The 51904-nt window shown below is 68.0% G+C and carries 67 protein-coding genes and 1 pseudogene (2 of these 68 running past the window's edge); 26 read left to right on the top strand and 42 right to left on the bottom strand.

Features of this window, described 5'->3' with window-relative positions:
* The 36 genes from NC595_RS15150 to NC595_RS14975 form a co-directional block, all read right to left on the bottom strand.
* Positions 1-285 carry the 5' portion of an HI1506-related protein gene (locus NC595_RS15150; protein ID WP_253567844.1) on the bottom strand. It extends 21 nt beyond the left edge of the window, so 285 of the gene's 306 nt are visible here — the first part of the coding sequence; it begins with the start codon at positions 283-285; its stop codon lies off the left edge, out of view.
* A 117-nt stretch (positions 286-402) separates the two neighbouring features.
* The gene (locus NC595_RS15145; protein ID WP_253567843.1) at positions 403-1323 is read right to left on the bottom strand and encodes a Mu-like prophage major head subunit gpT family protein; all 921 of its coding nucleotides are present in this window, start codon (positions 1321-1323) and stop codon (positions 403-405) included.
* 12 nt (positions 1324-1335) lie between these two features.
* On the bottom strand, positions 1336-1737 hold the full coding sequence (locus tag NC595_RS15140; protein ID WP_253567842.1) for a hypothetical protein: 402 nt from the start codon (positions 1735-1737) through the stop codon (positions 1336-1338).
* Positions 1737-2789 carry a phage protease gene (locus NC595_RS15135; RefSeq protein ID WP_253567841.1) on the bottom strand — a complete coding sequence of 351 codons (1053 nt, stop codon included), beginning with the start codon at positions 2787-2789 and terminating at the stop codon, positions 1737-1739. Before NC595_RS15135 ends, NC595_RS15140 begins: the two co-directional genes overlap by 1 nt.
* 365 nt (positions 2790-3154) lie before the next feature.
* Positions 3155-4525: a phage head morphogenesis protein gene (locus NC595_RS15130; RefSeq protein WP_253567832.1), complete on the bottom strand. Its 1371-nt coding sequence runs from the start codon at positions 4523-4525 to the stop codon at positions 3155-3157.
* A gap of 1 nt (position 4526) precedes the next feature.
* Positions 4527-6086: a DUF935 domain-containing protein gene (locus NC595_RS15125; RefSeq protein WP_253567830.1), complete on the bottom strand. Its 1560-nt coding sequence runs from the start codon at positions 6084-6086 to the stop codon at positions 4527-4529.
* Positions 6086-7516 (bottom strand): phage terminase large subunit family protein, encoded by a 1431-nt coding sequence (locus tag NC595_RS15120; RefSeq protein ID WP_253567828.1) that lies wholly within the window; start codon positions 7514-7516, stop codon positions 6086-6088. The genes NC595_RS15125 and NC595_RS15120 overlap by 1 nt, the downstream gene beginning before the upstream one ends.
* A complete protein-coding gene (locus tag NC595_RS15115) occupies positions 7516-8058 on the bottom strand; it encodes a phage protein Gp27 family protein (RefSeq protein ID WP_253567826.1) in 543 nt (180 codons plus the stop codon). Before NC595_RS15115 ends, NC595_RS15120 begins: the two co-directional genes overlap by 1 nt.
* Positions 8059-8061: 3 nt before the next feature.
* Positions 8062-8367 carry a VpaChn25_0724 family phage protein gene (locus NC595_RS15110; RefSeq protein WP_253567825.1) on the bottom strand — a complete coding sequence of 102 codons (306 nt, stop codon included), beginning with the start codon at positions 8365-8367 and terminating at the stop codon, positions 8062-8064.
* Positions 8364-8663, bottom strand: coding sequence for a hypothetical protein (locus NC595_RS15105; protein WP_253567824.1), 300 nt, complete (start codon positions 8661-8663; stop codon positions 8364-8366). The genes NC595_RS15110 and NC595_RS15105 overlap by 4 nt, the downstream gene beginning before the upstream one ends.
* Positions 8660-8902 carry a TraR/DksA C4-type zinc finger protein gene (locus NC595_RS15100; RefSeq protein WP_253567823.1) on the bottom strand — a complete coding sequence of 81 codons (243 nt, stop codon included), beginning with the start codon at positions 8900-8902 and terminating at the stop codon, positions 8660-8662. The genes NC595_RS15105 and NC595_RS15100 overlap by 4 nt, the downstream gene beginning before the upstream one ends.
* Positions 8899-9099 (bottom strand): hypothetical protein, encoded by a 201-nt coding sequence (locus tag NC595_RS15095; RefSeq protein WP_253567822.1) that lies wholly within the window; start codon positions 9097-9099, stop codon positions 8899-8901. Before NC595_RS15095 ends, NC595_RS15100 begins: the two co-directional genes overlap by 4 nt.
* Positions 9096-9311: a hypothetical protein gene (locus tag NC595_RS15090; protein WP_253567821.1), complete on the bottom strand. Its 216-nt coding sequence runs from the start codon at positions 9309-9311 to the stop codon at positions 9096-9098. The genes NC595_RS15095 and NC595_RS15090 overlap by 4 nt, the downstream gene beginning before the upstream one ends.
* Positions 9286-9774, bottom strand: a complete 489-nt coding sequence (locus NC595_RS15085) for a hypothetical protein (RefSeq protein WP_253567820.1) — start codon at positions 9772-9774, stop codon at positions 9286-9288. Before NC595_RS15085 ends, NC595_RS15090 begins: the two co-directional genes overlap by 26 nt.
* Positions 9771-10430, bottom strand: coding sequence for a transglycosylase SLT domain-containing protein (locus NC595_RS15080; protein WP_253567819.1), 660 nt, complete (start codon positions 10428-10430; stop codon positions 9771-9773). The genes NC595_RS15085 and NC595_RS15080 overlap by 4 nt, the downstream gene beginning before the upstream one ends.
* Before the next feature lie 265 nt (positions 10431-10695).
* Positions 10696-11022, bottom strand: a complete 327-nt coding sequence (locus NC595_RS15075) for a putative holin (protein ID WP_253567818.1) — start codon at positions 11020-11022, stop codon at positions 10696-10698.
* 128 nt (positions 11023-11150) lie between these two features.
* Positions 11151-11564 carry a hypothetical protein gene (locus NC595_RS15070; RefSeq protein WP_253567816.1) on the bottom strand — a complete coding sequence of 138 codons (414 nt, stop codon included), beginning with the start codon at positions 11562-11564 and terminating at the stop codon, positions 11151-11153.
* The gene (locus tag NC595_RS15065) at positions 11561-12163 is read right to left on the bottom strand and encodes a hypothetical protein (RefSeq protein ID WP_253567814.1); all 603 of its coding nucleotides are present in this window, start codon (positions 12161-12163) and stop codon (positions 11561-11563) included. The genes NC595_RS15070 and NC595_RS15065 overlap by 4 nt, the downstream gene beginning before the upstream one ends.
* Complete coding sequence (locus tag NC595_RS15060) at positions 12163-12381, bottom strand: hypothetical protein (RefSeq protein WP_253567812.1); 219 nt, start codon at positions 12379-12381, stop codon at positions 12163-12165. Before NC595_RS15060 ends, NC595_RS15065 begins: the two co-directional genes overlap by 1 nt.
* Positions 12381-12650, bottom strand: a complete 270-nt coding sequence (locus NC595_RS15055; RefSeq protein ID WP_253567810.1) for a hypothetical protein — start codon at positions 12648-12650, stop codon at positions 12381-12383. The genes NC595_RS15060 and NC595_RS15055 overlap by 1 nt, the downstream gene beginning before the upstream one ends.
* Positions 12650-12844: a hypothetical protein gene (locus NC595_RS15050; protein WP_253567808.1), complete on the bottom strand. Its 195-nt coding sequence runs from the start codon at positions 12842-12844 to the stop codon at positions 12650-12652. The genes NC595_RS15055 and NC595_RS15050 overlap by 1 nt, the downstream gene beginning before the upstream one ends.
* The gene (locus NC595_RS15045) at positions 12844-13302 is read right to left on the bottom strand and encodes a regulatory protein GemA (protein WP_253567806.1); all 459 of its coding nucleotides are present in this window, start codon (positions 13300-13302) and stop codon (positions 12844-12846) included. The genes NC595_RS15050 and NC595_RS15045 overlap by 1 nt, the downstream gene beginning before the upstream one ends.
* Positions 13299-13694 carry a hypothetical protein gene (locus NC595_RS15040; RefSeq protein WP_253567805.1) on the bottom strand — a complete coding sequence of 132 codons (396 nt, stop codon included), beginning with the start codon at positions 13692-13694 and terminating at the stop codon, positions 13299-13301. Before NC595_RS15040 ends, NC595_RS15045 begins: the two co-directional genes overlap by 4 nt.
* Complete coding sequence (locus tag NC595_RS15035; RefSeq protein ID WP_253567804.1) at positions 13691-14011, bottom strand: hypothetical protein; 321 nt, start codon at positions 14009-14011, stop codon at positions 13691-13693. The genes NC595_RS15040 and NC595_RS15035 overlap by 4 nt, the downstream gene beginning before the upstream one ends.
* On the bottom strand, positions 14008-14235 hold the full coding sequence (locus NC595_RS15030; RefSeq protein WP_253567803.1) for a hypothetical protein: 228 nt from the start codon (positions 14233-14235) through the stop codon (positions 14008-14010). Before NC595_RS15030 ends, NC595_RS15035 begins: the two co-directional genes overlap by 4 nt.
* Complete coding sequence (locus NC595_RS15025) at positions 14232-14849, bottom strand: hypothetical protein (protein WP_253567802.1); 618 nt, start codon at positions 14847-14849, stop codon at positions 14232-14234. Before NC595_RS15025 ends, NC595_RS15030 begins: the two co-directional genes overlap by 4 nt.
* 43 nt (positions 14850-14892) lie before the next feature.
* On the bottom strand, positions 14893-15507 hold the full coding sequence (locus NC595_RS15020; protein WP_253567800.1) for a DUF3164 family protein: 615 nt from the start codon (positions 15505-15507) through the stop codon (positions 14893-14895).
* Positions 15508-15612: 105 nt separating this feature from the next.
* Complete coding sequence (locus tag NC595_RS15015; RefSeq protein WP_253567798.1) at positions 15613-16347, bottom strand: hypothetical protein; 735 nt, start codon at positions 16345-16347, stop codon at positions 15613-15615.
* Between the two features lie 3 nt (positions 16348-16350).
* On the bottom strand, positions 16351-16569 hold the full coding sequence (locus NC595_RS15010; protein ID WP_253567796.1) for a hypothetical protein: 219 nt from the start codon (positions 16567-16569) through the stop codon (positions 16351-16353).
* A gap of 3 nt (positions 16570-16572) precedes the next feature.
* On the bottom strand, positions 16573-16896 hold the full coding sequence (locus NC595_RS15005) for a hypothetical protein (RefSeq protein WP_253567794.1): 324 nt from the start codon (positions 16894-16896) through the stop codon (positions 16573-16575).
* Entirely contained in the window at positions 16893-17264 is a 372-nt protein-coding gene (locus NC595_RS15000) for a hypothetical protein (RefSeq protein ID WP_253567792.1), read from the bottom strand. The genes NC595_RS15005 and NC595_RS15000 overlap by 4 nt, the downstream gene beginning before the upstream one ends.
* A gap of 5 nt (positions 17265-17269) precedes the next feature.
* Positions 17270-17470, bottom strand: a complete 201-nt coding sequence (locus tag NC595_RS14995; RefSeq protein WP_253567790.1) for a hypothetical protein — start codon at positions 17468-17470, stop codon at positions 17270-17272.
* Positions 17467-18429, bottom strand: coding sequence for an AAA family ATPase (locus tag NC595_RS14990; protein WP_253567788.1), 963 nt, complete (start codon positions 18427-18429; stop codon positions 17467-17469). The genes NC595_RS14995 and NC595_RS14990 overlap by 4 nt, the downstream gene beginning before the upstream one ends.
* Positions 18430-18498: 69 nt before the next feature.
* Positions 18499-20457 (bottom strand): transposase domain-containing protein, encoded by a 1959-nt coding sequence (locus NC595_RS14985; protein ID WP_256489192.1) that lies wholly within the window; start codon positions 20455-20457, stop codon positions 18499-18501.
* A complete protein-coding gene (locus NC595_RS14980; protein ID WP_253567786.1) occupies positions 20457-20906 on the bottom strand; it encodes a hypothetical protein in 450 nt (149 codons plus the stop codon). The genes NC595_RS14985 and NC595_RS14980 overlap by 1 nt, the downstream gene beginning before the upstream one ends.
* 2 nt (positions 20907-20908) lie before the next feature.
* Positions 20909-21163 (bottom strand): DNA-binding protein, encoded by a 255-nt coding sequence (locus NC595_RS14975; RefSeq protein ID WP_253567784.1) that lies wholly within the window; start codon positions 21161-21163, stop codon positions 20909-20911.
* A 150-nt stretch (positions 21164-21313) separates the two neighbouring features.
* Here NC595_RS14975 and NC595_RS14970 point away from each other — a divergent pair, with 150 nt between their 5' ends.
* The 7 genes from NC595_RS14970 to NC595_RS14940 all read left to right on the top strand — a co-directional run bounded on the left by NC595_RS14970 (position 21314) and on the right by NC595_RS14940 (position 26472).
* On the top strand, positions 21314-21931 hold the full coding sequence (locus NC595_RS14970) for a helix-turn-helix domain-containing protein (protein ID WP_253567782.1): 618 nt from the start codon (positions 21314-21316) through the stop codon (positions 21929-21931).
* A 25-nt stretch (positions 21932-21956) separates the two neighbouring features.
* Positions 21957-22268, top strand: coding sequence for a hypothetical protein (locus tag NC595_RS14965; protein WP_253567781.1), 312 nt, complete (start codon positions 21957-21959; stop codon positions 22266-22268).
* Positions 22269-22277: 9 nt separating this feature from the next.
* Complete coding sequence (locus tag NC595_RS14960; protein WP_253567779.1) at positions 22278-22667, top strand: hypothetical protein; 390 nt, start codon at positions 22278-22280, stop codon at positions 22665-22667.
* 260 nt (positions 22668-22927) lie between these two features.
* On the top strand, positions 22928-24034 hold the full coding sequence (locus tag NC595_RS14955) for an ATP-binding protein (RefSeq protein WP_253567777.1): 1107 nt from the start codon (positions 22928-22930) through the stop codon (positions 24032-24034).
* A gap of 1 nt (position 24035) precedes the next feature.
* Entirely contained in the window at positions 24036-24704 is a 669-nt protein-coding gene (locus NC595_RS14950) for a response regulator (protein ID WP_253567774.1), read from the top strand.
* 104 nt (positions 24705-24808) lie between these two features.
* Positions 24809-25714 (top strand): ABC transporter ATP-binding protein, encoded by a 906-nt coding sequence (locus NC595_RS14945; protein ID WP_253567773.1) that lies wholly within the window; start codon positions 24809-24811, stop codon positions 25712-25714.
* Entirely contained in the window at positions 25711-26472 is a 762-nt protein-coding gene (locus NC595_RS14940; protein WP_253567771.1) for an ABC transporter permease, read from the top strand. The genes NC595_RS14945 and NC595_RS14940 overlap by 4 nt, the downstream gene beginning before the upstream one ends.
* A gap of 66 nt (positions 26473-26538) precedes the next feature.
* Here NC595_RS14940 and NC595_RS14935 read toward each other — a convergent pair whose 3' ends face one another.
* The 3 genes from NC595_RS14935 to NC595_RS14925 form a co-directional block, all read right to left on the bottom strand.
* A complete protein-coding gene (locus tag NC595_RS14935; protein WP_253567769.1) occupies positions 26539-27747 on the bottom strand; it encodes an acetyl-CoA C-acyltransferase in 1209 nt (402 codons plus the stop codon).
* A 174-nt stretch (positions 27748-27921) separates the two neighbouring features.
* Positions 27922-30309: a 3-hydroxyacyl-CoA dehydrogenase/enoyl-CoA hydratase family protein gene (locus NC595_RS14930; RefSeq protein WP_253567767.1), complete on the bottom strand. Its 2388-nt coding sequence runs from the start codon at positions 30307-30309 to the stop codon at positions 27922-27924.
* Between the two features lie 79 nt (positions 30310-30388).
* On the bottom strand, positions 30389-31003 hold the full coding sequence (locus NC595_RS14925; RefSeq protein WP_253567766.1) for a TetR/AcrR family transcriptional regulator: 615 nt from the start codon (positions 31001-31003) through the stop codon (positions 30389-30391).
* Between the two features lie 234 nt (positions 31004-31237).
* Between NC595_RS14925 and ndk the strand changes: the two genes are divergently transcribed.
* The 7 genes from ndk (at position 31238) to der (ending at position 38197) form a co-directional block, all read left to right on the top strand.
* On the top strand, positions 31238-31663 hold the full coding sequence (gene ndk, locus NC595_RS14920) for a nucleoside-diphosphate kinase (RefSeq protein ID WP_253567765.1): 426 nt from the start codon (positions 31238-31240) through the stop codon (positions 31661-31663).
* A gap of 3 nt (positions 31664-31666) precedes the next feature.
* A complete protein-coding gene (gene rlmN / locus NC595_RS14915) occupies positions 31667-32824 on the top strand; it encodes a dual-specificity RNA methyltransferase RlmN (RefSeq protein ID WP_253567763.1) in 1158 nt (385 codons plus the stop codon).
* Positions 32814-33608: a type IV pilus biogenesis/stability protein PilW gene (gene pilW, locus NC595_RS14910; RefSeq protein WP_253567761.1), complete on the top strand. Its 795-nt coding sequence runs from the start codon at positions 32814-32816 to the stop codon at positions 33606-33608. The genes rlmN and pilW overlap by 11 nt, the downstream gene beginning before the upstream one ends.
* A 98-nt stretch (positions 33609-33706) precedes the next feature.
* Positions 33707-34588: a helix-turn-helix domain-containing protein gene (locus NC595_RS14905; RefSeq protein ID WP_253567759.1), complete on the top strand. Its 882-nt coding sequence runs from the start codon at positions 33707-33709 to the stop codon at positions 34586-34588.
* Between the two features lie 165 nt (positions 34589-34753).
* Entirely contained in the window at positions 34754-35404 is a 651-nt protein-coding gene (locus NC595_RS14900; RefSeq protein ID WP_253567757.1) for a YfgM family protein, read from the top strand.
* On the top strand, positions 35401-36612 hold the full coding sequence (gene bamB / locus NC595_RS14895; RefSeq protein WP_253567755.1) for an outer membrane protein assembly factor BamB: 1212 nt from the start codon (positions 35401-35403) through the stop codon (positions 36610-36612). Before NC595_RS14900 ends, bamB begins: the two co-directional genes overlap by 4 nt.
* Positions 36613-36799: 187 nt before the next feature.
* Positions 36800-38197: a ribosome biogenesis GTPase Der gene (der, locus tag NC595_RS14890; protein WP_253567753.1), complete on the top strand. Its 1398-nt coding sequence runs from the start codon at positions 36800-36802 to the stop codon at positions 38195-38197.
* Between the two features lie 193 nt (positions 38198-38390).
* Here der and NC595_RS14885 read toward each other — a convergent pair whose 3' ends face one another.
* Positions 38391-38954 carry a GNAT family N-acetyltransferase gene (locus tag NC595_RS14885; RefSeq protein ID WP_253567751.1) on the bottom strand — a complete coding sequence of 188 codons (564 nt, stop codon included), beginning with the start codon at positions 38952-38954 and terminating at the stop codon, positions 38391-38393.
* A 69-nt stretch (positions 38955-39023) separates the two neighbouring features.
* Between NC595_RS14885 and folD the strand changes: the two genes are divergently transcribed.
* The 5 genes from folD to NC595_RS14860 all read left to right on the top strand — a co-directional run bounded on the left by folD (position 39024) and on the right by NC595_RS14860 (position 44877).
* On the top strand, positions 39024-39893 hold the full coding sequence (folD, locus tag NC595_RS14880) for a bifunctional methylenetetrahydrofolate dehydrogenase/methenyltetrahydrofolate cyclohydrolase FolD (protein ID WP_253567749.1): 870 nt from the start codon (positions 39024-39026) through the stop codon (positions 39891-39893).
* Between the two features lie 96 nt (positions 39894-39989).
* Positions 39990-41447, top strand: a complete 1458-nt coding sequence (gene guaB, locus NC595_RS14875; RefSeq protein WP_253567747.1) for an IMP dehydrogenase — start codon at positions 39990-39992, stop codon at positions 41445-41447.
* 186 nt (positions 41448-41633) lie between these two features.
* The gene (guaA, locus tag NC595_RS14870; protein ID WP_253567745.1) at positions 41634-43214 is read left to right on the top strand and encodes a glutamine-hydrolyzing GMP synthase; all 1581 of its coding nucleotides are present in this window, start codon (positions 41634-41636) and stop codon (positions 43212-43214) included.
* Between the two features lie 170 nt (positions 43215-43384).
* Entirely contained in the window at positions 43385-43873 is a 489-nt protein-coding gene (tadA, locus tag NC595_RS14865; RefSeq protein ID WP_253567743.1) for a tRNA adenosine(34) deaminase TadA, read from the top strand.
* 134 nt (positions 43874-44007) lie between these two features.
* Positions 44008-44877 carry a fumarylacetoacetate hydrolase family protein gene (locus NC595_RS14860; RefSeq protein ID WP_253567742.1) on the top strand — a complete coding sequence of 290 codons (870 nt, stop codon included), beginning with the start codon at positions 44008-44010 and terminating at the stop codon, positions 44875-44877.
* 12 nt (positions 44878-44889) lie between these two features.
* Here the strand turns inward: NC595_RS14860 and NC595_RS14855 are convergent, their stop codons facing one another.
* Positions 44890-45717, bottom strand: a complete 828-nt coding sequence (locus NC595_RS14855) for an NAD-dependent protein deacetylase (protein WP_253567740.1) — start codon at positions 45715-45717, stop codon at positions 44890-44892.
* Complete coding sequence (fdhD, locus tag NC595_RS14850; RefSeq protein ID WP_253567738.1) at positions 45714-46547, bottom strand: formate dehydrogenase accessory sulfurtransferase FdhD; 834 nt, start codon at positions 46545-46547, stop codon at positions 45714-45716. The genes NC595_RS14855 and fdhD overlap by 4 nt, the downstream gene beginning before the upstream one ends.
* A 224-nt stretch (positions 46548-46771) precedes the next feature.
* Between fdhD and NC595_RS14845 the strand changes: the two genes are divergently transcribed.
* From NC595_RS14845 to NC595_RS14820, 7 genes and pseudogenes are all read left to right on the top strand, one after another.
* A complete protein-coding gene (locus NC595_RS14845) occupies positions 46772-47977 on the top strand; it encodes a molybdopterin molybdotransferase MoeA (RefSeq protein ID WP_253567736.1) in 1206 nt (401 codons plus the stop codon).
* A gap of 1 nt (position 47978) precedes the next feature.
* Positions 47979-49031, top strand: coding sequence for a GTP 3',8-cyclase MoaA (moaA, locus tag NC595_RS14840; RefSeq protein ID WP_253567735.1), 1053 nt, complete (start codon positions 47979-47981; stop codon positions 49029-49031).
* 18 nt (positions 49032-49049) lie between these two features.
* Positions 49050-49541 (top strand): cyclic pyranopterin monophosphate synthase MoaC, encoded by a 492-nt coding sequence (gene moaC, locus NC595_RS14835; RefSeq protein ID WP_253567733.1) that lies wholly within the window; start codon positions 49050-49052, stop codon positions 49539-49541.
* Positions 49538-50131 carry an NTP transferase domain-containing protein gene (locus NC595_RS14830; RefSeq protein ID WP_253567731.1) on the top strand — a complete coding sequence of 198 codons (594 nt, stop codon included), beginning with the start codon at positions 49538-49540 and terminating at the stop codon, positions 50129-50131. The genes moaC and NC595_RS14830 overlap by 4 nt, the downstream gene beginning before the upstream one ends.
* Complete coding sequence (locus tag NC595_RS14825) at positions 50128-50370, top strand: MoaD/ThiS family protein (RefSeq protein WP_253567729.1); 243 nt, start codon at positions 50128-50130, stop codon at positions 50368-50370. The genes NC595_RS14830 and NC595_RS14825 overlap by 4 nt, the downstream gene beginning before the upstream one ends.
* Positions 50367-50771, top strand: a pseudogene (locus NC595_RS20605) (molybdenum cofactor biosynthesis protein MoaE); the annotation flags it as partial. The gene NC595_RS14825 and the pseudogene NC595_RS20605, both read left to right, overlap by 4 nt.
* Positions 50769-51904, top strand: partial view of a ThiF family adenylyltransferase gene (locus NC595_RS14820; RefSeq protein ID WP_484489127.1) — the 5' portion only. The gene runs 145 nt beyond the window's last position; the window shows 1136 of its 1281 coding nt (coding positions 1-1136); it begins with the start codon at positions 50769-50771; the stop codon falls past the right edge of the window. The pseudogene NC595_RS20605 and the gene NC595_RS14820, both read left to right, overlap by 3 nt.

Below are 51904 nucleotides of genomic sequence, written 5' to 3'. Positions count from 1 at the left end.
GGGCGCGGTGATCGGGGTCACCACCGGCGTGGCCGGCTTATCGGCCGGCGCGGCCACGGTCACCTTGGCTTCGGTCACCACCAGGTTGGGCTCGGCCTTCAGGGCGGCGACCTGGTCGGCCGAAAGCAGCGACGGATCCAGATGCGTGGCCTCGTTGGTGAACGCCAGGCCGATGCGGCGGAAGGTCTTGGCGACCGACTTCACCACCAGCGCCTTGATCGTCTTCACTTCGGCCTTCGCGGCCTGGGCGGCCTTCTGCGCGGCCGGGGGAGTGTTGGTTGCCATCAGGCATGTCCTCTGCGGTGTTTAAAGATCCGGCGGCCAGGCTCACCTGGCCGCCGGCCTACAGGGCGGTGTCGCCCGCTGGGGTGGCCCTACGGGGCCGCGTATTCAATCCGGGGATCAGGCCGAGCCGTCCGACCCGTAGCTCATCTGCCAGAAGCTGTAGCCGCCGGCCGCGCGGGCCTCGGCGCCGTACTTGTACTCACCCCGCGAGAACACGTCGTCGGCCTCGGGGTTGATCTGCTGCACGAACACCGGTGCCTTGCGCTGCTGGTAGATGTAGGGCTTCACCGGGCGGTCGGTGCAATGCAGGAACCACGCGGTGGCGCTGCTCAGACGCGGATTGACCAGGACGGTGGCCGTGCCCTTGAACGGGTTGGGACCGTTGTCGTCCAGCTTCGGGGCTTCGCAGATGATGCGGGCGACCGCCTCCAGCGCTGGGGGCACTTCCAGCACGTTGGGCACCAGGCCCAGCTTGCGACCCTCGTTGTCGGTCATGTTCATGATCGCGGTGCGCGCAGCGCCGTAGCTGGCGGTGGCTGCCGCCCGGGTGGAGCTGTCGAGCTTGGCGGTGCCCTTGTTGCTCACGCTGACCGTGTTGCCGTTGCCATCACCCACCGGGTGGTCGGTGTCGTAGAAGTACTGGCCGTCGTAGCACTTGTTGACGAAGGCGTTGTTCTTCAGGTCCGACACGATCTCGTCGGGCAGCGTCTTGGCGCTGTAGCCGGCGTCCTGGGCCATCGGTGCGTAGATGCCGAGGTTGTCGTCCTCGATGTCGTTGCGGCGCACGCCGACGGTGGCCTCCCAATCATCGTTCACCACGGTGTACTGGTTGGCGGTCAGCGCGCGGATCACCTTGTCGCCGATCCACTTGCGCATCTTCGGGAAGCGGTCGAGCCAGTCGTAGTTGTTCTGGCTGCTGCCCGAGGGGACCAGCATGGCGGTCTTGTCCCACTGGGTGGGCGCGGCATCGAACGCCTTGTTGAAGGTCGTCTTCAGGTTGATGAAGACTAGCGAGAGGTTTTCTTTGTTGACGAGCATCGGTGCGGTTCCTTATTCGACCCAGACGCCGCCGGCATCGACACCGATCACGGTGCCAGCCAGGGACTGCGTGTTGCCGCCTGCGTTGGTCTTGGACACGGTCTCGTCGTCCACGATGTAGCAGGGCTTGCCCAGGCTGGCCTGGGTGACCAGGTCGCCCGCGGCGTTCTTCCAGTAGAAGGCGCTGCCGCGGCGTACCCGCACGGTCGCAGCGCCGTCGGCGCCGGCGGTGTTGTCGACGTACTCCTCGGCGCGGCCGAGGTACGTCAGGGTGGTGGCGGTCGAGCCGGGGGCCACGTAGCCGGTGGCGTTGGCCACCACCAGGGCACCGGCGAAGATCTTGGCGCCAGCGGCGACGGGTAGCACGACGAGCTTGCCGTCGGTGGCCAGGGTGTTGCGGTCTGCTGCGAGCATCAGGCTTTCTCCTCCTGGCCGTACTTCTTGATGTCCTCGGCGCTGTTGCCGAACATCGCGGCCATCGTCTTGGCCGCGGCGTTCATGGCCCGCTCACCGCCGCCCGGCTGCTTGCCGTCCAGGTTGGTGGTATCGGCCACCACCGGCGCGGCCTCCACGAACGCCTTGAAGCGCTCCAGGCCACCCTCGGCCGCGCAGCTGGCCTTGTGGTACTCGACGGTGGCCGGCGTGATCTTTCCGGCCTTCACGGCAGCCTCGACGGCGGCGTCGATCTCCGCGGCCTTGGTGGCCTTGGCGTGGTCGGCCAGCCGGGCTTCGGCGTTGGTCGCCCGCTGCTGGGCGGCGTCGTAGTCGGCGCGCGGCACGAACTTCTCCAGCGACGGCGTATCCACCGAGCGCTGCAGCGCGTTGATCGCGGTCACGGCCTGTTCGGCCGTGGCCTTCTCGGGCAAGCCGAGGGCCTTGCGGATAGCTTCATCCACGGGGGGAGTCTCCTGGGAGTCGTTGGCGCGGTTCAGCGCTATGGGGAAATTCGGCTCGTTGGTGAGCGCGGCGCTGGTCAGCACCTTGATCTCACGCGTGGTGCCGTCGTACTTGAACACCGGCGACAGGAAGCGGTACTCCTTGCCGCCCACCGCCTGCTGGCCTTTCGCGTTCCAGGCGATCAGGCCCCACACGGCGCCCTGGCGTACTTCCAGCTTCTCGATCCAGCCGGTGGCCGGCGATGCGCCGCCCTGGGGCGCCTGCAGCTCGCTGGCGTGGTTGATGTCCACGGCAAGCGGGCGCTGGTAGGCATCCACCACGCCCTGCGGGTTGGACATGCGCCACCAGCGGCCGTCGATGCCCTGGACGCGGCCCTGGGCGTTGGGAGCGGGAATCAGCTCACGCCATTGCGGCGTGGTGAGGTCGGCCGCCGCATCGGCATCGCCGAGGGCGAAGCACAACGCCGAGCGCTCGGCGGATCCATCGGCGGCGCACAGGGCGACCGCCAGCACGGGCGTGCCGGTCAGAGCATCATGGGGGGAAACCTCGTGGCGGGGACTCATCTGCATGGGGCCATGTTGCCCACGCGATCCGCGCCGAATCAGGCTGAAGCGCTTCAGTCAGAGGTGAGCGCCAGCGATGGGGTCCAGCATGCCCCTCGGGGTGCCTGAGTGGCAAGCCCGGCCCCACCCGGGAGGCAAAGGGGCCTTTGAGGGCGTTTAAAATCCTTTGAAGCCGGCCACGCGGGGGCGGGTCCGTAGGCCAGCCGCACCCAGGGGGCTCCTAGGCGCTTACAGGGCCTGTCTGGGCGGAGGGGGTTTCGGGGGTATACTGGCCCCGCTGTGGCCGCGACGACTGGAAAATCGCCGTGCCAGTGGTTGCTTCCGAGCGCCCATGTGGGAGACCGGCTTCGCCGGAAGGCGTCCCACCGCGGCTACAGTGCCTCTCCCTCATCCAGGCGCACCATCCCGGGCTGCTCCAGATTCGCCCGCACCACGATGGCGCCGCTGCGCACCGCATTGATGGTCGCCCCGTCCTTCGCAAAGTCGATCCGCACGGCCAGCCGGCCGTACTCGCGGTCGGTGCGGATCACCGGCTCGAACACGTACAGCAGCGCCGGGTGGCGGCCCGAGGCGTCCCAGATCACCGCGCGCGGGTTGGCCAGGTAGCGCACCAGGTTGCGCACCTGGCCCATCGTCATGGCCTTGTGCCCCTTGCGGGCCTCGGCCATCAGGTGGGTGACCTCGCGCTGCTCGATGGTCAGCCCGGCAGTGGTGGCCTGCACGCCCACCTTCTGCTTCAGCGCCTGCACCAGCTGCGGCGTCAGCGCGCCGATGGTGCGCCGGCCGCCCACGCGGTCGAGCTCGCCGCTGGCGATCGCGTCCACCCACTCCTTGTAGGCACTGTCGAGGTCGTCGACGATCGTCGGCAGCACCTGCTGCAGCGCCTCGGCGCCGGCCAGCGCAGGCGCCCGGTTCACCGATCGCATGAACTCCCGGGCCAACTGCTGGCGGCGGGCGGCCTGCCCCGGGTTGGTGTCCCAGCCCGGGTCGATGCCCTCGACCACGTGCTCGATCTCGCCCGTGCGGCGGTTCACCCACTTGCGCCACTTCAGCACCGGCGCGTCGATCTTCACCGGCACCAGGCGCTGCTCGCGGTGGCCGGTGGGCAGGCCCTGGTCGTCGAGGATCTGCGGCGCAAGCGGATCCTGATAGCCCTTGTCGCGCAGGCGGCCGTATTCCACCTTGCTCACCTGGCGCACCCCGCACTTGCAGCCGTAGCCGTTGGGCGGCATGGCATAGCGCCAGAACTCGTCCTCGATCGGCAGCAGCGTGCCTGACCAGTCCACGTGCTGCGGCCGGTGGTGCGCGCTGGGGCCGAGGGTGTAGAGCAGGTAGGGGTGCGTGGCCTTGGTGCGCTGGATCCGCTCCCACTGGCCGGCAGCCCGCGCGCTGCGCAGGTTGGCCTCGTAGATGGTGCGCAGCCGGCGCGGCGAGCCGAGCTGCACCAGGCCCTTGCGGCCAGTGAGCGGATCCACCGCCTCCTGCATGCCCCACCAGCCGCGGCGCTGCAGCTCGGGCGTCACCTGCTTGGACCAGGCGCGCAGCGTGGTGCCCTTCTTGAGCGCCTCGCTCAGCGAATCGCGCATGTCGCTGAGCATGTCCAGCTCGGTCATCTTGGCGACCGTGAACGCGCCGGCATGCTCCTCGCGCCACACGTCCCGGTAATCGAAGCCGGGCTTGATGCGCTTGGCCTGCAGGTAGTCGATCGCCTCCTGGGGCAGTGGCCCTGCGGTGCGCGGCACGTCAGGCCACCGGGTTGTCGGTGCCGTCGCCCAAGCCCCGGGCCTTGAACGCCTGGGTGGCCAGCGAGCGGAGCAGATCCTCCGGCGTCATGGTGCGCATCAGCGCGCCCAGGCCGGCGAGGAAGTCCTCCTCGGTCTGCGCCTGCTCGGCCAGCGCCCGCACCGGATCCACCATCGGGTCGACCAGCGGGTGCCAGTCGTCCAGCACCTGGTCGGTGAGGTCGTCCACGTCGTCCTGCATGGGCGCGGCGGGCGCGGCGCGGTTCATGGCCTTGCGGGGTGCTACAGGCGCGGGCGCAGGCGCGGGCGGCTGCAGCAGCTCCTCGTCCTTGTCCGGGTCGGGCACGCCCAGCTTGTCGCGGACAACCGACTGGCCCACGCGCAAGCCGAGCGGCACCAGGAGAGAGAGCGCAGTGGCCAGTGCCTGAGTGTCCTCCGATTCCAGCACGCGCAGCTCGATGCGCGGGTAGCGCTGCTGCGGCCCGTAGTTGAGGTCGATGAACGGCCGCACCAGGTCACGGTTGAGGGTGTTGGCCAGCTGCCGTCCGTCCGCGATCTGGATGTCGGTTCGCACCTCGTTGTGCACGCTAGCGGTGTTGCTGCCCAGGCCGGTGGAGATCGCATCCGTGGTGGCCGTCTGACCCAGCACGGCCTTGCTCACCTGGCGATCGAGCCAGTCGGCCAGGCCCATGAACACCTTGTCGCCGCCGTCGCTGGTCTTGGCCAGCTGCTCGAACTCGATCTCCATGCTCTTGGGCAGAATGGCCGCCGCGTCGGTGCCGATATTGGCCACCGCGGTGATCAGCGTGTTGATGTCCGCTTGCGTGGCGCCTGGCGAGTATCGGCCAATGCGCAGCGGCATGCCGAACACCTCGGCGAACGCCAGCCAGTCGGTCAGCGTGTAGCTCTTGCACATGTAGGCCGCAGCCACCAGGCGCGCCAGGCCGCCGCGGATGGTCAGGCCGGACTTCAGCCGCGGCCGGTGCTGGATGAATTTGTAGGGCGGCAGCGGCTTGCCCATGATGTGCTCGTCATCGAGCAGCAGCAGTTCCGACTGCGTGGCGTAGTCGAACCGGAAGAACCGCGGGTCGCGCCACTGGTAGCACGGCTGCCATTCCTTGCCGCTGCGGTCCCAGATGATCTCCACCGCGCTGAAGCCCTTGCCCAGGGCGTCCATGCAATCGTCGACCATGTCGCCGAACGCGGCCGCGCGGATCAGCTCGCGTACGGCATCGGCGAGCTTCTTGTCGTTGGCGTCGTCGCTGGCGGACTCCACCGACATCTCCAGGCCGGACACCGCGCGCTTGCGCGTGCCCAGGACAGCGCTGTAGTGCCAGTCGCGCTCCTCCATCTCCTCGGCCAGGGTGAGGTAGTCGCGCGGCCAGTCCTCCACCGCATCGGTGAGGATGGCCGCCAGCCGGCTGGGCGTGAGGGAACCGGCCATCGGCGCGTAGCCCCACACCGAGCGGATGCCGGTGACGGTCGGCCGGGCTATCTCCTCCTGCAGCACGGCCAGCTCCAGCGGCTGGCCATCGGGTCCGAGAATGCGTGACTTTGCCATTACATGGCCCTTTGCGAGGTCTTGAAGCCGGCCGTGAGCCGGATGGTGCGTTCGGGCAAGTCGGCGCCTTCCTTATGGCGCGTGGGCACGGCCTGGTAGCCGAAGCATTCCGCGGGCGTGCTTGCGGCATGCACCGCCAGGCCGAGCGCCCAGAAGCGGTCGGCGTGGCCATCCGGTGTGCGCTCGGCGGTGAACCGGATGTTGCCGGCGGTGGTGCTCTGCTTGGTGACCGATCGAAGGTCGGCGCGGATCTGCTTGTCGTAGGGGATCCGCAGGACGCGGTCTTCCATCTTGCCGCGCACGGGATAGGCCAGCGCTTCCTTCACCGCCGGGGTGAAGTTGACGGCCTCGACCCGATGCTCGCCGAACTTGTCCTGGGCATCGTCGGCCCAGCCGATACCCAGGCCGGTGGAGTCGATGCAGATGCGCTGGCAGCGCTCGAACCACGGGTAGAGGATCTTCTCCTGGTCCGACTTGCGCATGCGCTCCATCGGCTCGACGTGCCGGGTGTAGAGCACGTCGCCCAGGCGCTCCAGCACCCACAGCACCGTCAGATCCTTCTTGCGGCCAATATCGACGCCGCAGTAGAGCTCGCGGCCCTCGATCCTCTGCCAGTCGGTGTTGCCGGCGTATTCGCATGCCGCGATCAGGTCGTACTCGAGGAAGGCGACATCGTCGTCGCCTGGGATGCACATGTATTCCTGCAGAAATGACTCTTCGTCGGCACAGCCCGCGCGTACGAAGTCGAAGTACTCCGCCTCGGTCATGGCCTGGATCGGGTCATCCTCGGGCAGGGCCTGCTGCAGCTTGTAGAGGAAGCCATCGGCCAGCGCCTTCTCCAGCGTGACCGTGTGCAGGCTGATCTTCTTGGGGTTGCCGCTTTCCTTGATCTCCCGCACCAGCTGGTTGAAGAAGTTGTGGCTGCCGCGATGGGTGGAGATCACCTCCAGCTGGCCGCCCCAGGTGATGCCCGGGTAGGCGATCGACCACAGCTTGCGCGGATCCGGGTGTAGGGCGAACTCGTCCAAGATGCGGCCGCCACGCTTGCCGGCCTGCGCGTCCGGGTTGCTGGACATGCTGTTGATGCGCTTGCCGCTGGCGAACTCCAGCACGCGTGCGGTGACCTTGCTGGCCTGGTCGACGACAATCTCGCCCATGTCCCTGGCGGCCATGTCGAGCACGTCGCTCCACATCTTGCAGTCCTGGATAAACAGCATCGCCTGCATGTCGTCGCGGCTGCTGACCCACTGGTTGTTCCGCGCTCCCTGCACGGCAGTTCGCTCCACCGCGCCGTAGGCGGTGCTCCAGGACATGCCGATCTGTCGCCCCTTCTCCATCAGCTTCAGGCGGCTTCGATCCTCGATCCAGCCCATCTGGTAGGGCAGGAACAGGCCATCCTTGTGGACCGGGACGATGCGGGCGTTGCCCATCATCCGCCCCCGCGCAGCACGCGCTCGCGGATGCGGGCGATGGTGGCCTCGGATACACCACCCTGCCGGGCTTCGGCTACGGCCTCCTCGGCGGCCTGCTCGCGCGCCACGCGCGCAATCTCCTGTCGCTCGGCCAGGCTCATCTTGCGGGCCTGCAGCACGGCGCGGGCGCCGCGGGCCAACTCGCCCACTTCCTTGATCGAGATCTCCGCGTCGTCGTCGGTAGCCTTGAGCGCGGCGTGAGTGGCCAGCGTGGTCACGGCCTGCACCAGGAGCTGGCCACCGCGGTCGTTGGGATCCTCGCCCAGCTCGGACACCAGCGCGGTGCCGGCGGCCTGGATGTCGCGCATGCGTCCGGCCAGCTCGCTGACCTGCTGGCTGTAGCGGCCCAGCGCGCTGCGGCTGGGCGCCTGCGCCTGGGGGAACTTGGCGCGCACCAGGTCGCGCATCTCGTCCAGGGTGTGGCGGTCTTCCCGGATCAGCTTCTCCAGGTACCGGCGCTGCTCCGGTGGCAGCCGTTTGATGGTCGACGGGCGTGGCATGGCTCAGCGCGGACTCGGCCGGCTGATGCCGGGCACGCTGGCCTGGCCATTGGCCACGTCATTGCCACGTGCCGTGATATTGGCCACGAACAGCCCAGGAACCTCCGGGACCGCATCCAGATCGAGCAGCGCCTGGTCGCGCAGCCAATGCAGGTCGGTGATCACATCGTCGCGGCTGCCGGCGATCCCCAGCGCGTACAGCCCGGTATGCAGGTTCGAGCTGTTCGAGCGATAGCCAGGCTGCTCGCTCAGCAGGCGTAGCAGCACCAGCCGACGGGTTTCGCGCAGGCTCTCGGCGAAGGTCTTCATCGGTCTTTCTCCAGCAGGTGGTCCTGGATCGTTTGGAGCATCTGCGCCATTGCCCCGCTTCTGCCGGCCAGCGTGGCAGTGGCCTCGGCCATCTTGTTGATGTCCACGCGCAAGCTGGCCAGGTCGGCATGCGTGGGTGCGAAGCGCACCTGCGCCTCCAGCTGCGTCAGGCGAGTGTTGAGCTCCTGCGTCACCTTCGATTGCCCACCGACGCGCACGCCAACAAACAGCAAGCCCAGCAGGTTGATCACCAGCAGGACGATGACCAGCACGCTCATCACATCGTTACTGCTCATCGGCGGTATCCCTTCATCCGGTGCTCATGGTCGCGCGCGCAGCTGGCGCAGCGGCTGGTCTTGCCGGCCAGCACCTGCAGGCGCGCCGGCTCGATCGGCTCGTCGCAGTCGATGCACCGGCCGTCGATCGAGCGATCGCGCGCGGTGAAGCTGGCGGCGATGCGCTGGCGTGTGGCCTCGATCGCGCGATCGCGATCCTCGGCGTCGCGCTGCTGCGCGCGGTCGATCTCGTCACTCAACGCTTGGCTCCGCTCTCGGTGCTGTGGTTCACCAGCACACGCTGCAGCGCGTTGGCGGCCGCCTCCTTGGTGTTGGCATGGGTCAGGGCGCAGGCTTGCTCGGCGCCGCGCAGGCGCTTCACGGCCGCATGCTGCTCGCGCGACTCGGTGCGCCATTGGCGCACCAGGTCGGCGAGGTCTTTCTCCAGGGTGTTCACGGGCCGGCCGCGCTCGATGCCGGCGCCGGCTGGCCGGCGATGCGGGCGGTGGTGGCCCGGTCATCGTTGGCCTGCTGCAGCTTGCCGCGCCACGCCTCGATCCATGCCAGTGCCTGGCTCACGCACACGGCCGGGAAGTTGCCCAGCACGCACGAGGCGGCCGGTGGCTGTGGCGCCGGGATCGGGTCAGTGAGCTGGTGCGGCACCGGCACGTAGGTCGGCTCCGGCACCTGCACCACCGGTGGCACCGGCGTCGGCCGCTGCGTCCGGCTGAAACAGCCGGTGAGCGATAGCAGGGCAAAGAGGCATGCGCTCCAGCGCACGGCAGTCTTGGTCTTCATGGGCGAGTTTCTCCACAGCGGCGATGCGCTGCCTGGTGAGCTTTTCGAGGGCGCGCTGCGCGGCATCGCGTTGGTCCAGCGCAGCCTTGGCGGCGGTGCGCATGGCATCCAGCTCGGCCTTCTGCAGGGCGAGCCGGTTGGAGATGTCGGCCAGGGCGCCGGTGGCGGCGCGCGCTTGCTGATCGGCCGCCTGCTTGGCGGCCTGCGCGGTGTTCACCTTGTCGGTCATGCGACCGGTGCCGAGGCTGTCGCCGCGCACCACGCCGGCACCGAAGGCGATGGCGCCGACGATCAGCAGGATGCCGACGTCCTCGGCCAGATCCTTGACGCTCACGAGCACACCACCTTGCCGGACCAGCCGGCGGCGATGTAGGCCGGCTCCAGCTCCAGCAGGATGCGCTGCACGTAGTCGCGGTTCTGGCGCCAGGCCGGCAGGCTGCGCGCGCGCATCGCGGCCACGTTGCCGAACCACATGTCCGGGTCGCGGTGCGCTGCGCGCGCCTTGGCCTGCTCGATGCCCAGGTATTTCTCGCCGCCGTTGTAGGCGCTGAGCCCGAAGGCCCAGCTGTCGCAGGCGGTGACGCCCGGGTTCCGCTTCACCAGCCAGGCGTCGTACACCGCCGCCGCCAGCAGCGCCTGCTGCGGATCGGCAGGATCGAACTGGCCGAGCTTGTCGGGGAATTTCTGCGCGATCCAGCGCGCCGTCGACGGCATGAACTGCGTCAGGCCCTCCGCGCCCACCGGCGATCGCGCGCTGGCATCCCAGCGGCTCTCCTGGTGCACCTGGGCAGCCAGGCGCGCGGGGGAACCATCCACGCCCCATTCCTCCGCGACGGCCTGCTCGACCCAGCGCCGGTACATGGCGCTGACCTCGGGCACGTGCACCGCAGGTGCCGCGGCCGGAGCGGATCGGCTCAGCGTGCCTGGCGTGGTTGCTGAAGCCTGCGGGATGAGCAGCAGCGCGCCGAGTGCCATCAGAGCCACGCCCATCAGAAGGCGGTTCTGCTGGGAGGGCCAGCCGTTCGGCTTCCGACGAAAGGCGCTGAACACACAACCCGCGCCGATCAGCAGGAGCAGCAGGCCGCCGATCACAGCGAGCCTCGCACGATCAGCCACAAGGTGAAGCCTATGGCGATATAGATCAAACCGCGCAGGGCACGATACGGCGCCAGAGGATTTCTGGCGCTGTCCCAGCTGCTTGGGATCAGCATTGATCCACGCACGAGGAGGTAGGCGGCTGCGAAGACTAGCCAGATCACGGCATCAGCCCCGCGGCGATGATCGCGGCCGCCATCAGCGTAGCGCGGCGCGTCTGCGCCATCGCGCGCTCGATGCCCTCCAGGTCGGCCGGCCGCGCGCCGGGGCTGGCCGCACGGTCGAAGCCGTAGCCCAGCACCGCGGCCAGGCTCAGCTTGCAGACGATCCACAGGTAGCTGCCGACCTTGGCCGGGTTGATGCCGTAGGCGATCACGCCCAGCACCAGCAACGACAGCAGTGCCCACAGCACCATGCGGCCGCCGCCGTCCACGGTGTTGGCAAACCGCTGATAAGCGGTGCTCAAACGCTGGGTAATTCCCGACATGCCGTGCTCCTGAAAAGTTGCCGGCCGGCTGCAGGGGGACAGCCGGCCGGCGGGCGAAGCGCGCAGGGAGGTACGCGCTACGCTTTCAGGCTACGGATCGGTGGTGTGCGGGGTCAGGGTGAAGCGCTTCAGTGCGCCTGGTCGAACAGGTCCGGCTCGGGTGCTTCCGGCTCGGCGCGGGCAAGGATGTTGAACACCTGCCGCTGCGTGAGGCGGCACTCTAGCGCGATCTTCGTGGTCGATGCACCTGCCGCATGGTCGGCGATGATCTTGCGGTCACGCGCGGCGCGCAGCGCGGCGGCGGCGCGGTCCAGCTCCAGGTACTCGCGCGGGCGATGCGCGACCAGCTGCTGCAGCGCCGGCAGCCCGATCAGCGGCACCAGCCAGTGGTCGGCGCTGGCTGTGTCCGGCACATAGACGCGCGTGCCGCCGCGCGCCTCCACCAGGCGCAGCGTCGCCGGCAGGCCGATCAGCTCGGCCAGCTCGGCGAGGCGCGGCGGCAGGTCCGCCGCGTCGATCTGCTGGAGCGGCAGCGCGCTCACGCCGGCACCGGCTCCCGGCCGTAGCGCTTGAACGCCTTCAGGCGCTCGGCGTCCCACTCGTCGTCGGTGAGCCGGCCGAAGTCGCGCATCTGGTCGAGGTAGCGCAGCTGCTCGGTGAGCGGATCGCCGGCCTGGCTGGGCGGGCTGGGGCCGATGCGCGTGCGTGCGGCGCCCGAGCGCAGCGACTGCTCGCGCGCCTGCTCGGCGGCGTGGTCTGCCTGGTCGGCCAGGCCGAACACCACCATGCGCAGGTAGTTGTGGTTGGCCAGCGGCAGCGTGAGGCGATCGCGCTGGGCCAGCATCTGCTCGATGCCGGCCACCCACAGCGCGGCCGACGCCGGCCGACGCACGCCGTTGCGCTCGTCGCGGCACACCGTGCCCTCACGCACCAGGGCATCGAGCGCGGCCACCAGCTTCACCGCCTTGGACAGGCGCAGCTTCTGCTTGCCGGGGGCAAACAGCGGCAGGTAATCCATCGTGGCGCGGCCGAGCGCCGGCTCCATGCCGGCTAGCAGCATGCCGAACCGCTTGCCGTCCGGCTCCAGCAGGCCGGCGGCGATCGGGAAGGATTCGCTGCAGCAGGGGCAAGTGACGTGCATCAGCCCTGCGCCTGCTCGGGGTTGCAGTGCGGGCAAGGCATGCCGCGCTTGGCGTCACTCAGGCTGCCGTAGGGCACCCAGTCGCTCTCGTGGCCACAGCGGGCGCACTGGAACAGCGCCAGACCCACGCCGGCATCGATGACGTGCATCATCACGCGCGGCTTGGCGCGCGGAATGGGCTCATGCGGGAACAGGTCGTAGGAGAGCAGCGCGGGCATCAGCGGACGGCCTCCCATCCCTGACGAGCGAAGTACTCCTCGTCGTGGTGCATGTCCTCACGGAAGAACACCTCCAGCACGTCCGGCACATCGACCTTCCAGAACACCGTCTCCACGGTGAAGTAGTCGCCATCGTGGCTCACCGAGAGTTGCATGCCCGGGTGCGGCACGAACGGCAGGCGACCGCTGCAGGTCATTTCGTGGGCGAGGTCGATGCTCGCCTTCGCGCCTGCCGGTGCGCATTCGATAAAGAACAGCGCTTTGAACATCAGTCGAATCCCCCCAGCCGTTGCGGCTCGTGCTTCCGGCGCTCATCGTTGGTGCCGGCGTAATAGGCCTGTTTGAGCAGCGCATGGATCAACCCGTGCAGGCACGGGCGCAACTTCGCCACTTCCTTGACGAAGCGGGTGCGCCACAGCTCGTTCCAGCGCACGCGCCGCTCTTCGACTTCCTCCGGGTGCATCACTTCCTCCGCGCCCGGTTGGCGCTCATCTGAAGCGCCGCCACCAGCTTGTGCAGCTGATCCGGGCGCAGCCACTCCACGCGCTGCACCTTGAACATCCGGCGTGCGGTGCCGTGGGCGTAGTTCCAGCGCTTGCCGGTCTCGGCGAGGATCGCGCCCACCTTGGCCACCATGCCGGCGATTTCCTCGCGCACGTTCTGCGGGGCATCGGGCAGGTTCACGGCGTTGCGCATCTGCCGCTCGCCTTCGCCGGCCAGGCGGCGCAGCTCGTCGAGCACCTTGCCGCGGCCGGTGGCGTCCAGGTCGGCCGAGCTGCGCACGTTGCCCACGCGCTGCAGCAGGGCCACGTAGGTATCGCGGTCCAGGTGCAGCTTCTTGCTGGCCAGCACGTGGATGGCGGCCAGCTCGCGGTTGCGCAGCTTGATGGCCCGACTCGGGCCAGTGACGGGGCTCATCATGCCGGCGTCTCCTCGGCGGCCAGCTCCACGCTGGCGTTGTGCTTCTCGAAGTGGCGGCGAAGCGGCGGGATCGTCGGCCAGATCGGCGTGTAGTAGGTGTGCGTGAGCTTGGCGAACTGCTGCTCGCACCACTTCTTGCCCAGCACCTTGATCTGCGCCTTGGTGTAGGGCTTGGGCTTGACTGTTCTGGGCCGCAGGAAGCGGCGGCGCTGCTCGCAGTCCGTGCTCATCCACTCGCCACGCATCCAGCCGTCGACATAGACGGCGATGACCATGCGCATCCTGTCGAGCTGCACCTGCAACGTGACCAGGTAGCCATCGCACTGCAGCTTGACCGTGGCGCCGGGGAACTTGAGCCGAGCCTCCAGCTCTTGCCACTGCTCGCGCTTCATGCCGCTGCGCCCTTGTTCGGCTCGCTGGTCCAGCCGGTGGCATTCGCCGCCCAGGCCCTCCACGCGGCGAGCCGCAGCGTGCGCACGGCCACGACGCCGGGCCAGCTGTAGATCACCTGGTCGCCGTTTACCCGCTCCACCTCGCGGGTTTCCGTGCCCACCGTGACGCGATCGCCGTGGGCGGGGTTCTGCCGGCTGTCGCGGCCGCATGCGCTGCAAAGATCGGGACCGATCCACCAGCAGCCACCGGCGCAGGCGTTGGTCTCGGTGCAACCGCAGACGTGGCAGCAGCGCACCGGGGTCAGTGTGAAAGTCATGCGCATTCCCCCTGTTGTTTGGCGCGGATCCAGTCCTGCGCCTCGCGCGCCGCCTCGATGTAGGCGCGCGAGGGCGTCTTGGTGATCTCCTGGCCGGACACGTAGGCCGCGGAGATCCGCATGCGGATCTCCAGCGGCAGCTGGTACCAGTGCGGGCGGCAGCCCCACTTGGCGGGTGGCACAGGGCGGTTGCACCCGGGCCAGTGGCAGGTGTGGGTGCTCATGCGGCGGCCGCCTTGCGATCGGCGGCGATCTTCAGCGCCTCCCACTCCTCGATTTCCTGCATTGTCGGGTGTGGAACCCAGAGCGCATGGTCCATTGCGCCGGATCCGTATTCCCCGGCATCACGCATGGCGCGGTAGGCGTCGAGGATCTCCGGTGCATAGGCACGCCAAGGAACCTTCACCAGGAACAGCGGGCCATCGATCCAGCCCCACACAACAGGGGCATACCAGTGCCGCCCCTCAACCACTGCCGGGCCTTTCGTCAGGTCAACTACCGAGAGTGCGTCGTTGTGATGCCGAGGAACCTTCAGCCTCTTGATTTCATCCGCCCATTTGCGGCCCACGAGGCTGCGCCGGATCGGCTTGTAATAGCGCTCGGTGCCCTGCCTGTGTTCGCACTTCCACGTTGCCTCGGGCGGGGCCTCTTCGAACTGGAACAGCCAGCTCCGGCAATACAGCGCTGGAGCGGTTGCGCCGACAGCCTTGGCGATCTCCCTCGCAGCATCGAAGGCGAGCTCCTGCTCGTCGAAGATCTTGTTGAGCTCTTCGATCAGTGGACCTTCGGTGACCTTGAAGAAACGGAACGTGACACGCGGTGTCTCCTCGCTGGACATCACGCGATCGCGCATAGCCTTGCTTACCCCTGACTTAGCCATGTCACACCTCCGCGATGTTGAGCGCTAGCGGCCGGTACTGGCCGTTGCGGTCGCGGTGGTAGAAGCGCACGTAGCTCTTGGAGCCCACTACCTGCACGGCGTCGCCGATGGCCTCCATCGCCTGCAGCCAGCGCTCGTCCTTGATGTCCAGGCGGCGCAGGGCCAGCACGTTGCCGGTGCGGATCTTGCCGGCCTGGTCGGAGCGGAAGGCGTCCTGCACCAGGGTGGCCACCTCGGGGCGCGCATCGGTGGTCCATTCCTTGATGCACTCGTCGATCAGCTCCTTGGCCGCGTGCAGGCGCTCGTCGAACTGGATGGAGTCGGCCATCGCACGCAGCACCTTCAGCTCGCCGTCGAAGCTGAGCAGGCTCACGTTGCCCTTGTGTCCGCCGCGGGCCACGCCGTACTCCTCGGCGCTCAGCTCGACGAAGGCCGCGATGTCGTTGAAGGCGGCGCGCTTGAACGCCTTGATGGCGTCGTGCACGGCCTGGGCCTTGTTGAACAGCTCTTTCACCAGCTCGTCGCGGGCTTTGTCGATCGGCTTGATCTGGCTCTCGGGCACGAGGCGGCCCTGGGCGTCCTTGCGATGGCCGTGGGGGATGGTGGTGTCAGTCATGGTCTTCCTCGTCTTGCGCGGCCTCGGCGGCGGCGCGGTGGATGTCGTGGGTGGTTTGCCGCAGGCGCTCGCCCAGCCAGGGCGGCAACTCGTCGTCGGGGTCGGTCATGGCTGCAGCGCCTCCAGCGCCTCGCGCACCAGCTGCACGTTGGTCTCCAGCGCCTGCCAGGTCGGCTGGCTGCCGATCACGGCCTGCAGGTAGGAGTCCCGGGCGGCCTCGGCCGACTTCAGGGCACAGGTGAGCTTGGCGACCAGCGTGCTTCGGTCGTCGCTGCTGCTGGTTCGCTGGTCGAGCGCCGCCACCAGGCCGACCTCGGGCGGCAGCAGGTACTCGGCGCGCTTGGTGCCGAGGATGCGGCGGGAGATCAGCCGCTTGTCCTTCACGGCCTGGTGGACCGAGCTGCTGATGGCCGCGGGCTTGTGGTCGGGCAGCTCGGTTTCCAGCTCCCTGATGGTGACGGCGCGGCCGACCCGTGCGATGTAGTCGCGCACGGCCTTGGCGGTGGACTCCTTGCGCACCGGATGGGCTGGAGCTTCGGCTTTTGGCTTCGCGGCGACTGGCGCAGGTGCAGGTGCAGGTGCAGGTGCAGGGGCTGGGGCTGGGGTTGGTGCCGGTGCCGGCGCAGGGGACGCGGCCGGCCCCACGCCATGAATCGAATAGCGCAGGATGCCGTCGCCCTTGTGATGCCTCTCTACCTGGTGAGAGCGCACGAGGTTGCCCAGGGTGTAGTTGAGGCCCTTGATGTCGGCGGTGTCGAGCGCGCTGGCCAGCACCTGCACGTCGATCGGGTGATCACAGTTGCCGAGGTAGCGCAGGACGTCTGCGGGAGCGGTGGACATGGCTCAGCCCTCCGCGGCGACGTTGTATTCAGCGCCGCGCATCAGGAATTCCATGCCGGCTCGATCATCGTCCGACACTTGGGAAAACCTGACCCGCTCCAGGGCGAAGCCCTGAAAGCTGAGTTTCTCGGGGGGAGGCCAGTCGACCCCGATTGACTTGCACAGCACGCGCCGTGTGCCGCCCTGGAAGTTGATCTGCAGGAAGTCGTCATCGAAGGTCATGGCTCAGCCCTCCCGCCGCAGCAGCTGGTGCTGCTCGAGCTCGATCCAGTTCACCTGGCAACCGCGCACCGAGGTGGTCTTCACCACCTGGCGCACGCTGCCATGCACGCGGGTGATGTGGATGGAGCCTTTGAGCCACGGTCCAGGCTGGTCGATGTCGATGATCACGTGGTCTTTGCGCACGGTGACCTGCTGGACGATGCAGCCGTGCAGCTGCAGGAACGCGATGCAGGCGCTGGCCTTCTTCATCGACTGCACGGTGAGGTTGCTGTGGCGCTTCAACCACAGCTCGATGGCGCGGCGAAGCTTCTTCGAATGCTGGTTCATGGTGTTGGCTCCAGGGGCAGCCCCAGCTGCCCGTGCAGGTCCGGCAGGGCCACGCGCTTCATCGCGCTGATCTGTCGGAGGGTGGTCATGGCCCGGCTCAGCAGGAAGCTGCAGGACCGGTCGAGCTCGTGGTCGGTGGCGGCCAGGTAGTAGCCGTGGGTCGGGTCGGCGCAGATGCGGTGCCCCTGCAGGCGCAGGGCCTCGATCACCTGGCGCAGACGGCGCTGCTGGGCCTCGCTGCGCCGGCCGGTGATGGCCAGCACCAGCTCGTCGGCGGTGCGCCCGCGTGCTTCGCCGACGCTGTGCTGCAGTTCCGCCAGCACCGCGTCGGGCGTCATGTCGTTGCTGCAGAACAGGTCGGCTTGCATGGCGGCTACCCCGCGGCCGGCTCGGGCGTGGCGGCTTTCAGCTGCTGCCGGATCGCCAGCACCTGGATGGTGAACAGCCCCAGCTGCGTGTCGTAGCCCCAGTCGCCCGGCTTGCCGAGGTAGCCGGCCAGGGCGTCGATCAGGCCGGTGAGCCGGGCCTGCTCACGCAACGACAGCGGCTGGACGGTGAGCGGCGGCGCGCTCATTTGCCGCCGTCCATCAGCTCGGTGGCGGCGGCGCGCACGTCTTCGCAGCACACCGCGCGACCCTCGGCCGCCGCGTACATGCTGGCCAGGCGCAAGGTCTTGGTGAGGGTGCGCAGTGCGCCGGGGCGGCGGGCGATCTCGACCAGGGTGCGCTCGCACTTTTCGTCGGTGATCCCCCAGGCGGCGATCAGCGCCTTGATGTCCTCGGTTGTCGCCTGCGGGATCTTGAGGCGCTTGCCGATGCGGCTCTGCAGGCGGTCCAGCTTGGTGGCCTCGCGGCCGCCGTGCATGCGGGCGAACACGCCCTCGTTGCCCACCAGGGCGATGGCGACGCCGGTGGCGTCGTGGATGGCGCGGATTTCGTCCAGGGCCGCGACGGACAGGTGCTGCGCTTCGTCGCAGATGAGCAGGCCGTTGGTATCGAGCACTCGCTTGCAGATGCGCTTCTTGATGGCGCGCGCACCGCCATCCGCATCCAGACCCAGCGCCTCGGCGATCTCCTGCAGGGCGGTGACCACGCCGGAGGTGCTGGGCGTCATGGTGGCGATCCAGACGTTCGGGCTGTTCTTGCTGTAGTACTTGTTGGTGTCGGACTTGCTGACGCCCGGGTTGCCATAGATCACGGCCATATCGCCGGCCATCTGCGCGTAGCCGAGCGTGCCCAGGATGCGCTTGGCGGTGGGCGTGACCACGAAGTCGGGCGCCACCGGCATGGCGTTGCGCGCCGCGCGGCGCGAGTTGTGGGCGTCCAGCCAGATGCGCAGCTTGTTGTCGATCGACTCGTTGTCGCCGGCATATTTTCCGAGCAGCCACTGGTTGAGCGTGGCGGCGCTGAAGCCGGCTTCCTTGGAAAGCAGCGCCTGGCTGAGGCGCTTGTCGGTGGTGAGGATGCTGCGGATCTGATCGCGCAGCTCGGCGTCGCCCTGATAGATTTGGGTGACGTTGGCGGTGTCGGTCATCGTTGATTCCCCTTCGGTGGTGGGTGCTGCTGACTAGTCGCGGCGGTGTTGGCGCACCGCCGCGGCGCTTTAGAACTGGTCGTCTTTCATCTGCTGGGCGCGCTTCCACATGAGCATGTCGAGCGCGCTTGGCCCCTCGGTTCCGGTGGCCTTCGGCTGCTCCACGCGCTCGGGCTTCTTGCCGTGCAGGCCGAATACCGGCGCGGTGACCGCGGCGGCGACGTGCGCCGGTGGTGTGGCATCGGGCAGCTGCGCGGCGACGCTGGCGGCGTCCATAAGCCGCTGGGCGGCGAGCATGTCTTTGGCGGCGCGCTTGAACTGCTGGCGGCCGCGGGCGTGTTCGCGGGCGGCCTGGGTATCGGCGAAGCCGACCGCGGCCACGCAGGGCGCGTCGGCGATGAACGTGCCGTCGAGCGCATACACGTGGGCGGTGCCCTGCAGGTGGAACGGGTCGATGCGAAGCACCAGCTTGCGGCCGGCATGCTCGGCGAGCGCCTCGGTCCAGTAGCGGTTGCCGTCCAGGCGCACGCTGCCGTCGCGCTGGTCAGCGGTGACCGCCTCGGCGGCCAGCATGAGCTGGCGCAGCTGCTCCTCGCTGACCTTGCGCGCGGTGACGTGGGCGTAGCTGGCCGCGAAGGTGGCATCCAGGCTGCGTCCGGCGCATACCTTGGTGCGGCGGCCGTGGCGCGCGTTGTGCGCGTGAATCTCGCTGGTGACGACGCGCTCGAACTCGGCCCACTCGATGACGCGGCTGCCGTAGTTGGCCGGCTTGTTGCCCGGGCTGTTGCCGACGTAGGCGCCGGCAAAGGCTGGGTGCTTGGCGATGCGGCCGCAGAAGTCGAGCCAGGCGCGCTCGATGGGCTTGGCCTGGCCGTGGTACGGGGTGACCCAGTGGACGTTATCCGCACCGCAGAGGGTGGTAATGACGCCGGCCGGGTCTTCCTCGCGGATCTTGAAGCGGTAGCGGTTGGGTGTGCCGCCGGTCATCCACTTGCTGGCGAAGGCGCGGCCGTTGTCCAGGTAGAGCGAGCCGGGGATGCCGTACTGGCGCACCAGGTCGCCGAAACTCAGGCGCACCACGTCGCTGGATTCGTGGTCGCACAGGCGCCAGGCGAGGATCTTTCCGCTGTAGAGATCCTGCCAGGCGACGATGCACGCGCGGCCCTCGTTGCCATCGGGGAAGCGCACGCGCACGTCCCAGCGGTGGCCGTCGGCGTTCACGCCCTGCATCGCCACCATGTGGCTGCGGTCGCGTTCCTGCGCCGGGTAGGTGCGGGCTAGGGCTTCGTCACCTTCGCGAGCCAGCACGCGCACGGCGCGGGGCAGCTCGCGCTCTACGCGGCGCGTGAAGGTTTTCAGGCTCGGCAGCTGCCAGCCACGGGCGGCGGCGATGCGCTGCAGGCGGTCGTAGCAGGCGGCGGCGGTGGGCTGCTCCAGGCGCAGGTAGTCGGCCTTGAACAGCTCCCACGCTTCCGGCTCGATCTCGGCCGTGGCGGTGCGGCCGGTGTAGTGCGGCAGCAGCAGCGCCAGGCGGTCGTGCGGCTGGGCGTGGGCCACGTCTTTCTGCCACCGGGCGATGCTGGCGGCGCTGCCTCCGCGCATGCCGTCGCGCTGCAGCTGCGCGCCGACGATGGCGCGGGCGTCCATCAGCGAGTGGCCGTGCCGCATGAGCTGGGCCACTGTGTCCAGCGCCTTCACGCGCTGCGCGGCGATGTCCCGCATGGGTTGCTTGGCCTGCTCGTAGCGCTGCCAGGCTGAGCGGAGCTGGGCGTCGCTGGGGGCCAGCTTGTTCACGCGCGGCTTGGGCTCGATGGCTGGGCGCTCGCGCAGTAGCAGCGCGGCCTGCACGTGGGTGGGCAGGGAGCTGAAGGCGTACTCTCGGCCACCGCCACGTCCAGCTCGCGGGCGCGACTGCCAGTTCAGGCGCTTGGCCATCTTGATCAGCGCACTTCGGTCAGATGGAAGCCCTGGAAGACCCTCTAACGAGGCAGCGGCGAACCAGGACTGTGCGGCATTTCCGTCGGCCATCACCGCACCTTCCTCAGCTGCTCTTTGATGGTGCGGGCTTGGGTGCCCAGCTCGTCGCGCTGGCGCTCGATGCGGCCCAGCTCGGCGGCGAGCGCGTCGCGGCCGATCAGCAGCCGGCCGCCGCGGATCTCGGCAAGCCAGTTGGAATACAGGTGGGATTTGCACACCGTCTCGATGACGGGCAGCAGCCAGGCCGGCGCGTTGAACTCGTCGCGGCTCTCGGCGGTGTAGGCGTCCAGCATGTACTTGCTGACGTCCTTGTTCACCAGCTCGCTGACCTGGGCGGCAATCGCATACCGGGTGAGCCCGCTCTCGGCGATCATGCTGGCCACCAGGTGGGCGACGACGGCCCGGTAGTCCATCGAGCCCGGCAGTGGGCTGGCGGGCACGGGAATGGCGAACAGGTCGCCCGTGTGCCCGCCCGACGTACGCGAACGAATACCGCCCATGTCTATGCGACCGAGCGCTGCTGCGTATTGCGGTCGCCGAGTGGGGTGCTAGGCTCATTCGCCGGCACCTTCAGGCCAAGGGCCACTGCAATTTCGTGGCCGAGACCGAAGCGCGCCTTGGATTGACCGCCCATGACCCGGTAGACGTCCTGGCGGCGATAGCCATGCTCGACCGCCCACTCGGTGAGGGTCTTGCCTTGGCTTCGCAGCCGATTTCGTACCTGATCGGGCGTCAGAGCCTGCGCGATTTTTTGCATCGTTGTCCCCTGATGTGTGGCAAACAAAGTTTTCCTATCTACGGTGCAGATATTAGTCACTTTGGTGTGGCTGTCAACACCAGGGGTTCGACACATTCAAAACCAAAGTTAGGGAACGGCCCGCCGCGGCGACATGTGGAGCCACTGGTCATGAAAAACAGAAAGTTAGGTTCAACATTGGCTCGGGACGGGGCTTCTCACGGTCCGGCCAAGGTTTCAGGCGCGAACCTTGGCTCGTTCTCCGGCAGGACGAACGCGCTTGTTCAGCACTTTGGTTCGGTTGCTGAGGTCGCTCGACGGAGTGGATCGTCCGAAACCGCGGTGAGGAAGTGGATCGATGGCGCAGAGCCCTCAGTCGAGCGCTGTTTGGCGCTGGCGAAAGGCACGGGAGTGTCGTTGGCGTGGCTGCTCGGTGGCGTTCCGCCGATGTGGGAATCGGAGATGACGGAGGCCGAACGCGACACCCAGATGATCGTCCTGGGCGATCCGGACGATGAAGCTGTGAAGGCGGCCTACCGTAGGCGCGATGCAGCTCTGAAGGGCTTCGTTGCAGGCTTGGCCACCGCCCAGGAGCCGCAAGAACGTGCCTCGCAGGCGGTGAGACGCGAGGATTTGAAGATCGCGCTGCAGCTGGCCAGCGAGGCGCTAGGTAACAGGGAGCTGCCGCCGGACAAGCACGCCGAGCTGGTCACCCTGATCTACGAACTCCTGGAGGAAGGGCTGCCGGAGGCCAAGGTGCTGCGCTTCGCGCGCGCCGCCGCGGCTTGAATCACTGGGCCAAAGGGGGCTATGGATGAAAGAAGCGAAGGTTTCAGCGGTGCGCCGCTTGCTCCAGGAGGCAAGGGTGCCCGATCACGTGGAAATGGCGCGCAGGCGCGGCCCGCTGGGCACGATCCGGCGAAAATACTTGATACAGCAGGCCCGGCTGCTGGCCGCGCGGTACTCGCTGGAGGTCACTCTGGACGCGTTCGTGTACGGCGCGGGCTGCGAGGCGATTACCGGGCTGGAACTGGACCAGTTGGAGCACCTGGTCGACCGGCTCGCTGCGGCTGGCGTTGCGATTGACGCAGCCTGTGATCCTATTGGGGTTCCCCCGGCTCGCTGAACCAGCAACATGAGCGAAAACCACGACACGGAGAAGGTCCGACGCCTCCGCGCCCTCCTTGCTGAGGCCGCTACGCCACAGGAGGTGAGCCTTTTGAGGGAGGACACGCTCGGGAATGTCCTGCGCGCCGCGGCTCCTTGGGGCCGCTTGCTCAGCCGGGCGATTCTTGTCTGTGGGTGGCTGGCCTGGTCGTGGTGGAACTACAGCATGTTCCGCTACAACCACTCCTGGACCTTCATCAGCTGGACCTACGACCAGGGCTTCATCCGCATGACGGCCCAGCCCTTCCTGGTAGGGGCCGGTTTCGGCGTCGTCGCCACCATCATGATCTTCCTGGTCACTATGATGGTCCGCGAGGTCCAGCGGCGTCGCCTTAAACGCCTTTCGAGCGGAGCTTGAACGCGCGGACCGCTCCGCCTTCAATTTGCAAACCTACTGTCTCTGCACCCGATTCCGCGCCTATTTTGCAAACCAAGGGATCGGCGCGCTTTTCACTCGCTCTCGGGCTTCAATTGGCTATCTGAAGCCATTTCATCCCGATTCGTCCCTCTATTTTCCGCCTTGTCCCGATTCCTCAAACCCCGTGTCCCCGCACAGAGGCGCCGCCACCTCCAACGCCGCCGCCACCACCGCTACCGCCGCCACCGCCCCCTCCGCCGGTGGTTGCGCAGCCCCCGTCGGCGCCTCTGCCGTCGAGGGTCAGTCTGCTCGATGCCGACCGTGCCGTGGTCGCGGGGGAGATCCCGCCACCGGGCGCCCTTGAGCGCCCGATCCGGGTCGATGGCAGCGTGGTGGGCTGGTTGGCGCTGCGCCCGCTGAGTCGTCCGGCCGATCCCCGCGATACCGCGTTCCTCGCTGCGCAGGTGCGCGGGATGATCTGGCTGGCCGGACTGTTGCTGCTGCTGGCGATGACCGTGGCGTGGGCTTTCGCCCGTCACCTGCTCGCGCCGCTGCGTGACGTTGAAAAGGCGGCCCGCAAACTCTCCGACGGTGCGTTCGGCGGGCAGCTGATCACGCACCGGCAAGACGAGTTGGGCGATCTGGTGCGGCACGTCAATCGCCTGAGCGAGGCGCTGGCGGCGCACGACACCGCGCGGCAGCGCTGGATGGCCGACATCTCGCACGAACTGCGCACGCCGCTGGCGATCGTGCGCGGCGAACTGGAAGCGATGCGTGACGGCGTGCGACCGACGGATGCCGCGACACTGGCCTCGGTGCACGAGGAGGTGATGCGGCTCGATCGGTTGGTGGATGACCTGCACCAGTGGTCGATGGCCGATGCCGGGTCGCTGAGCTACCGGCCGGCACGACATGACCTGGCCGAGCTGCTGATCGAAGGGGTGGCACGTTTCGAGGCCGCCGCGCAGCGGGCCGGCATCACCATCGCCATCGCCCACGCCGATCAGGCGGCGCCGGTCCATGTCGATGCCGATCGCATGCGCCAGCTGATCGACAACCTGCTCAGCAACAGCCTGCGCTACACCGAGCGTGGGGGCAGGATCGAGGCGCGGGTGTTCGTCGAGGGCGACCAGGCCTGCCTGCGCATCGACGACACGCCGCCCGGCGTGCCCGAAGAAGCCTTGCCGTTCCTGTTCCAGCCGCTGTACCGCGTCGACGGCTCGCGCAATCGCGCCCTCGGCGGCAGCGGACTGGGTCTGGCGATCGCGCAGCGGATCGCCATCGCACACGGAGGCACGCTGATTGCCGTGGCCTCGCCGCTCGGCGGCCTGCGGATGGAACTGCGCCTGCCGCTGGAGACGGCCTGAGATGGCCCGCATCCTGATCGCCGAGGACGAGCCGAAGATCGCCCGGCTGCTGGCTGACTACCTCGCCCAGTCCGGACACGAGGCATCGGTGGTGGGCGAGGGGAATCGCGTGCTAGCCGCGGTGGCTGCCGAGCGGCCGGCGCTGCTGCTGCTGGACATCATGCTGCCGGGCCAGGACGGGCTGGCGATCCTGCGCGAACTGCGCCGCGACAGCGCGTTGCCGGTGATCATGCTCACCGCACGCGTCGAGGAGATCGATCGCCTGCTCGGGCTGGAGCTTGGCGCCGACGACTACATCTGCAAGCCGTTCAGCCCGCGCGAAGTGGTGGCCCGGGTGCAGGCGGTACTCCGCCGCGGCCGACCGGGCGCGCCGGCCAACCCGTTCACCCTGGACGAGTCCGCGCAGCGCATCCGCTACCAGGGACGCCCCTTGCCGCTGACCACCACCGAGTACCGCCTGCTGCAGGCCATGCTGTCGCAGCCCGGCCGGATCTATTCGCGCGACCAGTTGCTGGACCTGATGCACGACGACCTGCGCGACGTCACCGATCGCGTGGTCGACAGCCACGTGCGCAACCTTCGTCGCAAGCTGGAGGACATCGCACCCGGGCAAGCCTTCATCCATTCGGTGTATGGCGCCGGGTACCGCTTCGAGGTCGGTGAAGGCTGAGCCGGGGTAGCACCGGTCACAAGTCACTGTGAGCTCAGGCCTATGGCCGGGCGACGCGGGTTCTGGCCTGATGGGCCATGAATGATCCGAGGAGCATCCGCGCCATGTTGGCCATCGAAACCCGGACGTTGACGCGCCGCTTCACCACCGGGCACGGCGTGGAGGCGCTCGACCTGGCGGTACCTGCTGGTAGCGTATACGGCTTTCTCGGTCCGAACGGGGCCGGCAAGACCACCACCATCCGCCTGCTGCTCGGTCTGCTGCGCGCCGATGGCGGCGAGATCCGCCTGTTCGGCCAGCCGCTGACGCGGCAGTCGCGTACTCCCCTGCGGCAGGTCGGCTCGATGGTGGAGTCGCCCTCGCTGTATCCGCACCTGTCCGGTTACGAAAACCTGGAAGTCACCCGGCGCCTGCTCGGTCTTGCGCCGGAGCGCATCGACGCCGTACTGCGCATCGTCGGCCTCGAGCGCGACGCGCATCGCCGCGTGCGCGTGTATTCGCTGGGCATGCGCCAGCGTCTCGGCATTGCGCTGGCGCTGCTCGGCGAGCCGCGGCTGCTGGTGCTGGACGAGCCGAGCAACGGCCTGGATCCGGCAGGCATCGTCGAGTTGCGCACCCTGCTGCAGCGCATGGCGGGCGAGCTGGGCATCACGGTGTTCGTGTCCAGCCACCTGCTCGCCGAAGTGGAGCAGATGGCCTCGCACGTCGGGGTGCTGCACCAGGGGCGGCTGCGCTTCCAGGGCACCCCGGCCGAGTTGCGAAAGCGCTATGGGGATCCTCTGGTGATCCGCTGCACCGATGGCGAGGCAGTGTGCGCCGCCCTTGCGGAACTGGGCGAGGCCGCCCAGCAGGTCGACCCCACCACGGTGCGCGTGCCGATGCCGCAGCGACCGGACCACGAGATCAACCGATGGCTGGTGACCCGGGGGCACGAGGTGCACGCGCTGGCGCGAAGCCCGCGCTCGCTGGAGACGCTGTTCTTCGAGATGACCGGGAGGGATGCCGCATGAGGGCATTGGGGCGGGCGCTGGCCGCCGAGCGGGTCAAGTTGCGGCATACCCTGGCGGCCTGGATGGTGGTGCTGGCGCCGATGCTGGTGGTGCTGCTGAGCGTGCTTCAGATCAGCCTGAGCCAGCTGCACGGCCCCTCGTCCCTGAGCGGGCAGGAGGCCTGGATGCGCTATGCGAACGGGCTGTTCGTGCTGTGGGTGTTCCTGATGCTGCCACTGTTCGTGACCCTTCAAGCCGCCCTGCTGGCGAACATGGAGCATGGCCCGCAGACATGGAAGCATCTGCTGGCCCTGCCGCTGCCGCGGTGGAGCCACTATGCGGCCAAGCTCTGCGTGCTGGCAGCGATGGTCCTGACGGCCACCGCCTTGCTCGCCCTGGCCACGCCGCTGGCCGGCTGGGTGATCATGCATGCGCAGCCGGCGTTCGGCATCGCCGGTCCGGCGCCGTGGCGCTGGCTGGCCGTCCATGCAAGCGCGTGCGTGGCTGCCGCTGGCCTGATGATCGCGCTGCAGGCCTGGGTCGCCATGCGCTGGCAGAGCTTCACCACGTCGGTGTTCATCGGCGTGGCCGGCACAGTGGCCGGGTTCCTGATCGGGCAGTCGGCACGGTTCGGCCCCTGGTTCCCGTGGTCGATGCCGGTGCAGGTACTCGCACGCCAATCAAACCACCTGTTGCAGGTGGTCATCGTGGGGCTGATCGGAGGGCTGATGATGGCCGGCTTTGGCCTATGGCATTTCGATCGGGGCGAGGCTGGCTGAAGCTGGGCCTGGAGACGAAAAAGCGCCGCATTGCTGCGGCGCTTTCGGGTTCGACCTGCTAGCGGATCAGAGCGATTCGAACACTCCCGCCGCGCCCATGCCGGTGCCGATGCACATGGTCACCATGCCGTACTTCTGCTTGCGGCGGCGCATGCCGTGCAGCAGGGTGGCGGCGCGCACCGCGCCGGTGGCGCCGAGCGGGTGGCCCAGCGCGATGGCGCCGCCCAGCGGGTTGACCTTGGCCGGATCCAGGCCAAGGTCGCCGATCACCGCCAGCGCCTGCGCGGCGAACGCCTCGTTGAGCTCGATCCAGTCCAGCTGGTCCTGCTTGATGCCGGTCTGCTTGAGCGCCTTCGGGATGGCTTCCTTCGGGCCGATGCCCATGATCTCCGGCTTCACGCCGGCCACCGAGTAGCCGACGAAGCGACCGATCGGGGTCAGGTTGAACTCCTTGATCGCCTTCTCGCTGGCCAGCAGCAGGGCGCCGGCGCCATCGGACATCTGCGAGGAGTTGCCGGCGGTCACCGAGCCGCCGAAGCGGTCATTGCGGAACACGGTGCGCAGCTTGGCCAGCACCTCCATCGTGGTGCCCGCGCGCGGGCCCTCGTCGGTGTCGATCAGGCGGCTGTCGGTGACGATGCCGCCGGTGGCCAGGTTGGGGTAGTGGTCGTCGAGCTGGAACGGGGTGATCTCGTCCTTGAACTCGCCCGCGGCGATCGCGGCCAGCGCGCGGCGATGGCTTTCCACGGCGAAGGCGTCCTGCTGCTCGCGGGTGACCTTCCACTGCTCGGCTACCTTCTCGGCGGTGATGCCCATGCCGTAGGCGATGGCGCGATCCTCGTCGTTGGCGAAGATGGCCGGGTTCATCGCCACCTTGTGGCCCATCATCGGCACCATGCTCATGCTCTCGGTGCCGGCCGCGATCATCAGGTCGGCCACGCCGAGCTGGATGCGGTCGGCGGCCATTGCGATGGCCTGCACGCCGGACGAGCAGAAGCGGTTGATGGTCACGCCGGGTACGGTGTACGGCAGGCCGGCGAGCAGGGCGCCGATGCGCGCCACGTTCATGCCCTGCTCGGCCTCGGGCATGGCGCAGCCGACGATGACGTCCTCGATGCGGTGCGGATCGATGCCCGGCGCCTGCGCCATCACGGCGCGGATCACGTGGGCGAGCATGTCGTCCGGTCGGGTGTTGCGGAACACGCCGCGCGGCGCCTTGCCGACCGGCGTGCGGGTGGCGGCGACGATGTAGGCGTCTTGCACTTGCTTGGTCATGGTCTGTTTCCTTTGAGTGACCTCGAAGCCGGGCTTTTTTTGTTCGTCATTCCCGCGCAAGCGGGAATCCATCGTGTTTCTGGCGTCAGATCAAGATGGATCCCCGCTTGCGCGGGGATGACGTTCGGCGGCCTCGGGGTTTCCGGTGATGGAGTGGGTCGGTCGCAACGCCTATCAGTTACGCAGCGGCTTGCCGGTGGTCATGGTGTGGGCGATGCGGGCCTGGGTTTTCTCTGTCTTGGCCAGTGCCACGAAGTGCTTGCGCTCCAGCGCCAGCAGCCAGGCCTCGTCCACCTGCGAGCCGCGCTCGATCGCGCCGCCGCACAGGCAGTCGGCGATGCGGCTGGCGATCTCGATGTCATGCGGGGAGGCGAAGTAGCCTTCCTGCAGGTTGGCCAGCGAGGCCTTGAAGGTGGCGGTGCCGACGTCGCCGGCCACCGGCACGGCGCGGGCCGGCAGCGGCGGGCGGTAGCCGCTCTCGGCCATCGCGGCGGCCACCTTCTTGGCGATGTAGAGCAGCTCGTAGCTGTTGAACACCACCACGTCGTCCTGGCGCAGCAGGCCCATCGCCTTCGCTTCCAGCGCGCTGGAGGAGACCTTGGCCATCGCCACGGTCTCGAACACCTTCTTCAGCTCCTCGAACGGATCGGCCGGATTGGCCTTGGCCGCGCGCACCGCCAGCTCATGCAGGCCGCCGCCGGCCGGCAGCAGGCCCACGCCCGCCTCGACCAGGCCGATGTAGCTCTCCAGCGCCGCGACCGTACGGGCCGAGTGCATCTGGAACTCGCAGCCACCGCCGAAGGCCATGCCGCGCACGGCAGACACCACCGGCACCAGCGAATACTTGATCGCCATGCTGGTGGCCTGGAAGTTGGCGACCATCTTCTCGAAGTCGTCGAACTTGCCCGCCTGCAACAGGCCCAGTGCGCCCTTGAGATCGGCGCCAGCGGAGAACGGCTCGCCGGTCTGCCAGATCACCACGGCCTTGAGCTTTTCCTCGGCCAGCTTGATCGCGTGCTGCACGCCGTCGAGCACGAAATCGTTGACCGTGTTCATCTTGGTCTTGAACGAGAGGATGCCGACGCCATCGTCGCCCAGCGTCCACAGGCGCACGCCCTCGTTTTCCCACACCGTGGTGCCCTGGTCGAACTTCTCGCCGAGGATCGGATCGGGGAATAGCTGGCGGGCGTAGACCGGGTGCGACGAGCGCGGCTTGTAGCTGCCGGCACTGGCCGACCAGGAGCCTTCCTTGCCGTGCACGCCGGTGCGGCCGTCAGTGACCCAGCCGGGCAGGGGCGCGCTGCTCATCGCCTTGCCAGCGGCGATGTCCTCGGCGATCCAGCCGGCCACCTGCTGCCAGCCGGCCGCCTGCCAGGTCTCGAACGGGCCGAGCTTCCAGCCGTAGCCCCAGCGGATCGCGAAGTCGACGTCACGCGCGGTGTCGGCGATGTCGGCCAGATGGTAGGCGGTGTAGTGGAACAGGTCGCGGAAGATCGCCCACAGGAACTGCGCTTGGCTGTCGGACGACGCGCGCAGCTTGCCGAACTTCTCCGCCGGATCCTTGATTGCGAGGATCGCGGCGACCTCGTCGGAAGCCTTCTGTTCGGACGGGCGGTAGTCCTGCTTGGCCACGTCCAGCACCACGATGTCCTTGCCGGCCTTGCGGTAGAAGCCGGCGCCGGTCTTCTGCCCGAGCGCGCCCTTGTCGATCAGGCCCTTGAGCCAAACCGGCGCCTGGAAGTACTGATGCCAGGGGTCATCCGGCAGGGTGTCGGCCATGGTCTTGATGACGTGCGCCATGGTGTCCAGGCCGACCACGTCGGCGGTGCGGTAGGTGGCGCTCTTCGGGCGACCCAGTGCCGGGCCGGTCAGTGCGTCCACCGTGTCGAAGCCGAGCTTGAACTGCTCGGTGTGATACATCGTGGAGAGGATCGAGAACACGCCGATGCGGTTGCCGATGAAGTTCGGCGTGTCCTTGGCGATCACCACGCCCTTGCCCACGGTGGTGGTCAGGAACGCTTCCAGCCCTTCGACCACGGCGGCGTCGGTGAGGCGGGTGGGGATGACTTCCACCAGATGCATGTAGCGCGGCGGGTTGAAGAAATGCACGCCGGTGAAACGGTGGCGCATTTCTTCCGGCAGCGCCTCAGCCAGGCCGTTGATCGACAGGCCCGAAGTGTTGGAGGCCAGCACGGCAGTGGCGGAAACGTGCGGGGCGATCTTCTTGTACAGGTCGAGCTTCCAGTCCATCCGCTCGGCGATCGCCTCGATCACCAGATCGACGTCCTTCAGTTGATCCAGATGCTCGTCGTAGTTGGCCGGAATGATCGCGCCAGCGAGGTTCTTGTCGGCGAGCGGGGCAGGCGAGAGCTTCTTCAGGTTCTCGATCGCCTTGAGCGCAATGCCGCTCTTGGGGCCTTCCTTCGCGGGCAGGTCGAACAGCACGGTCTCGACGCCGGCGTTGGTGAGGTGGGCGGCGATCTGCGCGCCCATCACACCGGCGCCCAGCACCGCGGCCTTGCGGATGCGCAGCGCGGTAGGTGAGGTTGATGCAGCAGTCATTGGCTTCTCCATACGATCAATCGATTGGGGGCAGACACAAAATGGATCGGACTACCGTGGCAGCCCGATGAAAGAGGGGTCAGGGGTGGCTCAGGCCCGCGGCGGCGAAGCGGATCAGGTGCGCGGCGGTCTGTTCGCGATGCTGCTGCTCGCTGACGTTGTCCTTGCGCTGGATCATGCCGAAGCCGGACATGGCGTGGGTCAGCGCACCGGTCACCAGGTCGATGCGCCAGTACAGCTCGGCCCTATCCAGATGCGGCAGCAGCCGGGCGAACTCGGCGGTGAACTGCTTCATCACGTGACCGTAGTTCTCCGACAGGAACTGGCGCAGGGTGTCGTCGTGCTCGGCGAACGCGCGCGCCAGCACGCGCATGAACAGCGACCCGTTGCCTTCGTGCGACAGTTCCAGCGCGGGCCGGATATAGGCCGCCAGCACGTCTTCCAGCCGGGTCGCGGGCTTGCCGGCAACCTTGGCCAGTTCGGCGAGGCGGTGCTGGTTCAGCGCGTCCAGGCGGCGCTTGAACACCTGCTCGACCAGCTTTTCCTTGGAGCCGAAGTGGTAATTCACTGCCGCCAGATTGACCCCGGCTGCCGATGTCAGCTGGCGCAGCGAGGCACCGTCGAAGCCGCGCTGTGCGAACAGCGCCTCGGCGGCGGTGAGGATGCGTTCCTTGGTCGAGGTCGAACTGTTCACGGCAGACAGCCACCGCCCACGGCAGAATCAAACGATCGTTTGAGCATACGCGCGGGGCTCGCCAATCGTCAAACGAACGTTTGCGTTCCATGCGGCCCAGCTTGCGATTGAGCTAGAATCTGTCAAACTTTCTTGTGCTAAATCCTCATTCCTTGACGGTTTTGGCATCTTTGCGCTGGTTTTTCCGGCCTATATACGAAACTTTCCTATCCCCGTTTTCCGGAGCACATCTGTATGGCGCTCGAGCGCACCCTTTCCATCATCAAGCCCGACGCCGTCGCCAAGAACGTCATCGGCGAGATCTACGCCCGCTTCGAGAAGGCCGGCCTGAAGATCGTCGCCGCCAAGATGAAGCACCTCTCGCGCAAGGAGGCCGAGGGTTTCTATGCGGTGCACAAGGAGCGTCCGTTCTTCAATGCGCTGGTCGAGTTCATGATCTCCGGCCCGGTCGTGATCAGTGTGCTGCAGGGCGAGAACGCCGTGCTGGCGCACCGCGAGCTGATGGGGGCGACCAACCCGAAGGAAGCCAAGCCGGGCACGATCCGCGCGGACTTTGCCGATTCCATCGACGCCAATGCCGTGCACGGCTCGGACGCCACCGAGACCGCCAAGGTCGAGATCGCGTATTTCTTCGCCGAGACGGAAGTCTTTCCGCGCTGAGGCATGGCCGTGAACCAGGTGGTGCAAATTCCGACCGACCCGGCCGACGCCGCGGGAAAGGTCAACCTGCTCGATTTCGATCGCCAGGGCCTGCGTGATTTCTTCACGCAGATTGGCGAAAAGCCGTATCGCGCCGAGCAGGTGATGAAGTGGATCTACCACCACCTGGAGAGCGACTTCGCCAAGATGACCGACGTGGGCAAGGCGCTGCGCGCCAAGCTCGATGCCACGTGCTACGTCGGTCCGCCGAAGACCCTGTTCGACAAGGCGGCCGCCGACGGCACGCACAAGTGGCTGCTCGGCATGGACGGCGGCAACGCCATCGAGGCGGTATACATCCCCGAGCCGACCCGCGGCACGCTGTGCGTGTCCTCGCAGGTCGGCTGCGGCCTCAACTGCCAGTTCTGCTCGACCGCCACCCAGGGCTTCAACCGCAACCTGTCCACCGCCGAGGTGATTGGCCAGATGTGGGTGGCGGCCAAGTACCTTGGCAACATCACCCACCAGAACCGTCGCATCACCAATGTGGTGATGATGGGCATGGGCGAGCCGCTGCTGAACTTCGACAACGTGGTCAAGGCGATGAGCCTGATGCGCGATGACCTGGGCTTCGGCCTGGCCTCCAAGCGCGTGACCCTGTCCACCGCCGGCCTGGTGCCGATGATCGACAAGCTGTCCGAGGCCATCGACGTGTCGCTGGCGGTGTCGTTGCATGCGGCCAACGACGAGCTGCGTACCGAGCTGGTGCCGCTGAACAAGCGCTATCCGATCGCCGAGCTGACCGAGGCCTGCCTGCGCTGGATCGCCCGCAAGCCGCGCACCTCGATCACCTTCGAGTACACCCTCATGAAGGGGGTGAACGACCAGCCGGAGCACGCGCGCCAGCTGATCAGATTCATGCGCAAGCTTCCTACCTGCAAAGTCAATCTGATCCCGTTCAATCCGTTCCCTGGGACACGTTTTGAACGCTCGGACGCCGATACGATCCGGGCCTTCCAGACGCAGTTGCTCAACGCCGGCATCCTCACGATGCTGCGGCGTACCCGCGGCGACGACATCGATGCCGCGTGCGGGCAGTTGAAGGGGCAGGTGCTGGATCGAACGCGGCGTCAGGCCGAATTTCTCAAACGTCTGGATCAGGGGGCTGTCCATGCGGGTTGATCGTTGGAGCATGTTGCTGTTGTGTGCGCTGTTGTCCGGGTGTGTCACGGTGGGTGGCAACTCCGGCGATGGCAGTTCCGGGGACCACCTTCCTACGACCAGCAAGTCCGACCAGGCCGAGGATGCGGCCCGCATCCACACCGACCTGGGGCAGCACTACCTGGAGACGGGCGACCTGCAGACCGCGTTGCAGAAGCTCACCCTGGCGCTGCAGTTCGACGAGAACTATGCGCCGGCGCACACCGTGATCGCGGTGGTGTACGAAAAGATCAACGACCTGACCCACGCCGAGCAGCACTATCGGCGCGCGGTCGAGCTCGAACCGAACCGCGGCGGCCCGAACAACAACCTCGGCGCCTTTTTGTGCCGCATCGGCAAGCCGGTGGAAGCGGAAACCTATTTCCGCAAGGCAATCACCGACCCGTTCTACAAGACGCCGGACGTTGCACTGACCAATGCCGGCATCTGCCAGATCAAGGCAGGGCGCGAAGCGGCGGCCGAGAACGATTTCCGCGATGCGCTGCAGCGCAATCCGAACAATGCAGAGGCGCTGTTCCAACTGGCGAGCGCCCTCTACAAGACCGGTGATGCCTTCCACGCGAGTGCTTTCCTGCAGCGCTTCGATGCGCTCGGCCACCCGACAGCCGATGCTTACCTGCTCGGCATGCAGATCGAATCCCGCTTGGGCAACAAGGACTCTGCCCAGTCGTATCGCCAGCGCTTGCTGAGCCAGTTTCCGGACTCGGACCAGGCCCGCAGCCTCGATCAAAGCTCCCGTCCATGAATTCTGTCCCGCCCTCGATGCAAGACCGGACTTCACCCGAAGCGGAGCACTCCAGTCAGGCCGGCGCCTGGCCGGATGCCCTTCCCAATGAGGCCTCCGTGATCACGTTCGGCCAGCGCCTGCGCTCGGCTCGCCAGTCGCGCGGATTGGACGTCGAGTCCTGCGGCCAGCAACTGAAGTTGCCGACGCGCGTACTGAGGCAGCTTGAGGACGATCGTCACGATGGCATCGACTACCGGGTCTACCTGGGCAGTTACATCACCAAGTACGGCCGTTATCTCGGGATCGAGGACTCGCTGATCCAGGCGGAGGTATCGCGCATCCGCCGCCGCAGCGAGCCCGAGCTGGTGGCTACCGGAGGTATCTCGCACTCGCGCTACCTTCTGGAGCGCTACGCGACGGCGGCAACGTACGTGGTGCTCACCGCAGTGATCGTGGTTCCGGTCGTATGGCTGGGTATCCGCGGCACCCTCAGTCGCGACATCGCCCATCTCGCCCCGCTCGACGCGTCTCCCGTGGCGCAGCAGGAGATCCAGGCGTCTGGCAGCCCGACGACGGGGCAAACGCCCTCTGCAGCGTCGGCGGCCGTACCGGCGGTGAAGAGCGAGGACGAGCAGCCTCTGCTTGCATCGATGGTTCCCAACATGGCCGCCGATGCGGTCAAGCCGGTGGCACCGGTCAGCCCGGCCCTCGTCGATGCGGGGCAGGGCGGGCATATCCTGACGCTCGCCCTGACCGACGCGAGCTGGGTCGAGATCACATCGGAGGATGGCACCCGGCTGGAGTACGGCCTGCTCCCTGCCGGTACGCGCCGTACCTATCACAGCGCGACCCCGCTGGAGATACGCTTGGGCAACGCGGGCGGGGCGTCCGTGAGTGTGGATGGCAAGTCGCTTTCGCTCGATCCCTATCGGCGGGCGAACGTTGCCCACTTCCGCATCCAGATTCAGGACGGCAAGGCGGTTCCCGCCGGCGCCTGAGGCGCCACGTGCCGACCCGGCCGCGCCTGCCTTGCCGGGCGCGGCGGCACCTGTTTCGGTTATTCTTGCCCTTTACCCGCGCGCGCCACGGCGCGCCGGTGTCTCAACTGACGAGCTGCTGCCGACCTGGTCCGGGCGGCCGCTGGCGTTTTCAACGGTGATTGCATGGCATTCGACGCATACGACGACTACGAGCAGAGCGAACGTGTACAGAAATGGCTGCGCGAGAATGGCGTATCCATCGCGGTAGGCATCGCGATCGGTCTGGTCGGCATCTTCGGGTGGCAGCAGTGGCGCAACCACCAGGCGAGCAGCCGTGCGGCGGCGGCTGCGATCTACCAGCAGGTCCAGGCGGCCGAGAACGTGGGCAACCAGGCCGTCGCCGACCAGCTCACCGAGCAGCTGCAGAAGAATTACGACAAGTCCAGCTATGCGGTGTTCGCCACCAGCGAGCGGGCGCGTCATCTGGTGGAGACGAAGCAGTTCGACAAGGCGGCCGCTTCGCTCGACTGGGCGATCGGGCATGCCGAGGAGCCCGCCCTGAAGTCCCTGATGCGCCTGCGCATGGCCCAGGTCCAGTTCGCCCAAGGCAAGGACAAGGAGGCCCTGGCCACGCTCGACCAGCTCACCGACAAGCAGTATGCCGGCATCGCTTCGGAACTACGGGGTGATGTGCTGGTCAAGCTTGGTCGGGTCGACGATGCGCGCAAGTCCTACCAGACTGCCTTGTCGGCCATGAGCGGGGACTCGCCGTTGCGTGATGCCCTGCAGCTGAAAATTGACGATCTGGCTGCGGCCGGGAAGCAGGGTGCATGAAACCGGTTTTCAAGAAGTTTGTTTGGCTGATCGCGATGTCTTCCCTGGTGGCCCTGTCCGGCTGCCACAACAAGAAGAAGGACAACATCGAGCCGCCGACCCCGCTGGCGAAGGATTTCACCCCCACCGTCAAGGTGGCCAAGGTGTGGAGCGCGCGGGTGGGTGAGGGCGCCGGTGTGACTGGTGTGAGGATGGGGCCCGTGGTGGTTGACGGCGTGCTCTATGCCGCCAGCACCGACGGCGAGCTGGCGGCTTTCGACGCCGCCAGCGGCAAGAAGCTGTGGTCGAAGAAGTCGAGCACCCACGGCTGGTTCGGCTGGGGCGACAAGCACCGCAAGGACGCCTTTTACGCCGGTGGCCCGGCCGTGGATGGCGATCTGCTGGCGGTCGGCACGCTGGACGGCCATGTCTACGGGCTGAGTTCCAAGGACGGGTCGCAGCGCTGGGAAGCCGACCTGAACTCGGAGGTGATCACCGCGCCGGTCATCGTCGGCGATCTGGTGCTGGTGCGTACCCAGGATGGCCGCGTCTACGGCCTGGACCGCGCGAGCGGCGACCGCCGCTGGGTGTATGACCAGGGCAACGTGCCGCTGCTCAGCGTGCGCGGCAATGGTCCGCTGCTGGCCGCCAACGGCGTGGTGTTCTTCGGCAGTGACGATGGCAAGCTGGTTGCGCTGCGCATGGACAATGGCGAAAAGCTCTGGGAGCAGGCGCTGGCCAACGGCGAGGGTCGTACCGACATCGAGCGCCTGGACGATGCCGACGGCGCCGTGGTGCTCGACGGCACCACGCTGTTCGGTACCGCCTACCATGGCAACCTCGTGGCCATCGATGGTCCCAGCGGTCGGCCGTTGTGGAGTCGCCAGTTCTCCAGCTACGGCTCGCCCGCGGTGTCAGGCAACATGGTTTTCGCGGTGAACGACCAGTCGCAGGTGTGGGCATTCGACCGCAGCGGTGGCGCCGACCAGTGGAAGAACGACGCGCTGAAGTATCGCTGGCTGAGCAGCCCGGCGGTGCAGGGCAGCTACGTGGTGGTCGGTGATGTCGAGGGCTACGTGCATTGGCTGCAGACCGGCGACGGTGCGCTGGCGGCCCGCGAGCGCCTCTCGAAAAAGCCGATCCGCGCCCAGCCGGTGGTCGCGGGCGACATGGTCTACGTGGAAGACATCAAGGGCCATATCGGCGCCTATCGTCTGTCCGCCAACTGAGCCGACCCGGGCGCCTTCGGTGCCCGGGGACAACTTGCTGACGGGCGTCGCCTTGGTGCGGCGCCCGTTTTTGCGATGAGGGCCGGTGTTGCCGGTCTTCTTGCCTTACACTGCCGACGCTCCCGCGTCGCACCGTTTCCGGTGCGGCTGGCCACGAGCGCCGTCACCCAACTCCTGGTTTCCTATCATGCTTCCCGTCGTTGCACTGGTCGGCCGTCCGAACGTCGGCAAGTCGACCCTCTTCAATGTCCTGACCCGCAGCCGCGACGCGCTGGTGGCCGACATGCCCGGGGTGACCCGCGATCGTCATTACGGCGTCTGCCGCCTCGGCGAGCGGCCGTTCGTGGTGGTCGATACCGGCGGCCTGTCGGGTACCGAGGAAGCGCTGGACGTACTCACCGCCAGACAGGTGCGCCTGGCGATCGAGGAAGCGCAGGTACTGGTGTTCGTGGTAGACGCGCGCGACGGCCTGCTGGCCCAGGACCACGTGATCCTCGGCGAACTGCGCCGCAGCGGCAAGCCGATCATCGTGGTGGTCAACAAGACCGACGGGCTGGACCTCGCCACGGCGATGGCCGAGTTCTCGGTGTTCGGCCTGGCCGCCACGCTGCCGGCCTCGGCCGCGCACAACCGCGGCACCGAGGACCTGGTCGGCGCTATCCGTCCGCTGCTTCCCGAGGATGCCGGCGAGGAGACCGCGCCGGAAGAGGACGGCAGCATCCGCGTGGCGATCGTTGGCCGGCCCAACGCCGGCAAGTCGACCCTGATCAACCGGCTGCTCGGCGAGGACCGGCTGATCGTCTCCGACGTGGCCGGAACCACCCGCGATCCGATCCGCGTGCCGCTGGAGCGCGACGGCAAGCGCTACACCCTAATCGACACCGCCGGCGTGCGCCGCAAGGCTCGCGTCGAGGAGGCGGTGGAGAAGTTCAGCGTGATCAAGACGCTGCAGTCGATGGCCGCCGCCCAGGTGGTGGTGATGATGATCGACGCGCGCGAGAACCTCGCCGACCAGGATCTGACCCTGATCGGCCATGCCATCGACGAGGGCCGCGCGCTGGTCATCGCCGTCAACAAGTGGGATGGCATGGATGCCTACCAGCGCGAGCAGTGCCAGCGGGCGCTGGAGCGCCGGCTGGTATTCGTGGACTGGGCCAAGACCGTGTTCATTTCCGCACTGCACGGCTCGGGCCTGCGCGAACTGATGCGCGCCATCGTGCGGGCACATGCCGGCGCGACCCGCGAGCTGGGCTCGTCCGAGCTGACCCGCGCGCTGGAAAAGGCCTACGAGAGCTACCAGCCGCCGCTAGTGCGCGGCCACGCGCCGAAGCTGCGCTTCGCCCATCCGGGCGGAAGCAACCCGCCGACCATCGTCATCCACGGCAGCCGCACCAAGCACATCGCTCCGGCCTACCGCCGCTATCTGGAAGGCTTCTTCCGCAAGCGCTTCAAGATCGAGGGCACGCCGATCCGCATCGAGTTCCGCGACGGCGAAAACCCGTTTGCCGGCAAGAAGAACGTCCTCACCGAGGGCCAGCTGCGCAAGCGCCAGCGCATGATCCGCGAGATGAAGCGGCGCAAGTAGGCCGCGCATCCGCCGCAGGCTGCCCATCGTGGCGCGCCGTGATGGCGCGCCGTGATGGCGCGACGCGCGGGCGCGCAGCGCAGCCCCTCTCCGTCCATCTGCCGTAGCGTTCCGGTGAGTCGTCGATGGTCGGGCGGCGTCGCAGGGGCAGGGGCCTGATCGGGATCCTCCGGCCCGGTGGCGCCGGCGCGATTCACGTCTGCGCCAGATCCTCGGGGACCAGCGCATACACCGCCCCGTCCTTCGCCTGTTCGCCATCCCAGATCCGGCGACGGGCGATCGCCTCGAACCGCGCACCGGCGCGTTCGGCGGTCTGCCGGCTGGCCCGGTTGTCAGGCAGCACGACGATCTCGATGCGCTGGAGTGCCAGCTGCGTGAAGCCGAATCGCGCGGCCAGCCGCACGGCTTTCGTCGCCACGCCGCGTCGTTGTTCCGACTGGCGCACCCAGTACCCCAGGTTCGCACTGCGGTGCAGGTGGTTGCGCTGGTTCAGGCCAATGCTGCCGAGCAGCCGTTGGCCGGTCTGGTCGAAGATGCCGAACGCGAAATGCTCGCCGTCCGCCCAGCCCTGCTCGCAGCGGCGGACCCAGTCCCGTGCTGCGGCGAGGTCGTAGCCGGCACGGCACCAGGGCAGCCATCGACCGAGGCTGTCGATCGACTCGACCACCGCCGCTTCCAGTGCGCGCGCATCGTCCGGTCGCCACGGGCGCAGCAGCAGGGGACCATCGACGATTTCCGTGTCGTGAGGGAGGGGCATGGCGAATTCCGTTTGTGCGGGGCTGTGGCGGCAAACGATAATAAGCGCCTTTTCCGACAGGCCTACCGCATGAGCGCACGCATTCTCGACGGCAAACGCATCGCCCAGGAACTGCTCGAGCGCATCGGGCGCCGCGTCGAGGAGCGCAAGGCCAAAGGTCTGGGCGCGCCCGGCCTGGCCGTGGTGCTGGTCGGCGACGATGCGGCTTCGTCGGTCTACGTACGCAACAAGCGCAAGGCCTGCCACCAGGTCGGCTTCCGTTCGTTCGACTTCGACCTGCCGTCGAGCGTGACCCAGGACGAGCTGTTTGCGCTGATCGACAAGCTCAACGCCGATCCCGAGGTGCACGGGATCCTGGTGCAGTCGCCGCTGCCTTCCCACATCGACGAGGACGCGCTGGTCGACCGTATCGACCCGTCCAAGGACGTGGATGGCTTCCAGGCGATCAACGTGGGCCGGCTGGCACTGCGCCGCTTCGGGCTGCGTCCCTGCACGCCCAAGGGCGTGATGACCCTGCTCGGGCATACCGACCGGCCGGTGCGCGGCCAGCACGCCGTGGTGGTCGGTGTCTCCAACCATGTCGGCAGGCCGCTGGCGCTGGAGCTGCTGATCGCCGGCTGCACCACCACCTGCTGCCATCGCTTCACCAAGGACCTGGAAAGCCACGTGCGGCAGGCGGACATCATCATCGTCGCCGTCGGCAAGCCGGGTCTGGTCAGGGGTGAATGGATCAAGCCCGGCGCCGTGGTGGTCGACGTGGGCATCAACCGCCTCGACGACGGCCGGCTGGTCGGCGACGTGGAGTTCGCGCCGGCTGCCGAGCGCGCCAGCTGGATCACCCCGGTACCGGGCGGGGTCGGGCCGATGACCGTCGCCACGCTGATGGAGAACACCCTCGAGGCCGCCGAGGCGCGCGACACGGTCCGCTCCGTCGGCTGAACACACTCCCTTGGGGGCGGCATCCGACCGCACTGCAACATCTGGCAAGGGGCAGGGCGGGTGCGTATAATTCCCTCTTTGCCGGGAACCCTTTCCATGCGCATCCTCGCCGAGGCCCTGACCTACGACGACGTCTATCTCGTTCCGGCCCACTCGGCCGTCCTGCCGCGCGATGTGGACACGTCCACCCGGCTCACCCGCGACCTGCGCCTGAACATCCCCATCGTGTCCGCCGCCATGGACACGGTCACCGAAGCCCGCCTCGCCATCACCATGGCCCAGTGCGGCGGCATCGGCATCATCCACAAGAACATGACCGCCGAGCAGCAGGCCGCCGAAGTGCGCCTAGTGAAGAAATTCGAGGCCGGCGTCATCCGCAATCCCTTCAGCGTCAGCCCCGACACCTCCATCGGCGAGGTGCAGCGCCTGACCCGCGCGCACAACATCTCCGGCGTGCCGGTGGTGGAGGGCGAGAAGCTGGTCGGCATCGTCACCAGCCGCGACATGCGTTTCGAGCGCAAGCACGACGACCCGGTGCGCAACATCATGACCCGCCAGGACAAGCTGGTGACGGTGCGTGAGGGTGCCAGCCAGGACGAGGTGCTGCAGCTGCTGCACAAGCACCGCATCGAGAAGGTGCTGGTGGTCAACGACGACTTCCAGCTGCGCGGTCTGATCACCGTGAAGGACATCCAGAAGGCGCGTGACAACCCCAACGCCGCCAAGGACCGCAACGAGGCGCTGCTGGTCGGCGCGGCGGTCGGTGTTGGCGGCGACACCGAGCAGCGCGTGGCGATGCTGGTCGATGCCGGCGTCGACGTGCTGGTGGTTGACACCGCCCATGGCCATTCGCAGGGAGTGATCGAACGAGCCGCCTGGGTCAAGAAGCACTATCCGAAGGTGCAGGTGATCGCCGGCAACATCGTTACCGGCGAAGCGGCGCGCGCGCTGCTCGATGCCGGCGTGGACGCCGTGAAGGTCGGCGTGGGCCCGGGCTCGATCTGCACCACCCGTGTGGTGGCCGGCGTGGGCGTACCGCAGATCACCGCGATCGACCTGGTCGCCACCGCGCTGAAGGACGAGATCCCGCTGATCGCCGATGGCGGCATCCGCTACTCCGGCGACATCCCCAAGGCGCTGGCCGCCGGTGCGTCCAGCGTGATGCTCGGCTCGATGTTCGCCGGCACCGAGGAATCGCCGGGCGAGGTCGAGCTGTTCCAGGGCCGCTCGTACAAGAGCTACCGCGGCATGGGTTCGCTGGGCGCGATGGCCCTCGGTTCCAAGGACCGCTACTTCCAGGAAGAGGCGGACGCCGACAAGCTGGTGCCGGAAGGCATCGAGGGCCGCGTGCCGTACCGCGGCCCGCTGCGCAACATCATCCACCAGCTGATTGGCGGCTTGCGCGCCTCCATGGGCTACCTCGGTGCCGCCACCGTCGAGGACGTGCGCGCCAACGCGCAGTTCGTGAAGGTGACCAGCGCTGGTGTCACCGAGGCCCATCCGCACGACATCCAGATCACCAAGGAAGCGCCGAATTACCGGCTGAACTCGTGATGATCTTCTAGCCCTCTCCCCCGGGCGCAGCCCGGGGGAGAGGGTTGGGTGAGGGGGAGGTTTTTTGCCTTGGCCTTTGCCCATCCATAAAGCCAAAGCGCCCCCTCACCCCAACCCTCTCCCCCGGCTTGGCCGGGGGAGAGGGAGCCGGAAGGCTGAGCTGGGGTGGGAGAGCCAAGAGCAGCCATGACCGACATCCACAGCGACAAGATCCTCATCCTCGACTTCGGCGCGCAGTACACCCAGCTGATCGCCCGCCGCGTGCGCGAGATCGGTGTGTACTGCGAGATCTGGGCCTGGGACCACGATCCGGCCGAGATCGCGAAGTTCGGCGCCAAGGGCATCATCCTCTCCGGCGGTCCGGAGTCGACCACGCTGGAAGGCGCGCCGAAGGCGCCGCAGGAGGTGTTCGATGCCGGCCTGCCGATCCTCGGCATCTGCTACGGCATGCAGACCCTGGCCGCCCAGCTGGGCGGCGCCACCGAAGCGGCAGACGCGCGCGAGTTCGGTCATGCCGAGGTGGACATCACCGCGACCAGCCGCCTGTTCGCCGGCCTGAGCGACCACACCGATGCCCACCGGCTGGACGTGTGGATGAGCCACGGCGACCACGTCGCCAAGGCGCCGCCGGGTTTCGTCATCACTGGCACCACCGACCGCATCCCGGTCGCGGTAATGGAGAACGAGGACAAGCGCTGGTACGGCGTGCAGTTCCACCCGGAAGTGACTCATACCAAGCAGGGCACCGCACTGCTCAGGCGCTTCGTCACCGAAATCTGCGGCTGCCAGACCCTGTGGACCGCAGCCCAGATCATCGAGGACCAGATCGCCCGCGTGCGCGAGCAGGTGGGCGACGACCACGTGCTGCTGGGCCTGTCCGGCGGCGTGGATTCCTCGGTGGTGGCCGCGCTGCTGCACCGGGCGATCGGCGACCAGCTCACCTGCGTGTTCGTCGACACCGGCCTGCTGCGCTTCCAGGAAGGCGACCAGGTGATGGCCACGATGGCCGAGCACATGGGCGTGAAGGTGATCCGGGTGAACGCCGCCGAGCGCTACTTCAAGGCGCTGGAAGGTGTGGCCGATCCGGAAGCCAAGCGCAAGATCATCGGCCGGCTGTTCGTGGAGATCTTCGACGAGGAATCGACCAAGGTCACCGCCGCCGGCAACGGCCACGTGAAGTGGCTGGCGCAGGGCACGATCTACCCGGACGTGATCGAGTCGGCCGGCAGCAAGACCGGCAAGGCCCACGTGATCAAGAGCCACCACAACGTCGGTGGCCTGCCCGAGGACATGAAGCTCGGCCTGGTCGAACCGCTGCGCGAGCTGTTCAAGGACGAGGTGCGCCGCATCGGCGTCGAACTCGGCCTGCCGCGCGAGATGGTCTACCGCCACCCGTTCCCGGGCCCTGGCCTGGGCGTGCGCATCCTCGGCGAGGTCAAGCCGGAGTACGCCGAGCTGCTGGCCCGGGCCGACGCGATCTTCATCGAGGAGCTGCGCAAGGCCGACCTGTACGACCGCGTCAGCCAGGCGTTCGCGGTGTTCCTGCCGGTGAAGTCGGTGGGCGTGGTCGGCGATGCCCGCGCCTACGAGTGGGTGATCGCGCTGCGCGCGGTGGAAACCATCGACTTCATGACCGCGCACTGGGCGCACCTGCCGTACGATTTCCTCGGGCGTTGCTCAAACAGGATTATCAATGAGTTGCGCGGTGTTTCTCGTGTCGTCTATGACATCAGTGGCAAGCCGCCCGCAACCATCGAGTGGGAATGATGTTTTTACCGGACCACGGTCTGGCATTTCTCAAGAATGCCTGGTAAAGCATTGATATTTGGGTTTTCTTCGATCCGGATTCGGTGGCGCGCAATGAGCGATGGGCGTCGCAGCAGGTGCGAAAGCGCTGCCGCTAGAATGGCGCCCCTCCCGACCGCGACCCGCCAGGCATGACCGACGACACCACGCCCGCCACGCCGGCGTTCACCGACGAAGACGAGCGCTTCATGCGGCGGGCCCTGCAACTGGCCGAGCACGCCCGCGATGCGGAAAACGAAGTGCCGGTCGGCGCCGTGCTGGTGCACGAGGGACAGATCCTCGGCCTGGGCTGGAACCGCAACATCACCCTGCATGATCCCACCGCGCACGCCGAGATCATGGCGTTGCGCGCGGCCGGCGAGAAACAGCAGAACTACCGCCTGCCAGGCGCGACGCTGTACGTCACGCTGGAGCCGTGCTCGATGTGCGCGATGGCGCTGGTGCATGCCCGCATCGGTCGGGTGGTCTACGCTGCCAGCGACCCGAAGACCGGCGCCGCCGGCAGCGTGTTCGACACGCTGGTCGATCCGCGCCACAACCACCGGATCGAAGTGCAGGGCGGATTGCTGGCGGAGCTGTCGTCCGAGCTGTTGCGCAATTTCTTTCGAGCCAAGCGCTGATCGTGGCCAAAGCCCGGGGCGTCGGGGGCGCACCGGTCAGGACGGGCATATCACGGTTAGAATGTGACGCAATGCTCACTTCCCGCCGACGTGGCGATCGATGAGTGCGCGCCGTCCCGTCGTCCGAGAGTGTCATGCGACTCGTAACCTATCTGCATCATGGAATGACCGGCGTCGGCATCACCGACGCCGATGCGACACGGATCCGTCCCCTCGACCAGATCGATGGCACGCCCATAGCCGACATGCTCACGCTCATCCGCGACGGGCTGGAATCGGCCACGCCCAGCGTGATGCGGCCGATGCTCGCGCGGGCGGAGGTCGATCTGCTGGCACCGATCCAGCGGCCACCGCGCAACCTGTTCTGCGTGGGCAAGAACTACCGCAAGCACGCCCAGGAATTCGCCGACAGTGGCTTCGACACGGCCTCCTGCACGGCCATCCCGCCGCATCCGGTGGTGTTCTCCAAGTTGCCCAGTGCAGTGATCGGCAATCGCGACAGCATCCACTATCCCGAAGGACTCAGCGACGCGCTCGACTACGAGGCGGAGCTCGCGGTGGTGATCGGGCGCGGCGGACGGGGGATCGCGCGGGCGCAGGCGATGTCCCACGTATTCGGCTACACCATCGTCAATGATGTGACGGCGCGTGACTGGCAGCAACGCCACGGCCAGTGGTTTCTCGGCAAGTCCTTCGACACCTTCTGCCCGATGGGGCCGGTACTGGTGACCGCCGACGAACTCGATGCCTCGGCCCTGGACATCCGCAGCTGGGTCAATGGCGAGCTGCGGCAGAACGCCAATACCCGCGATCTGATCTTCGATATCCCGACCCTGATCGAGACGATTTCCGCGGGCATCACCCTGCAACCCGGCGACATCATCGCCACCGGTACGCCGGAGGGGGCGGGTGTCGGCTTCCGGCCGCCACGCTTCCTGCAACGTGGCGACGAGATCGTCATCGAGATCGCCGGTATCGGCCGGCTGGTCAACGACGTGTCCTGAGTCCGGAGGGACTCAGCGAAGGAACGACAGCGCCTCGACGCAGGGGGCATCGATCTTCAGCGTGACCAGCGGATCGGCCCGGGTCACGCCCAGGTTCACGGTGGCGATCGGCTTGCCGGCCTTCGCCGCCGCCGCCACGAAGCGGTAGCCGGAAAACACCATCAGCGAGGAGCCGACCACCAGCACGGCGTCGGCCGCCTGGCAGGCCTCGACGGCGCTGGCCACGCGGTCGCGTGGCACGTTCTCGCCGAAGAACACCACGTCCGGTTTCACAATGCCGCCGCAGCCAGGACAGGGTGGTACGTCGAAGCGGCCGAAGTCGTGGCCTTCCAGGTCGGCGTCGCCATCGGGGGCATCGGCGGCATCGAGTGAAGCGAAGTCCGGATTGCGCACCACCAGTACCTGCTGGAAGACGTGCCGATCCTGCCGCCAGTCGCAGGCCATGCAACGCACCTGGTCCAGCCGGCCATGCAGGTCGACCACGCGCTCGCTGCCGGCGCGCTGGTGCAGGCGGTCCACGTTCTGCGTCACCAGCAGCTCCACCTGTCCGCGCCGCTCCAGCGCGACCAGGGCGCGGTGGGTCGCATTCGGCTCGGCGCGTCCGAAACGCCGCCAGCCGACCAGGCTGCGTGCCCAGTACCGCTGCCGCGTAGTCGTCTCGTGCATGAAGGCCTGGTAGGTGACTGGCGGCGTGCGTTTCCATTGGCCGTCGCGGTCGCGGTAGTCGGGGATGCCCGAGTCGGTGCTGATCCCGGCGCCGGTCAGCACGAACAGTCGCGGGTGCGCCTCGACGAAGTCGCGCAGGCGGGTGTCGAGGCCAGGCTGGATCGCGGCATTCATGCCTGCAGGCGCTCCGGATGGGTGTAGATGTTGTGGCTGCCCGGACGGGCGAAGCCGACCAGGGTCAGGCCCGCGCTGCGCGCCAGTTCGATCGCCAGCGCCGTCGGGGCGGAGATCGCGGCCAGCAGGCCGATGCCGGCACTGGCGGTCTTGCTCGCCATCTCGTAGCTGGCGCGGCTGGTGACCACGGCGAAGCCTGCGGCGGGATCGCGGCCGGAGCGATGCAGGGCGCCGACCAGCTTGTCCAGGGCGTTGTGCCGGCCGACGTCCTCCCGCACCAGCACCAGCTCGCCATCCGCGCTGGCCCAGCCGGCGGCATGGACCGCGCCGGTGAGTGCGGTCATCGGCTGGCGCCGGCGCAGCGCATCGAGCGCCCGTTCGAGCGCGGCGTGGGTGATCCGCAGATCGCTGCGCACCGGCGCCGGCTGGCGTACCGCGTTCTCGAGCTGGCGGGTGCCGCAGATGCCGCAGCCGCTGCGCCCCGGGAGCAGCCGGTCGTCCGCCGGATCGAGGTGGGCGCCGTGGGCATCCTCACGCAGGGTCATCGCCAGTTGAGTACCTTCCAGCAACGGGCGGATCTCGGTCTCGAGCAACTGCGCCGGCTCGGCGATGAGCCCTTCGCTGAGCGCAAAGCCCAGCGCGAAATCCTCCAGGTCGCACGGCGTGGCCATCATCACTGCGAAGGCGACGCCGTTGCAGGCCATCGCCACCGGATGCTCCTCGGCGACCCAGTCGTCGACCACGTCAATCGCGCCCCGACGCCAGCGTTCGATCCGGCGGGATACGCAACCGGGCGTCTCGTCGGTCGAGGTGGGCGGCGGGGTGACCATCGGCGCATCATAGCGAGCCGAAGCGGTCCGGGCATCGGCGTCGCATCCATCGCCGGCCAGTCGACGTAACCTCTCGGCCGCACCGGGCGAAGGCTCGCCGATGGCCGTCGCGTGCCGCTGTTTTCGACCTTGGGCGCGGTTGTCAAAGACCACCCCCGGTTCCATGATCGTGCCGATCGACGCGGTGGCCGCCGCCGTCGCGCCAGAGCAAGGTTGTCCCATTCATGAGCGAGCTGATCCCCGTCCACGAAGCCGAGCAGCGTATCCGCTCGAGCCTGCCGTCCTTCGGCACCGAACAGGTGCCCATCGACCGGGCGGCCGGCCGGGTGTTGCGGCAGGCCGTGCGCGCCGAGTGCGACCAGCCGCCGTTCGACCGCGTGATGATGGACGGCATCGCGATCGCCCTGGGCGATGGCAGTCGCCGGACATTCACCGTGCGGGGACGCCAGCTGGCCGGGATGCACGGGCAGTCGCTGGACGACCCGTCCGGCTGCATCGAGGTGACCACCGGAGCGGTGTTGCCGGCCGGCTGCGACTGCGTGGTGCCGGTCGAGCAATGCCGGCGCGACGGCGACCGGGTGGAACTGGTCGCCGGCTGGCAGCCGCAGCCGCGCCAGTTCATTCATCCTCGGGGCTCGGATTGCCGGCAGGGCGACGAGTTGCTCGCCCCCGGCATGCGGCTGCGGGCGCCCGAGCTGGCGGTACTCGCGGCCAACGGCCTGGATCGGGTCGAGGTGGCGCGGATGCCGGCGGTGGCCATCGTCGCCACCGGCGACGAGCTGGGCGAGGTCGACCAGCAGCCGCTGGCCGAGGGGCAGATCCGCCGTTCCAACGACCGCGCTTTGGCCGCGGCGCTGCATGGTCGCGGCTTTGACGACGTGTTGCTGACCCGCGTGCCCGACGACCTGGCTGCCACCACGCAGACGCTGGCCAGCCTGCTGGCCAGCCGCCAGGTGCTGGTGCTGTCCGGCGGGGTGTCGGTCGGCCAGCGCGACTTCGTGCCCGCGGCGTTGCGCGAGCTGGGGGTGACCCAGGTGTTGCACCGCATCGCCCAGCGGCCGGGCAAGCCGATGTGGTTCGGCATCGGGCCGCAGCGGCAGATCGTGTTCGCGCTGCCCGGCAACCCGGTGTCGGCACTGGTCTGCGCCGTGCGCTACCTGCTGCCCGCGCTGGAGCAGGCGGTGGGCCTGCCGGGCGTTGGCGGCGAGCCGGTGGTGCTGGCTGCGTCGGCGAACACGAGTCCGACGCTCACCTGCTTCATACCTGTGCGTGTGCACCATGACGAGGCCGGTCGCACGCTGGCCGTACCGGTGCCGGCGCCGACCTCCGGGGACTTCTCCGGATTGCCGCGCACCGATGGCGTGGTCGAGCTCCCCCCCTCCGGCAACCCGGCCGCGGCCGGCACCGTAGCCCCCCTGTACCGCTGGTGACATGACCGATCCGCACGCCCACACCGAGATCGCTGCCGAGGCGCCGCCGCGGGACACCCGTGGCCGGCCGCTGCACGACCTGCGCATCTCGGTGATGGACCGCTGCAACTTCCGCTGCCCGTACTGCATGCCGGAATCGACCTATGGCGAGCACTACCGCTTCCTCGGCAACGACGAGCGGCTGAGCTTCGACGAGATCCAACGCATCGCCCGGCTGGCCGCCGATCTGGGCGTGAGCAAGCTGCGTCTGACCGGCGGCGAGCCGCTGCTCCGCCCGAAGCTGGCCGATCTGGTGGCGCGGCTGCGACGCATCCCCGGCATCACCGACCTGGCGATGACCACCAACGGCGTGCTGCTGGCGCGCCACGCGCGCGACCTGCGCGCGGCCGGGCTGGACCGCGTCACGGTGAGCCTGGACACGCTCGACCCGGCGCTGTTCCACCGCATGAGCGGCGGCCGCGGCGCACTGGACGAGGTGCTGGCCGGCATCGAGGCGGCGCAGGCCGCCGGCTTCCCGCAGGGCGTCAAGCTCAACACCGTGGTCCAGCGGGGCGTCAACGAACACAGCGTGCTCGACCTCATCGGACGCTTCCGCGGCACCGGCATCGTGCCGCGGCTGATCGAATACATGGACGTGGGCAACCGCAACGACTGGAACCGCGAGGCGGTGGTGCCCTCGGCCGAGCTGATCGCCGCCATCGATGCGCGCTGGCCGCTGGACGCACTGCCGGCGAAGTATCCGGGCGAGGTCGCCACGCGCTTCCGCTTCCGCGACGGGCAGGGCGAGATCGGCACCATTTCCTCGGTCAGCCAGCCGTTCTGCGGCGGCTGCTCGCGCGCCCGGCTGTCGTCGGAAGGCACGCTCTACACCTGCCTGTTCGCGGTGCAGGGCACCGACCTGCGCGCGCCGCTGCGCGACGGCAGCAGCGACGAGGCGCTGCGCGAACGCCTGCGCCAGGTGTGGCTGCAGCGCGCGGACCGCTACAGCGAGGAGCGCGAGGAACGCCGCCAGCGTTCGCGCCCGAAGATCGAAATGCATTACATCGGCGGCTGAGCCGCCCGACGGAACCCCATGACCACCAGCAAGCTCTCCCACCTCGACGATGCCCAGCGACCGCAGATGGTCGACGTGGGCGGCAAGGCGGTGACCCGGCGCACCGCCCAGGCCCAGGCCGAGGTGGTGTTTCCGGCCGAGGTCGCCGCGCAGCTGCACGGCGCCGGCTACATCACGCCCAAGGGCGCCGTGCTCACCGTGGCCAACCTGGCCGGCGTGATGGGTGCCAAGGCCACCTCGCAGCTCATTCCGCTGTGCCATCCGCTGGCGCTGGACACCTGCCATATCGACATCGCGATGGACGGCGAGGTGGCACGCATCGTATGCACGGTGTCCTGCGAAGGGCGCACCGGGGTGGAGATGGAGGCGCTCACCGGCGCCAGCGTCGCCGCGCTCACCCTGTACGACATGTGCAAGGCGATGTCGCACGACATCGTCATCCGCGAGCTGCGCCTGCTGCGCAAGACCGGCGGCAAGAGCGACCTCGACTACCGCGGGGAACCGGCATGAGCGCCGCCCCGGTCTACGGCCTGCTGCTCTCCGGCGGCGCCAGCCAGCGCATGCAGCGCGACAAGGCGCAGCTCACCTACGCCGGCGAACCGCAGCTGCTGCGCGCCTGGCGCGCCCTCATCGCTGTGACCGACCGGGCCTTCGTCTCGGTGCGCGAGACGCAGCGTGACGATCCGCTGCGCGCGGGCCTGCCGCAACTGGTCGATACCTACGACGCAGTCGGCCCGGTCGCTGGCATCCTCTCCGCCCAGGACGCCCATCCGGAGGCCGCCTGGCTGGTGATCGCCTGCGACCTGCCGCGGCTGGACGAGGCCACCCTGCGGACGCTGATCGCCCGGCGCGATCCCGCCAAGGAAGCCACCGCCTTCACCAGCCGCTTCGACGAGCTGCCCGAACCGCTGTGCGCGATCTGGGAGCCGGCCAGCCACGCCCGGCTGAAGCAGCGCTACGACAGCGGCAGCTACTGCCCGCGCAAGGCGCTCATCCAGGGCGACATCCTGCTGCTGCCGGCGCCGGGTGCTGCGCTGGACAATGTCAACACGCCCGAGGAATTCGTCCGGATGCAACACCAACTGGAGCGGCAGTCGTGACCCGCGTGACCCTGCAGTACTACGCGCAGCTGCGCGAGCAGGCCGGCGCCAGCAGCGAACAGGTCAGCACCTCCGCGTCCACGCTGCGCGACCTGTACGCCGAGCTGCAGGCGCGGCACGGTTTCTCGCTGCCGATCGCGGCGCTGAAGGTGGCGGTGAACACGCAGTTCTCCGATTGGAACCGCCTGCTCGCCGAAGGCGACACGGTGGTCTTCATTCCGCCGGTGGCCGGCGGATGAACCGTTTCGAGCTCACCGCCGCGCCGGTCGACCTGGCCGCCCAGCGCGAGGCGCTGAAGCACCCGGGCAGCGGCGGCTTCTGCGCGTTCGAAGGCTGGGTGCGCAACAACAACGAAGGGCGCGAAGTCAGCGGACTGGAGTACGAGGCCTACACCGAGCTGGCGATCGCCGAGGGCGAGCGCATCCTGGCCGAGGCCACCGAGCGCTATGGCGTGCTGGCGGCCAGCGCCGTGCATCGTGTGGGCAACCTGGCGATCGGCGATCTCGCGGTGTGGATCGGCGTCTCCGCGCCGCATCGCGACGAGGCGTTCCGCGCCTGCCGCTACATCATCGACGAGATCAAGCACCGCCTGCCGATCTGGAAGAAGGAGCATTACCTGGAGGGCGACCACGCCTGGGTGGCCTGTTCGCACACCGAGCGGGCGCACGAGCTGGAGCCGCCGCACGCGCACGGTCACCACCATCACCCTCATACCGTCGTCCCAGCGCACCCCGAAAAGGGAGCAAGCCCCGAAAAGGGGGCAAGCGTTGGGGCCCAGTGCCTGCATGCCGTGACTCGGGAGTCGCTGGACCCCAGCGTTCGCTGGGGTGACGAGCAAAAGAGCTTCACTCCCGACTATTCGCGCCAGGTCCGCCTGCGCGAGGTGGGCGAGGGCGGTCAGCGCAAGCTGGCCGACGCCCGCGTGCTGGTGATCGGCGCCGGCGGACTCGGCGTGCCGGTGATCAGCTACCTGGCCGGCGCCGGCGTCGGCACGCTGGGCATCGTCGACGGCGACGTGCTCGACGCCAGCAACCTGCACCGGCAGGTGATGTACGACGCCCGCGACATCGGCCAGCGCAAGGTCGACCTGGCCGCCCGTCGCGTGGCCCGGCTCAATCCGTCGGTCGAGGTCGTCACCTACGAACAGCCGCTGCATGCCGGCGACATCGCGGACGTGTTCACCGGCTACGACCTGGTGGTCGAGTGCACCGACGACCTGGCCAGCCGCTACCTCGCCAACGACGCGGCAGTCCTCACCTCGACGCCGCTGGTGCTGGCCAGCGTCTACCAGTACGAGGGCCAGCTGCAGGTGGTGACCGCCGAACCCGGCGAACCCTGCCTGCGCTGCCTGTGGCCGGATCCGCCCGCGCCGGCGCTGGCCGGCAGCTGCGTCGAGTCCGGCGTGCTTGGCCCGGTGCCGGGCGTGCTCGGCACCATGCAGGCAATGGAGGCACTGAAGCTGCTGCTCGGCCTGCCGCAACCGGCCGACCATGCGCTGCAACTGGTCAACCTGCTCGACGGCACCAGCCAGCGGCTGCCGATCGACGCCAGCCGGGGCTGTGCCCTGCACGGCGGCTGTGTCGCGGTGGCGCGGCGGGCACTGGAACGCGCGCATACCGAAGGCGAGCTGGAGCGGCATTTCGACCGGCTCGATGCGGCCGTGCAGTCCGGCTACGCCATCGTCGACGTGCGCGAGCCGGACGAGATCGACGCGGCGCCGCTGCACGTGACTTCGCTGCGGATGCCTTCGGGCGCGATCTCCGCCGACACGCT

This window comes from Dyella lutea (assembly GCF_024158035.1).
Lineage (GTDB): Bacteria > Pseudomonadota > Gammaproteobacteria > Xanthomonadales > Rhodanobacteraceae > Dyella_A > Dyella_A lutea.
Note: the sequence above shows the minus strand (reverse complement) of the source record. Positions and strands in the feature narration are given on the sequence as shown.

What these genes read in the sequence shown, in the direction of transcription:
- NC595_RS15145 (WP_253567843.1), bottom strand. Translation starts at nt 1,323, where the DNA reads ATGCTCGTCAACAAAGAAAACCTCTCGCTAGTCTTCATCAACCTGAAG.
- NC595_RS15140 (WP_253567842.1), bottom strand. Translation starts at nt 1,737, where the DNA reads ATGCTCGCAGCAGACCGCAACACCCTGGCCACCGACGGCAAGCTCGTC.
- NC595_RS15135 (WP_253567841.1), bottom strand. Translation starts at nt 2,789, where the DNA reads ATGCAGATGAGTCCCCGCCACGAGGTTTCCCCCCATGATGCTCTGACC.
- NC595_RS15125 (WP_253567830.1), bottom strand. Translation starts at nt 6,086, where the DNA reads ATGGCAAAGTCACGCATTCTCGGACCCGATGGCCAGCCGCTGGAGCTG.
- NC595_RS15120 (WP_253567828.1), bottom strand. Translation starts at nt 7,516, where the DNA reads ATGGGCAACGCCCGCATCGTCCCGGTCCACAAGGATGGCCTGTTCCTG.
- NC595_RS15115 (WP_253567826.1), bottom strand. Translation starts at nt 8,058, where the DNA reads ATGCCACGCCCGTCGACCATCAAACGGCTGCCACCGGAGCAGCGCCGG.
- NC595_RS15110 (WP_253567825.1), bottom strand. Translation starts at nt 8,367, where the DNA reads ATGAAGACCTTCGCCGAGAGCCTGCGCGAAACCCGTCGGCTGGTGCTG.
- NC595_RS15105 (WP_253567824.1), bottom strand. Translation starts at nt 8,663, where the DNA reads ATGAGCAGTAACGATGTGATGAGCGTGCTGGTCATCGTCCTGCTGGTG.
- NC595_RS15080 (WP_253567819.1), bottom strand. Translation starts at nt 10,430, where the DNA reads ATGGGCGTGGCTCTGATGGCACTCGGCGCGCTGCTGCTCATCCCGCAG.
- NC595_RS15075 (WP_253567818.1), bottom strand. Translation starts at nt 11,022, where the DNA reads ATGTCGGGAATTACCCAGCGTTTGAGCACCGCTTATCAGCGGTTTGCC.
- NC595_RS15065 (WP_253567814.1), bottom strand. Translation starts at nt 12,163, where the DNA reads ATGCACGTCACTTGCCCCTGCTGCAGCGAATCCTTCCCGATCGCCGCC.
- NC595_RS15060 (WP_253567812.1), bottom strand. Translation starts at nt 12,381, where the DNA reads ATGCCCGCGCTGCTCTCCTACGACCTGTTCCCGCATGAGCCCATTCCG.
- NC595_RS15055 (WP_253567810.1), bottom strand. Translation starts at nt 12,650, where the DNA reads ATGTTCAAAGCGCTGTTCTTTATCGAATGCGCACCGGCAGGCGCGAAG.
- NC595_RS15050 (WP_253567808.1), bottom strand. Translation starts at nt 12,844, where the DNA reads ATGCACCCGGAGGAAGTCGAAGAGCGGCGCGTGCGCTGGAACGAGCTG.
- NC595_RS15045 (WP_253567806.1), bottom strand. Translation starts at nt 13,302, where the DNA reads ATGATGAGCCCCGTCACTGGCCCGAGTCGGGCCATCAAGCTGCGCAAC.
- NC595_RS15040 (WP_253567805.1), bottom strand. Translation starts at nt 13,694, where the DNA reads ATGAAGCGCGAGCAGTGGCAAGAGCTGGAGGCTCGGCTCAAGTTCCCC.
- NC595_RS15035 (WP_253567804.1), bottom strand. Translation starts at nt 14,011, where the DNA reads ATGACTTTCACACTGACCCCGGTGCGCTGCTGCCACGTCTGCGGTTGC.
- NC595_RS15030 (WP_253567803.1), bottom strand. Translation starts at nt 14,235, where the DNA reads ATGAGCACCCACACCTGCCACTGGCCCGGGTGCAACCGCCCTGTGCCA.
- NC595_RS15025 (WP_253567802.1), bottom strand. Translation starts at nt 14,849, where the DNA reads ATGTCCAGCGAGGAGACACCGCGTGTCACGTTCCGTTTCTTCAAGGTC.
- NC595_RS15020 (WP_253567800.1), bottom strand. Translation starts at nt 15,507, where the DNA reads ATGACTGACACCACCATCCCCCACGGCCATCGCAAGGACGCCCAGGGC.
- NC595_RS15015 (WP_253567798.1), bottom strand. Translation starts at nt 16,347, where the DNA reads ATGTCCACCGCTCCCGCAGACGTCCTGCGCTACCTCGGCAACTGTGAT.
- NC595_RS15010 (WP_253567796.1), bottom strand. Translation starts at nt 16,569, where the DNA reads ATGACCTTCGATGACGACTTCCTGCAGATCAACTTCCAGGGCGGCACA.
- NC595_RS15005 (WP_253567794.1), bottom strand. Translation starts at nt 16,896, where the DNA reads ATGAACCAGCATTCGAAGAAGCTTCGCCGCGCCATCGAGCTGTGGTTG.
- NC595_RS15000 (WP_253567792.1), bottom strand. Translation starts at nt 17,264, where the DNA reads ATGCAAGCCGACCTGTTCTGCAGCAACGACATGACGCCCGACGCGGTG.
- NC595_RS14995 (WP_253567790.1), bottom strand. Translation starts at nt 17,470, where the DNA reads ATGAGCGCGCCGCCGCTCACCGTCCAGCCGCTGTCGTTGCGTGAGCAG.
- NC595_RS14990 (WP_253567788.1), bottom strand. Translation starts at nt 18,429, where the DNA reads ATGACCGACACCGCCAACGTCACCCAAATCTATCAGGGCGACGCCGAG.
- NC595_RS14985 (WP_256489192.1), bottom strand. Translation starts at nt 20,457, where the DNA reads ATGGCCGACGGAAATGCCGCACAGTCCTGGTTCGCCGCTGCCTCGTTA.
- NC595_RS14980 (WP_253567786.1), bottom strand. Translation starts at nt 20,906, where the DNA reads ATGGGCGGTATTCGTTCGCGTACGTCGGGCGGGCACACGGGCGACCTG.
- NC595_RS14975 (WP_253567784.1), bottom strand. Translation starts at nt 21,163, where the DNA reads ATGCAAAAAATCGCGCAGGCTCTGACGCCCGATCAGGTACGAAATCGG.
- NC595_RS14970 (WP_253567782.1), top strand. Translation starts at nt 21,314, where the DNA reads ATGAAAAACAGAAAGTTAGGTTCAACATTGGCTCGGGACGGGGCTTCT.
- NC595_RS14965 (WP_253567781.1), top strand. Translation starts at nt 21,957, where the DNA reads ATGAAAGAAGCGAAGGTTTCAGCGGTGCGCCGCTTGCTCCAGGAGGCA.
- NC595_RS14960 (WP_253567779.1), top strand. Translation starts at nt 22,278, where the DNA reads ATGAGCGAAAACCACGACACGGAGAAGGTCCGACGCCTCCGCGCCCTC.
- NC595_RS14950 (WP_253567774.1), top strand. Translation starts at nt 24,036, where the DNA reads ATGGCCCGCATCCTGATCGCCGAGGACGAGCCGAAGATCGCCCGGCTG.
- NC595_RS14945 (WP_253567773.1), top strand. Translation starts at nt 24,809, where the DNA reads ATGTTGGCCATCGAAACCCGGACGTTGACGCGCCGCTTCACCACCGGG.
- NC595_RS14940 (WP_253567771.1), top strand. Translation starts at nt 25,711, where the DNA reads ATGAGGGCATTGGGGCGGGCGCTGGCCGCCGAGCGGGTCAAGTTGCGG.
- NC595_RS14935 (WP_253567769.1), bottom strand. Translation starts at nt 27,747, where the DNA reads ATGACCAAGCAAGTGCAAGACGCCTACATCGTCGCCGCCACCCGCACG.
- NC595_RS14930 (WP_253567767.1), bottom strand. Translation starts at nt 30,309, where the DNA reads ATGACTGCTGCATCAACCTCACCTACCGCGCTGCGCATCCGCAAGGCC.
- ndk (WP_253567765.1), top strand. Translation starts at nt 31,238, where the DNA reads ATGGCGCTCGAGCGCACCCTTTCCATCATCAAGCCCGACGCCGTCGCC.
- rlmN (WP_253567763.1), top strand. Translation starts at nt 31,667, where the DNA reads ATGGCCGTGAACCAGGTGGTGCAAATTCCGACCGACCCGGCCGACGCC.
- pilW (WP_253567761.1), top strand. Translation starts at nt 32,814, where the DNA reads ATGCGGGTTGATCGTTGGAGCATGTTGCTGTTGTGTGCGCTGTTGTCC.
- NC595_RS14900 (WP_253567757.1), top strand. Translation starts at nt 34,754, where the DNA reads ATGGCATTCGACGCATACGACGACTACGAGCAGAGCGAACGTGTACAG.
- bamB (WP_253567755.1), top strand. Translation starts at nt 35,401, where the DNA reads ATGAAACCGGTTTTCAAGAAGTTTGTTTGGCTGATCGCGATGTCTTCC.
- der (WP_253567753.1), top strand. Translation starts at nt 36,800, where the DNA reads ATGCTTCCCGTCGTTGCACTGGTCGGCCGTCCGAACGTCGGCAAGTCG.
- NC595_RS14885 (WP_253567751.1), bottom strand. Translation starts at nt 38,954, where the DNA reads ATGCCCCTCCCTCACGACACGGAAATCGTCGATGGTCCCCTGCTGCTG.
- folD (WP_253567749.1), top strand. Translation starts at nt 39,024, where the DNA reads ATGAGCGCACGCATTCTCGACGGCAAACGCATCGCCCAGGAACTGCTC.
- guaB (WP_253567747.1), top strand. Translation starts at nt 39,990, where the DNA reads ATGCGCATCCTCGCCGAGGCCCTGACCTACGACGACGTCTATCTCGTT.
- guaA (WP_253567745.1), top strand. Translation starts at nt 41,634, where the DNA reads ATGACCGACATCCACAGCGACAAGATCCTCATCCTCGACTTCGGCGCG.
- tadA (WP_253567743.1), top strand. Translation starts at nt 43,385, where the DNA reads ATGACCGACGACACCACGCCCGCCACGCCGGCGTTCACCGACGAAGAC.
- NC595_RS14860 (WP_253567742.1), top strand. Translation starts at nt 44,008, where the DNA reads ATGCGACTCGTAACCTATCTGCATCATGGAATGACCGGCGTCGGCATC.
- NC595_RS14855 (WP_253567740.1), bottom strand. Translation starts at nt 45,717, where the DNA reads ATGAATGCCGCGATCCAGCCTGGCCTCGACACCCGCCTGCGCGACTTC.
- fdhD (WP_253567738.1), bottom strand. Translation starts at nt 46,547, where the DNA reads ATGGTCACCCCGCCGCCCACCTCGACCGACGAGACGCCCGGTTGCGTA.
- NC595_RS14845 (WP_253567736.1), top strand. Translation starts at nt 46,772, where the DNA reads ATGAGCGAGCTGATCCCCGTCCACGAAGCCGAGCAGCGTATCCGCTCG.
- moaA (WP_253567735.1), top strand. Translation starts at nt 47,979, where the DNA reads ATGACCGATCCGCACGCCCACACCGAGATCGCTGCCGAGGCGCCGCCG.
- moaC (WP_253567733.1), top strand. Translation starts at nt 49,050, where the DNA reads ATGACCACCAGCAAGCTCTCCCACCTCGACGATGCCCAGCGACCGCAG.
- NC595_RS14830 (WP_253567731.1), top strand. Translation starts at nt 49,538, where the DNA reads ATGAGCGCCGCCCCGGTCTACGGCCTGCTGCTCTCCGGCGGCGCCAGC.